Origin of the sequence: Streptomyces sp. AA1529, assembly GCF_000280905.1 — a bacterium.
In the GTDB taxonomy this organism is placed as follows: domain Bacteria; phylum Actinomycetota; class Actinomycetes; order Streptomycetales; family Streptomycetaceae; genus Streptomyces.
Genome location: NZ_ALAP01000075.1, coordinates 57672 through 115342, shown reverse-complemented (window position 1 = coordinate 115342; position 57671 = coordinate 57672). Strand labels below are relative to the sequence as shown.

Sequence of the window (57671 nt, the reverse complement as noted above, 5' to 3'; positions counted from 1 at the left end):
AGCAGCTGCTCGCCGTCGACCAGCTCGGGCGGGAGCTGGGCATCGAGTGGGCGGAGATCGTCCCGGTCTCCGGCACCGAGGGCTCCCAGGTGGACCTGCTGGCCGACCTGCTGGTGCCGCTGCTGCCCGAGGGGCCGCCGCTCTACCCGGACGGGGACCTGACGGACGAGCCGGAGCAGGTCATGGTCGCCGAGCTGATCCGCGAGGCGGCGCTGGAGGGCGTACGCGACGAGCTGCCGCACTCGATCGCGGTGGTGGTCGAGGAGATGGTGCCCCGCGAGGACCGGCCCGCCGACCGGCCGCTGCTCGACGTCCACGCCAACATCTTCCTGGAGCGGCCCAGCCAGAAGGGCATCGTCATCGGCCCCAAGGGCAAGCGCCTCAAGGAGGTCGGCAGCACCTCGCGGCGGCACATCGAGGCCCTGCTGGGCACTCCCGTCTATCTCGATCTGCACGTCAAGGTCGCCAAGGACTGGCAGCGCGACCCCAAGCAGCTGCGCAGGCTCGGCTTCTGACGTTCGGCCTCTGACGCCGCGTCATGTGCCGCACCGGTGCGGCCCGGGCCCGCGGCGCCCGCGCTCCTCAGCCGCGCGGGGGCACGGGGATGCGCATCAGGTCACGCGCCGCGGTCAGTTCGCCCCGGAACCCGGCCGCGCGGGCCTCGGCTGCGAACAGCCCCGTGTCCTGGTAGCGCTGCGAGAAGTGGGTGAGCACCAGGTGGCGCACCCCCGCCTCGGCCGCCACCCGGCCCGCCTGGAAGGCCGTCAGATGGCCGGAGACCTCCGCCAGTTCCGTCTCGGCCCGCAGGAAGGTCGACTCGAGGACGAGCAGGTCGCAGCCCTCGGCCAGTTCCCGCACCCCGTCGCAGAGCCGGGTGTCCATGACGAAGGCGAAGCGCTGCCCGCGGCGCGGCGCACTGACCTCCTCCAGCCGCACCCCCCGCAGCTCCCCCTCCCGCTGGAGGCGGCCCACGTCCGGACCGCGGATCCCCCGCTCGGCCAGCCGCCCGGGCAGCATCCGCCGCGTGTCGGGCTCCGTCAGCCGGTAGCCGAAGGTGTCGATGCGGTGCGAGAGCCGGCGCGCCTCCAGGGTGAAGGGCCTCTCCGGCTGCCGCGCGCCGCCCCCTTCCGGGATCCGCTCCCGGCCTGCGGTGGTCGGATGCGTCCCGGAAGCCGCCACCAGGACTCCGGGCTCCTCCACGGGTGCCTCGCGCAGCCGGAGGGTGTCGTGGAACGGGGTGGCGTGCCGCAGCCGCTCGAAGTACCGCTGCCCGCTCGCCGGATAGTGGGCCGTCACCTCGTGCGGCACCCCGTCGAGGCTCATGTGCTGGATGACGCCGGGCAGGCCGAGGGTGTGGTCGCCGTGGAAGTGCGTCAGGCAGATCCGGGTCAGATCGTGCGCCGCGACGGTGGTGTGCAGCATCTGCCGCTGGGTGCCCTCACCGGGGTCGAACAGGATGCCCTCGCCGTCCCACAGCAGGACGTACCCGTTGTGGTTGCGCTGCCGGGTGGGAACCTGGCTGGCGGTGCCCAGGACGACCAGTTCGCGCGCCGACACCGTGCCTCAGCACCTCATCCGGGGGGCCATTCGAGACCGCGGCCGCCGAGCACGTGCGCGTGCGCGTGGAAGACCGTCTGACCGGCGCCGGACCCGGTGTTGAAGACCACCCGGTACCCGGTGCCCGGCCCGCCGTCCGGTACCGCGATCCGCTCCAGCGCCGCCACCTCCCCGGCCTCCCGCACCACATCGGCGATCAGTTCCGGGGAGGCCGCCGCGAGGGACGCCGCGTCCGGGTAGTGCGCCTTCGGGATCACCAGCACATGGGTGGGCGCCTGCGGGTTGATGTCGCGGAAGGCGACGGTCGTGTCGGTCTCCCGCACCAGCGTCGCGGGCACCTCACCTGCGACGATCTTGCAGAACAGGCAGTCCTGCCGCGGTTCTCCGTTGGAAGCCATGCCGGGATGCTACCCGAGGGACGGCGCTGCCCCGGGTGTCCGGACGGGGTCCCTCACCCCCACCGCCCGCACCGGGCGAGCAGCACCGCGGTGGCCGCCGTACCGGCCGTGGAGGTCCGCAGCACACTCGGCCCGAGCCGCAGCGGTACGGCCCCGGCCCGCGCGAAGACCTCCAGCTCCTCCGGCGCGACCCCGCCCTCGGGACCGACCACCAGCACGATCTCCCCCGCCTCCGGCAGAGCCGCCGAGGCCAGCGGGGTGCTGCCCTCCTCGTGCAGCACGGCGGCGAAGTCGGCGGACTCCAGCAGCGCGGCGACCTCCCGGGTGGCGGCCGACTCGGCCACCTCGGGGAACCGCAGCCGCCGGGCCTGCTTGCCCGCCTCCCGCGCCGTGTTCCGCCACTTCGCGAGCGACTTGGCCGCCCGCTCCCCCTTCCACCGGGTCACCGCGCGGGACGCCGCCCACGGGACCACGGCGTCCACCCCCGTCTCCGTCATCGTCTCCACGGCCAGCTCCCCGCGGTCCCCCTTGGGCAGCGCCTGGACGACGGTGATCCGGGGGCGGGGCGGGGGCTCGGTGCGCACCTCGCGGACGGCGATCTCCAGCCGGTCCTTGCCCTCGGCCGCGGTCACGCTCCCGTAGGCTCCGGTGCCCGCGCCGTCCGTGAGGACGACCTCCTCACCCGGCCGCAGTCTGCGGACCGAGACCGCGTGCCGCCCTTCCGGACCGTCCAGCACCACCGTGCCGGGCCGCAGCAGCCCGGCGTCGGCCAGGAACACCGGCGCGCTCACGATCCCGCCTTCCGCAGCTCGGCCCGTGCCTGGTCGCACTCCGCCATCAGCACCTCCACGAGCTGCCCGGCGGGCAACTCCCGGGCCAGCCGGTGCCCCTGGCCCGCCCACAGCGCCATCGCCTGCGGGTCGCCCGCCTTCGCCGCCGCCCGGCGCAACCCGGCCGTCAGACGGTGCACCTGCGGATAGGCGGCGGGTGCGTAGGGGCCGTGCTCGCGCACGAAGCGGTTGACCAGCCCCCGCGCCGGACGCCCCGAGAAAGCCCGGGTCAGCTCGGTGCGGGTGAAGAGCGGGTCGGTCAGCGCCCGCTTGTGCAGCGCGTGGGCACCGGACTCCTCGGTGGCCAGGAACGCGGTGCCCAACTGGGCCGCGACAGCACCCGCCGCGAGCACGGCGGCGATCTGCCGGCCGCGCATCAGCCCGCCCGCGGCCACGACGGGAAGCTGCACCGCTTCCCCGACCTGCGCGAGCAAGGACAGCAGCCCGATGCCGGCGCTCCCCCGGTCGCCCTGCGGGTCGTCCCGGTGCGTGCCCTGGTGGCCGCCCGCCTCGACGCCCTGCACGCACACGGCCCGGGCACCGGCCGCCTGCGCCACCCGCGCCTCGGCCACCGAGGTCACGGTGACGACGGTGCAGGTGCCCAGCGCCGCGAACCGCTCCAGCACCCGGCGCGCCGGGCAGCCGAAGTGGAAGGAGACGACCGGCACCGGATCGTCGGCAAGGATCGCGAGCTTCGCCTCGTAGGCGTCGTCGGTCTTGCCCTCCGGGTCGCCCAGCTCCGTCTCGAACCAGGCGGCCTCGCCCGCGAGCTGCTCGCGGTAGACCTCGACCGCAGCCGGGTCGGCGGTGCGGGGCTGCGGCATGAACAGGTTGACGCCGAACGGGCGTCCGGTGAGCTGCCGGAGCTGCCGGATCTCCTCGTACATCGCCTCCGGCGTCTTGTACCCGGCGGCCAGGAAGCCCAGCCCCCCGGCCTCGCACACCGCCGCCACCAGCTCGGGGCGGGAGATCCCGCCCGCCATCGGCGCCTGGATGAGGGGATGCGCAGTCAGCTCGGAGAGCGAAGGCGGCGAGGTGGACATGAACACATTCTGTCACGTCCCCGGTACGGCTTCGGCGCACCGCCCCCGGTCCCCCGGCCCGGGGGACGCGCGGCCCCGCCGCCCGCGCTCAGCGTCCGTTGAAGGCGTCCTTCAGGCGCGAGAAGAGCCCCTGCTGCCCCGGCTGGAACTGGCCCGTGGGCCGCTCCTCGCCGCGGAGCTTGGCCAGCCGCCGCAGCAGCTCCTCCTCCTCCGCCTCCAGCTTGGTCGGGGTCGTCACCTCGACATGCACGATGAGCTGGCCCCGGCCGCCGCCGCGCAGGTGGGTGACGCCGCGCTCGTGCAGCGGGACCGACTGGCCGGACTGGGTGCCGGGACGGATGTCGATCTCCTCCATGCCGTCCAGCGTCTCCAGCGGCACCTTCGTGCCCAGCGCCGCCGCCGTCATCGGGATGGTGACGGTGCAGTGCAGATCGTCGCCGCGGCGCTGGAAGGTCGAGTGGGCGTTCTCGTGGATCTCCACGTACAGGTCGCCGGCCGGGCCGCCGCCGGGGCCGACCTCGCCCTCGCCCGAGAGCTGGATGCGGGTGCCGTTGTCGACACCGGCGGGGATCTTCACGGTGAGACTGCGCCGCGAGCGCACCCGGCCGTCCCCGGCGCACTCCGGGCACGGGGTGGGCACCACGGTGCCGAAGCCCTGGCACTGCGGGCACGGCCTGGACGTCATGACCTGGCCCAGGAAGGACCGGGTGACCTGGGAGACCTCGCCCCGGCCGCGGCACATGTCACAGGTCTGCGCCGAGGTGCCGGGGGCGGCGCCGTCACCGCTGCAGGAGTTGCAGACGACGGCCGTGTCGACCTGGATCTCCTTGGTGGTGCCGAACGTCGCCTCCTCCAGGTCGATGTCCAGCCGGATCATGGCGTCCTGGCCCCGGCGGGTGCGCGAGCGCGGGCCGCGCTGCGCCGCCGTGCCGAAGAAGGCGTCCATGATGTCGCTGAAGTTGCCGAAGCCCCCGCCGAACCCGCCGGCGCCGCCGCCCGCGGCTCCCGACGCCGGGTCCCCGCCCAGGTCGTAGACCTGCTTCTTCTGCGGGTCCGAGAGCACCTCGTAGGCGGTGTTGATCTCCTTGAACCGCTCCTGGGTCTTCGGATCCGGGTTGACGTCCGGGTGCAGCTCGCGCGCGAGCCTGCGGAACGCCTTCTTGATCTCGTCCTGCGAGGCGTCACGCTGCACGCCGAGGACCGCGTAGTAGTCCGTCGCCACCTTATGACTCCGCCAGGATCTGTCCGACGTACCGTGCCACTGCGCGTACAGCTCCCATCGTTCCGGGGTAGTCCATGCGGGTCGGTCCGACCACGCCGAGTTTGGCGACTGCTTCGTCGCCCGAACCGTAACCGACCGAGACGACCGATGTGGAACTCAGCCCCTCGTGCTGGTTCTCATGCCCGATTCGTACGGTCATACCCGGATCCTTGGCTTCTCCGAGCAACTTCAGCAGCACGACCTGCTCCTCCAGCGCCTCCAGAACGGGCCGGATGGTGAGCGGGAAGTCGTGCCCGAAGCGGGTGAGATTGGCGGTTCCGCCGATCATCAGCCGCTCCTCGGTCTCCTCGACCAGGGTCTCCAGCAGGGTCGCCAGCACGGTCTGGATCGTGCCCCTGTCGTCGGCGTCGAACGCCTCCGGCAGGTCCTGCACCAGGGAGGGGACCTCGGTGAACCGCTCGCCGACCACCCGGCTGTTGAGCCGGGCGCGCAGGTCGGCCAGCACCGCCTCGCCGATCGGGGCCGGGCAGTCGATCAGTCGCTGCTCGACCCGGCCGGTGTCGGTGATCAGCACCAGCATCAGCCGCGCGGGAGCCAGCCCGAGCAACTCCACGTGCCGCACCGTCGAGCGGGTCAGCGACGGGTACTGCACCACGGCCACCTGCCGGGTGAGCTGCGCCAGCAGCCGCACCGTGCGGCCGACGACGTCGTCGAGGTCGACGGCGCCCTCCAGGAAGTTCTGGATGGCCCGGCGCTCCGGCGAGGAGAGCGGCTTGACCCCGGCGAGCTTGTCGACGAAGAGGCGGTACCCCTTGTCGGTGGGGATGCGGCCCGCGCTGGTGTGCGGCTGGGCGATGAATCCGTCGTCCTCCAGCGCCGCCATGTCGTTGCGGACCGTGGCCGGGGACACCTTGAGGTTGTGCCGCTCGGTGAGGGCCTTGGAGCCCACCGGCTCCTCCGTGCCGACATAGTCCTGGACGATGGCGCGGAGCACTTCAAGTCGACGCTCGCTGAGCACGGCGCACACCTCCCGTCCGGCCGCTGGTCCGAGGTCCCGTTTCCGGCGGCTGTCCTCTGGCACTCTTCGTGCCGGAGTGCCAAGCCCCTGGGCCAGTGTACGGCCGGTCACCACAGCCGGGGCAAGGGCCGCCCGCCCGCAGGCCCGACGCTACCCCGCCCGCACTCCCGGACACGGCTTCCGCCGGCACCTTCGGGAGCCGCTCACGGCCCGGCTGCCCCGGAGCTGCTTCCGGAGCAGCCGGGAGCGCAGTGCCCGGGCGCTGCGGTTAGCGTCGTGCCATGCAGCCGTTCGCAGAAGACGCCAGTCAGGACCCGTCGGCCGCCGACAGCCGCTGGGAGCGGATCGCCCCCGGGGTGCTGCGGCGCAGGCTGCCGCAGTGGGACGCGACGGTCGGCGCCGTCGCCGGGGACAGCGGCACGTTGCTCGTCGACACCGGGTCCAGCCTGCGGGAGGGGGCCGGAATCCGGGCGGACGTGGCCGCGCTGCTGGGGAGCCGGGTGACGCGGATCGTCCTCACCCACCCGCACTTCGACCACGTCTTCGGCACCGCCGTCTTCTCCGGCGCCCAGGTGTACGCGGCCGTCGGCGTCCGCGAACTGCTGGCCCGCGGCACCGAGGCGCTGCGGGACGACGCTGTCGCGCACGGCCTGCTGGAGGACGAGGCGGGCGAGGCGGCCGACGTGCTGGTGCGCCCGCACCATCCGGTCAGCGGGCAGCTCACCCTCGACCTGGGCGGACGCGAGGTCGTGCTGGTGAACGTCGGCCCCGCGCACACCGAGCACGACCTGGCCGTCCTGGTGCCCGGCTCCCCCGACGTCGTCTTCTGCGGCGACCTGGTGGAGGAGTCCGGAGCACCGCAGGCCGGCGCGGACGCCCACCTCTCCCGCTGGCCGGCCGCGCTGGACCGGCTGCTGGCCCTGGGCGGCGAGGAGGCGGTGTACGTGCCGGGGCACGGGGCACTGGTCGACGCGGCGTTCGTGCGGAAGCAGCGGGACGAGCTGGCGCGCCGCTCCGCGCCGCAGAGCGGGCAGCGGGGCACGTAGCAGAATGAGCGGCATGCGCAGCCGTTACGACAACCCGGACCTGACCCCTCCGTGGAAGCGGCCCCGAGCCGTGCCGGAGGTGGCCGCCGAGCCGGACCTGGTGGTGGAGGAGGTCGGCACCGGCTTCTGCGGGGCGATCGTGCGGTGCGAGAAGACCGCCGAGGGCCCGACCGTCACGCTCGAGGACCGCTTCGGCAGACACCGGGTCTTCCCCATGGCGGTGGCGGGCTTCCTGCTGGAAGGGCGGACGGTGACGCTGGTACGGCCGGCGCCCGGCGGCGGGCGGGGCCCGGGCGCCCCGGCCGGGCGGCCGCGGACGGCCTCCGGCTCGCTGGCCGTACCGGGGGCGCGGGCCCGGGTGGCACGCGCCGGGCGGATCTACGTCGAGGGACGGCACGACGCCGAACTGGTCGAGAAGGTGTGGGGCGACGACCTGCGCATCGAGGGGGTGGTCGTGGAGTACCTGGAGGGCGTCGACGACCTGCCCGCCGTCGTGGAGGCGTTCTCGCCCGGCCCCGGGGCCCGCCTCGGAGTGCTGGTGGACCACCTGGTGCCCGGCTCGAAGGAGTCCAGGATCGCCGCGGAGGTCTGCGGGGACCACGTGCTGGTGGTGGGCCACCCGTACATCGACATCTGGGAGGCCGTGAAGCCCGCGTCGGCCGGCATCCGGGCCTGGCCGCGCGTGCCGCGCGGCCAGGACTGGAAGACCGGGGTGTGCCGCGCCCTCGGCTGGCCGGAGCACACCGGGGCCGCCTGGCAGCAGCTCCTGGGCCGGGTGCGCAGCTACCGGGACCTCGAGCCCGCGCTGCTGGGCCGCGTGGAGGAACTGATCGACTTCGTGACGGCCCCGGACGGCGCCTGACCGTCCCGGCGAGCCGTCCGGAGCCGCGAGGGGTGCGCGCCCGGACCCGCAGGGGGTGCGCGCCCGGACCGCGGGAGGGGCCGGTGCGGGCCCGCGCCGGGCCTGTGCGGCCGGGCCGCGGGCGCCCGCGCGGCCCCCGGAGGCGGCGGCTGCCGCATCCGCACGCGGACCGGGGACAATGGACGGATGCCCTCCGCACTGCCCGACGGCGAGCCCGTACCGCACGACGGTTCGCTCCCCCCGCACGCGCTGACCCGCGGCGCCGACAGCGCACGCCCCCTCGGCGTCTACGTCCACGTCCCGTACTGCGCCACCCGCTGCGGCTACTGCGACTTCAACACCTACACCGCCACCGAGCTGCGCGGCGCCGACGGCGGGGTGGCCGCCTCCCAGGAGAACTACGCGCACAGCCTCGCCGAGGAGATCCGGCTGGCCCGCCGGGTGCTGGGCGAGGATCCGCGCCGGGTCGAGACGGTGTTCGTCGGCGGCGGCACCCCCACCCTGCTGCCCGCCGCCGACCTGGCCCGCATGCTGGCGGCCGTCCGGGACGAGTTCGGACTGGCCGAGGACGCCGAGATCACCACCGAGGCGAACCCGGACTCGGTGGACCCGGGCTACCTGGCCGAGCTGCGGGAGGCGGGGTTCAACCGGATCTCCTTCGGCATGCAGAGCGCACGCGAGCACGTGCTGCGGGTGCTGGAGCGCACCCACACGCCCGGTCGGCCGGAGGAGTGCGTCGCGGAGGCCCGCAAGGCGGGCTTCGCGCACGTGAACCTGGATCTGATCTACGGGACGCCGGGCGAGACGGACGAGGACTGGCGCGCCTCCCTGGACGCCGCGCTGGCCGCGGGCCCGGACCACATCTCGGCGTACGCGCTCATCGTGGAGGAGGGCACCCGGCTCGCCCGGCGTGTGCGGCGCGGGGAGGTGCCGATGACCGACGACGACGTGCACGCCGACCGCTATCTGATCGCCGAGGAGCGGCTGACCGCCGCCGGCCTGGAGTGGTACGAGGTCTCCAACTGGGCGGTGGCGGGCGATCCGGCCGCCCGGTGCCGGCACAACGAGCTGTACTGGACGGGCGCCGACTGGTGGGGCGCCGGGCCGGGCGCCCACAGCCATGTCGGCGGGGTGCGCTGGTGGAACGTCAAGCACCCGGCCGGCTACGCGCGGGCGCTGGCCGAGGGCCGCTCACCCGGTGCGGGCCGGGAGCTGCTCGGCGACGAGGACCGGCGGGTCGAGCGGATCCTGCTGGAGCTGCGGCTCCGCCGGGGCTGCCCCCTCTCGCTGCTGGCCCCCGAGGGCGCCCGGGCGGCCGCCCGGGCCCGTGCCGACGGGCTGCTGGAGCCGGGCCCTTACGAAGCGGGCCGGGCCGTGCTGACGCTGCGCGGCCGTCTGCTGGCCGACGCGGTCGTCCGGGACCTGGTGGACTGAGCCGCCCGCGCGGGGATGCGCGGCACGGGCGCGGGGCACGGCGCGGGGAGCGGGGCATGGCGCGGGGAGCGGGGCATGGCCCCCGGCCGCGCAGCACCTCCGCCCGGTCAGCCGGTGTGCGCGGCGGTGTCGCCGGCGGCCTCCGGCAGCCGCAGCACCAGCATCGCCAGGTCATCGGCGGGCAGGTCCGGCGCGAAGGCGTACACCGCGCGGCGCAGCCGCTCGGCCGTCCCGCCCGCGTCCAGCCCCGCGGAGTCGGCGAAACACGCCGCCAGTCCGTCGCCGTCGTCGAACAGCCGACGGCCGCAGCGCCGTTCGGTCACCCCGTCGGTGACGCACAGCAGCGTGTCGCCGGGGTGCAGCGTGAAGGACTGGCACTCGTAGCCGACCTGCTGGGCGACGCCGAGAAGTAACTGCGGCAGCGCGGCGGTCCGCACCTGCCCCGCGGCGTCCCGGACGAGCGGCAGCGGATGCCCGGCGCAGCTGAGCGTGCAGTCCACCAAGCCGTCCCGGAAGGCGAGTTCCCCGTAGACGACGGACAGGAACCGGGCCTGCTCACCGACCTCCCGGTTGAGCCGGTCCAGGGTCTCGGGCACGGAGTGGCCCTCGCGGGCCAGCAGCCGCAGCACCGGGCGGGCCAGTCCGGTGACCACGGCGGCTTCGGGGCCGTTGCCGCAGACATCACCGAGTGCGAACCGCCAGCGGCCGTCCGGCAACCGCAGCAGGTCGTAGAAGTCGCCGCCCGCCCATGTGCCCTCACCGACCGGTTCGTAGACCAGCGCGGTGTCCAGGCCGGGGACGTACATCTCCTCACTGGGCAGCAGCCCGCGCTGGAGGATCCGGCTGATGTTCTCCTGGAGCGCGTAGCGGCGGGCGGAGAGCACCGCGAGCGCCACCCGGCGGGCGAAATCCTCCACCAGGCCCAGCACTTCGTCCGGTATCCGCAGCAGCCCGGCACGTCCGATCACCAGCGTGCCGACCGGGCGGCCGCCGACCACCAGATCGCACCGGGCCGAGGCGCCGCTGCCGCCGCCCGCAGCGGCGCCCTCCGGCCAGCACCAGGGAGACGCCTGCCCCGGCAGCACACGGTCCGCGGGGGCGGGCGGTTCCCCGGCGAGCCGGGCGCGCAGTTCCTCGATCCGGCCTTCCTGCGCATGCCAGACCCGGGCCAGCCGGGGCAGCCGGGAGCGCTCGTCGTCCCGCAGCCACACGGCGCACCAGTCGGCGAAGCGCGGCACCATCAACTGTCCGGCGAGCGAGGCGACCTTGTCCTCGTCCGTGTGCCCGGCCAGCAGGTCGGACGCCTCGGCGAGGAAGGAGAGCGCGCCGTTGCACATCCAGTCCCGGTGCGGGGGCCGCGGTGCCGGGCACTGCGCCGCACCGCCCGGCCCTTCCACCGGGCCCTCGGACGGGCACGGCTGCGGTCCCCGCGTGAGGCCGTCACCGGGACCCTCGCGCGGGGCGTCGCCGGAAAGCGGGGCGACGGCCGGGGTACCGCCCGGGGCGGGGGCGCGCGGCCTCTCCCGCACTGCGTCCGTCTCGCGCACGGCGTCCGCGGCTGTCTCCGCGGCTGACTCCGCGCCTGCGCCGTCGCCTGCGCCCGCGGCGGCGTCCGCGTCCGCGTCCGGGGAGTGGACTGCCGTGCCGAGCTGGAACCACACCGACTTGCGGTCCCGGCGGTAGCTGAAACCCCACTCCTTGGCGAGCGCGCCGACCAGCCGCAGGCCGTGCCCCTCCTCGCCGTGTGCGGCGACCCGGCGGGCCGGGTGGAGATCGGCGACCTCCGCATAGACGACCCCCGCCGCATACCGGCACTCCAGTCCGACCGATGTCCCCGCGTGCACCACCGCGTTGGTGACCAGTTCGCTGACCAGCAGCACCGCGTCGTCCGCCGGGGTACCGTGCACGCCCCAGCGGCTCAGTGCCACCCGGGCGAAGCGGCGGGCCGCGCCGGCGGCGAGCGCGTTGCCCGGCAGCTCCGTCCGCACGGCATGCGGCATCCCGCCCCCGCCCTGTGCCGCGAGCGGCGGCGGGACCGTGTCCGCCGTGTCCGCCCCGGCGCCGCTCTCCATCTCCGCCGTCTGCGCCATCCCCGCCTCGTCCACGCTGTTCATCGCACCCTCCCCGGGCCTTTCCCGGGCACACCCCCCGGCCGTTCCCTCACCACGCTCGGCGCGGTAGAGCAAGGGTGACAGAAGGAGCCCGCTCATATGCGCCGAGTCACGGAAAAGGTGGCCGAAGACTGCCGCTCGCGACCCGCATGCGATTGACATCGCCCGGAAGCCGGATATTCTGCTGCCTTTCCCGGCTCCGATCCGCGATCGGCGCGCGCTCCGCGACCGGCCGGAACCACGACAGCGGGCGATGCGGCGCGGCGCACATCGCCACCAGGTGTGCGGCCGCCGAGGAGGCGGGCCCCTGTCCGCCGACGCCATGACGGGGGGCTTCCTGGCACCGGAGGCGGTGTTCCGGGGGGCTCGTCTGCCGGTGGTGCGGACGGTCCCGGAGGCGCCACGGGCGTCGTCGGCGCGGGAGGGCGCGCCGGTGCTGCCGGACACGGTGCTGCCCAGGACGGACAGTTTCGAGACAGCTCAGCGCATCCGGCGGAGACGGCTCGGCACATCAGGCGGTGCGAGCGGACCGGTCATCTTCCGTGGCAACTTCCCGGCCGGACCCCGGACCCCGGCCCCGGGGCCCGGTGGCAGGCCGCTGCGTCGGCACCGTGCGCGCCGGCCCGCGAAGCAGCAGCCCCGGCCGCGCCCCTGAGCGCACTGCGCGGATCCTGGGGGTCACCGCTCCGACTGCCCCGGTCCCCGGAGGGCGCGGGCCGCTGCCGCCGCGCCCCCGGCGGGGCTGCGGGCCCGCGGTATGCGGCCCGGGCGGGGCTCAGCGTTCGCGGGTGCCCTCGTACATCTCCTCGATCAGCTCGCCGTACTCCCGCTCCACCACCGGGCGCTTCATCTTGAGGCTGGGCGTCAGCTCACCGTGCTCGATGTCCAGGTCGCGCGGCAGTACCCGGAACTTCTTGACCGTCTGCCAGCGCTGGAGCCCCGCGTTGAGCTGCTCGACATAGCCGTCCACCAGGGCGCGCACCTGCTCGGAGGCGACCACCTCGGCGTAGGGCTTGCCTTTGAGGTCCGCGTGGTCCGCCGCCCACGCCGTGATCGCCGGTTCGTCCAGCGTGATCAGGGCGGTGCAGTAGTTCCGGCCCGCACCGTGCACCAGGATGTTGGAGACGTACGGGCAGATCGCCTTGAACTGGCCCTCCACCTCGGCGGGCGCGATGTATTTGCCCCCGGAGGTCTTAATCAGGTCCTTCTTGCGGTCGGTGATCCGCAGATAGCCGTCGTCCGACAGCTCGCCGATGTCGCCGGTGTGGAACCAGCCGTCCTCCTCCAGCACTTCGGCGGTCTTGTCGGCCAGCCCGTGGTACCCCTGCATGATGCCGGGGCCGCGCAGCAGGATCTCGCCGTCGTCCGCGATCCGCACCTCGGTACCGGGCATCGGTTTGCCGACGGTGCCGGTGCGGAAGTTGTCGGTGCGGTTGCAGAAACTGGCGGCGGACGACTCGGTGAGCCCGTAGCCCTCCAGGACCGGGATGCCCGCGCCGGCGAAGAAGTAGCCGAGATCGGGGGCGAGCGCGGCCGAACCGGAGACGCAGCCGACCATCCGGCCGCCGAACGCGTCCCGCAGTTTGCTGTAGACGAGCCGGTCGGCCAGGGCGTGCTTGACCTTGAGCCCGGTCGGCGCGTCCGGCACACCGGTGCGGCGCTGGTTGTCCTGTGTCGTCCGCGCGTACTCGCGGGCCACCTCGGCAGCCCACTGGAAGATCCTGTACTTGGCACCGCCACCGGCCCGCGCCTTCTGCGCGACGCCGTTGTAGACCTTCTCGAAGATTCGCGGCACCGCGCACATCTTCGTCGGCTGGACGACCGGGAGATTGTCGATGATCTTGTCGACCCGGCCGTCCACCGCGATGACGTGTCCGGAGTCGATCTGCACGGAGATCAGCATCTTGCCGAAGACATGCGCCAGCGGCAGCCACAGGTACTGCACGTCGTCACTGTTCAGCAGGCCCGTCTGCGGCACCGCGCGGGCCATGTACGACCAGGCGTCCTGCGCCAGCCGGACACCCTTCGGTTTTCCGGTCGTACCGGAGGTGTAGATGAGGGTGGCCAACTGGTCCGAGCGCAGCCCCTGCACCGTCTCGGTGATGGCGTCGGGGTGCTTCTCCCGGTAGGCGGCGCCCCGCCGCTCCAGCTCCGCGAAGCTCAGCGCCCAGTCGCCCGCCGCGTCCTCGGCCCCGGGCTCCCCGTCGACGAGCACGACATGCGCCAGGTTCGGCAACTCGTCCCGGTGCGCGCGGACCTTGGCGAGCTGGTCGGCGTCCTCGGCGATCAGCACCTTGCTGTCGGAGTCGGCGAGGATGTAGGCCGTCTCGGAGTCGTTGGTGCTGGGGTAGACGGTGGTGGTGGCGGCGCCCGCACACAGGATGCCCAGGTCGGAGAGGATCCACTCGATCCGGGTGCCGGAGGCGATGCCGACCCGTTCCTCGGGGCGCACCCCCAGGTCCATGAGCCCCGCCGCGATCGAGAACACCCGCTCGGCCGCCTCGCGCCAGCTGTAGGAGCGCCACTCGTCCGGACCCTCGTCCTGGCCCGCGGGACGGATCACCGGATAGCGGTACGCCTCCGCGTCGGGTGTGGCCTCGACCCGCTCCAGGAAGAGCGTGGCCACGGAAGGCGGCCGGTTCTCGATCAGGGACTGTGTGTCGCTCACGACATCCTCCGGGACCCGCGTCCTGCTTCGTCGTCCTGCTTCGTCCTGCTGCGTGTCGGCTCGCGCTTATTGACTCACGAGTAACTACTGAGCAGTGATCAGAGTAAAGGCAGCAGCCCCCTTACGTAAGGGGTCTACCGCTACGTAAGGGGGCTGCTGCGGAGCGCACACGGACACCGCCGGCCGAGTCGCCGAGCGGACCCGCCGCGGCGGCGCGCCGGGCGCGGCGGGGGCCAGCGCCGGGGCGGGGGCGGCCCGGAGCGGCGGCCGGGATGCGGACCGGCCGCCGCCACGGCGCGCGCCGGGCTACTTCTTGGCCTTGGCCTTGGCGTCGCCGCCGGAGTCGTCGCTGGAGAGCGCCGCGATGAACGCCTCCTGCGGCACCTCCACCCGCCCGACGACCTTCATCCGCTTCTTGCCTTCCTTCTGCTTCTCCAGCAGTTTCCGCTTCCGCGAGATGTCACCGCCGTAGCACTTGGCCAGCACGTCCTTGCGGATCGCACGGATCGTCTCGCGGGCGATGATGCGGGCGCCGACAGCCGCCTGGATGGGCACCTCGAACTGCTGCCGCGGAATCAGCTCCCGCAGCTTGTTGGCCATCCGGGTGCCGTAGGCGTACGCCTTCTCCTTGTGCACGATCGCGGAGAACGCGTCCACCTTGTCGCCCTGGAGGAGGATGTCGACCTTGACCAGGTCGGACGTCTGCTCGCCCCTCGGCTCGTAGTCCAGCGAGGCGTAGCCGCGGGTCTTGGACTTCAGCGCGTCGAAGAAGTCGAAGACGATCTCCGCGAGCGGCAGCGTGTACCGCAGCTCCACCCGGTCCTCGGACAGGTAGTCCATGCCCTGCAGGGAACCGCGCCGCGACTGGCACAGTTCCATGATCGCGCCGATGAACTCGCTGGGTGCGATGAGCGTCGCGCGCACCACCGGCTCGTGCACCGTGGCGGTCTTCCCGGTGGGGAACTCGCTGGGGTTGGTCACCACGTGCTCGGTGCCGTCCTCCATCTCCACCCGGTAGATCACATTGGGCGCCGTGGCGATCAGGTCGAGGCCGAACTCCCGCTCCAGCCGCTCCCGGATCACCTCCAAGTGCAGCAGCCCCAGGAAGCCCACCCGGAAGCCGAAGCCCAGCGCCGCGGACGTCTCCGGCTCGTAGGTCAGCGCGGCGTCGTTGAGCAGCAGCTTGTCCAGGGCGTCACGCAGCTCGGGGTAGTCGGAGCCGTCCAGCGGATACAGCCCCGAGAACACCATCGGCTTGGGATCCTTGTAGCCGGGCAGCGGCTCCTCGGCGCCCTTGGCCAGCAGCGTGACGGTGTCGCCCACCTTGGACTGGCGGACGTCCTTCACACCGGTGATCAGATAGCCGACCTCGCCCACGCCCAGTCCGTCGGCGGGCGTCATCTCCGGCGAGTTCGCCCCGATCTCCAGCAGTTCGTGGGTGGCCCCGGTGGACATCATCCGGATCCGCTCGCGCCTGCCGAGCATCCCGTCGACGACCTTGATGTAGGTGACCACACCGCGGTACGCGTCGTAGACCGAGTCGAAGATCATCGCGCGGGCCGGCGCCTCCGCGTCCCCGGTCGGCGGGGTGACCTGGCGCACGACCTGGTCCAGCAGTTCCTCGACGCCCTCACCGGTCTTGGCCGAGACGCGCAGCACGTCACCCGGCTCGCAGCCGATGAGGTGCGCCAGCTCGGCGGCGAACTTCTCCGGCTGCGCCGCGGGCAGGTCGATCTTGTTCAGCACGGGGATGATCGTGAGGTCGTGCTCCATCGCCAGGTAGAGGTTGGCGAGGGTCTGCGCCTCGATCCCCTGCGCGGCGTCCACCAGGAGGATGCACCCCTCGCAGGCCGCGAGCGAACGGGAGACCTCGTAGGTGAAGTCCACGTGCCCGGGGGTGTCGATCATGTTCAGGACGTGCGGGGTGGACGCGTCGTCCGTGGGGGCCCAGGGCATCCGCACGGCCTGGGACTTGATCGTGATGCCCCGCTCGCGCTCGATGTCCATACGGTCGAGGTACTGCGCACGCATCTGCCTCTTGTCCACGACGCCGGTGAGCTGGAGCATCCGGTCGGCAAGCGTGGACTTGCCGTGGTCGATGTGCGCGATGATGCAGAAGTTACGGATCAGCGCCGGGTCGGTACGGCTCGGCTCCGGCGCGTTCGTTGGGGTCGCGGGCACGCAGTGTCCTGTCGGTTCTGGCCTGTCGGTTTCGGGCTGTCGGTTCTTGCGGCGAGGTCTCGAACACCTTCGGCGGCCCGGGTGCGGGCCCGTCGAGACGAATGTGTCGCACCCCATGGTCCCATGCGCACGCGGCACCGACCGGATTGGGAGGGGTACCGCCCCGGCTGGTAGCCTGACCGACTGTGCCTTGTGGCACTGAAGGGTGCCCGCTCGGCACCAGCGTTTGAAAACTCCGAACCGCAAAGGCTCATTCGTGGCGAACATCAAGTCCCAGATCAAGCGGATCAAGACCAACGAGAAGGCCCGGCAGCGCAACAAGGCCGTGAAGTCCGAGCTGAAGACCGCGATCCGCCGCACCCGCGAGGCCGTCTCCGCCGGTGACGCCGCCAAGGCGGCCGAGGCGCAGCAGGTCGCCGCCCGGAAGCTCGACAAGGCCGCCAGCAAGGGTGTCCTGCACAAGAACAACGCGGCCAACAAGAAGGCGGCGCTGGCCAAGTACGTGGCCACCCTCAAGGGCTGACCGCCCTCTCGGAGCATTCCGCAGCCCGTCGGTCCCCCGGACCGCTCGGACTGCCGCTCGGACGGCATGTGGCGGGCCCTCTCTCATCCGCCGTACGCCCGAGCAACCGCTTGAGACAGGGCGCCGCACGCGGCCTGCGTTCGCCACGCGGGTGCGGCGCACCGGACAGACGGCGAAGGCCCCGCTCCAGTCCCTCCCCAGGGCTCGGGCGGGGCCTTTGCCGTGCCCGCGGTCTTTCGCGGTGGGCCGACGGGGCATACCGGACGGCGGCGCCCTGCCGGACCCGGGCCGCCCGGACCGAAAGCGCGGGGCGAGGAAGAGGCAGACGGCGGCGGTGGGTACGGTCAGCGGGAGCGGGCGGCGCTCGCAATGGTGACGACGGCCTTCTCCAGCGCGTACTCCGGATCCATTCCGCCGCCCTTGACAGCCGCGTCCGCCGCGGCGACGGCGCGCAGCGCGGCGGCCACCCCGTCCGGCGTCCAGCCGCGGGTCTGCTGGCGCACCCGGTCGATCTTCCACGGAGGCATGCCCAGCTCCCGTGCGAGATCGCCCGGCCGGGCCCCGCGCGGCGCCCCGGCGAGCTTGCCGATGGCCCGCACTCCCTGTGCCAGCGCGCTGGTGATCAGCACCGGTGCCACTCCCGTGGAGACCGCCCAGCGCAACGTCTCCAGCGCCTCGGCGGCCTTGCCCTCGACCGCCCGGTCGGCGACGGTGAAGCTGGACGCCTCCGCCCGGCCGGTGTAGTAGCGGCCGACCACGGCCTCGTCGACGGTGCCCTCGACATCGGCGGTGAGCTGCCGGCAGGCCGAGGCCAGCTCGCGCAGATCGCTGCCGATGGCGTCCACCAGCGCCTGGCACGCCTCGGACGTCGCCGACCGCCCCAGGGCACGGAACTCGCCCCGGACGAAGGCGAGCCGGTCCGCCGGCTTGGTCATCTTCGGGCACTCGACCTCGCGCGCACCCGCTTTCCGCGCCGCGTCCAGCAGCCCCTTGCCCTTGGCACCGCCCTGGTGCACCAGCACCAGGGTGATCTCCTCGACCGGCGCCGTCAGATACGCCTTGACGTCCTTGACCGTCTCCGCCGCGAGGTCCTGCGCGGCGCGCACCACGACGACCTTCCGCTCGGCGAAGAGCGAGGGGCTGGTCAGCTCGGCCAGCGTGCCGGGCTGGAGCTCGCCGGACGCCAGGTCCCGCACATCCGTGTCGGCGTCCGCGGCGCGTGCGGCATCGATCACCACCCGCACGGCACGCTCGATGAGCAGCTCTTCCTGCCCCACCGCCACGGTCACGGGCGCGAGCGGATCGTCCGAGGTCTTCTTACGCGTACCAGCCATCGCGAACAGCATCCCACGCCGCACCGACACAACGGCCCGACGAGCTCCCGCCGCCCCCTCTCCGCCCTCCCGACGCACACCGCCGCCCGGGACACCGGCGGCCCGGGGACCGGGGGCCCGGGGACCGGGGGCCCGGCGGCCCGGCGGCCCGGCGGCCCGGGAGCCGATGCTGCCGGCTCGCCGGAATGCGGCTCCGGGCGGGGGCCGGGACCTCCGCCCCCGGATCCCGGCCCGGTGCCGGGTCCGGCCCTCGGGGCGGTTGAGACAATGCCCCGGTGAACGACGTACGGCATGTGCTGGTGCTGCCCGACCGGGAGGCGGCCGAGGAGGTCGCCGCGACACTGGAGGAGCGCCTCGGACTCGCCGAGGAGCCCGAGCTCGTCCGCGACGCCCTCGCCGGAGAGGACGACGCCGAGGACGCCCAGTGGCTGGTGGTGCTCGAAGATCCACCCGCCTGCGATCCCGCCCTGCTGGAAGAGGTCGCGGCAGCGCACGAGGGCTGGCTGGAGCGCGACTGACCCGCCCGCCGGAGGCCGCAGCAGATCCCGCGGCGACATCGGTGGCGCCGGGGGTGCCCCGCCGGGTCACCACGGCGGGCGTGCCGTCCGGACGCCGGGTCAGGGCCAGCGCCCCGTGCCGGTCCGTCCGGGCCACGAGGGCGCCTGCCGCGGACAGGGCTTGCAGTGTCTCGGGCGCAGGGTGCCCGTACGGGTTCTCCCGGCCGGCCGAGACCAGCGCCACCCGGGGCCGGAGCCGCCGCAGCAGTGCCGGCGCCTGGAAGCGCGACCCATGGTGCGCGACTTTGAGCACGTCCACCCGCGGCAGACCGGGCCGTGCGGCGAGCAGCGCCTGCTGCGCCTCGGGTTCGAGGTCGCCGGGGAGGAAGAGGCGCAGGCCCGCCGTGCGGACGAGCAGGGTGACGCTGGCGTCGTTGGCTCCGTCGCCCCCGGCTCCCTCGCCACCGGCACCACCCGGACTCGGGGCGGCGCCCCCCTCCACGGGGTCGGACGGGGGCCACACCACCTCCCATCGCAGGTCTCCGGCACGCTGCCGCTCCCCCGCGTGCGAGACGCGTACCGGCACTCCCGCTCCCCGGGCCGTGCCGCGCACGAACGCCGCCTGGCCGGGCGGCTCCGCCAGCGCCGTCGTGCGGATCTCCCCGACGCTCCGCCCGCGCAGCACGCCGGGGAGCCCGGCCACATGGTCGGCGTGGAAGTGCGTCAGGACGACCAGTGGAACGCTGCGCACTCCGAGATCACGCAAGCACCGGTCGACGGCGTCGGGTTCGGGTCCCGCGTCGACCACGACCGCCCCGGCTGCGCCGCCGCGCTCCCCGTCCAGCGCGAGCACCAGCGCGTCCCCCTGCCCGACGTCGCAGGCCACCATCCGCCAGCCCGCCGGGGGCCATCCGGTGAGCGGCCGGACCAGCGGAAGCGGGCGCAGCACGGCCACCAGTACGCCCAGCGCGCAGACGGCCCCCAGCCAGGGGCGGCACGCGGCGGACTTGTGCAGCACCGTCAGGGCCACGGCCAGCAGGGCCGCCAGCCCCAGTGCGCCCGTCCAGCCGCCCGGCCAGTCGATCTCCGCACCCGGCAGGCCGGCGCCCGTGCGCGCGACACCGGCGATGGCACTCACCGGCAGGCCCGCCAGCCAGGCGAGCCCCTGCGCCGCGGGCATCGCGACCGGGGCTGCGGCGAGTGCGGCGAATCCCAGCACGGTGGCCGGTGCGACCAGGAACTCCGCCAGCAGGTTGCAGGGCACCGCGAGCAGGCTCACATGCGCCGCCAGCACCACCACCACGGGCGCACAGGCGGCCTGCGCCGCGGCCGCGGCGGCCAGTGCCTCCGCTGCCCTGCCGGGCCAGCCGCGCCGCCGCAGCGCTTCCGACCAGCGGGGGGCCACCGTCAGCAGGGATGCCGTGGCCAGCACGGAGAGCAGGAACCCGAAGTCCCGGGCCAGCCACGGGTCGTAGCACACCAGCAGCAGCACGGCCGCTGCGAGCGCGGGGAGCAGGGAGCGGCGCCGCCCGGTGCCGATGGCCCACAGCGTGATCAGTCCGCAGGCCGCCGCCCGCAGCACGCTCGGATCCGGTCTGCACACCACGACGAAGCCCAGCGTCAGCAGCGCCGCCGTCACCGCGGTGGTCCGCAGCGGAAGGCCGAGCCGTGGTGCGAGACCCCGCCGCTCCGCCCGGTGGGCGAGGCCGGGCGGACCGATGAGAAGCGCCAGCATGATCGAGAGGTTGCTTCCGCTCACCGCGAGCAGGTGCGTCATGTCGACCGCCCGGAAGGCGTCCGCCAGCTCCGGGCTCAGCCGGGAGGTGTCGCCGACCACCAGCCCGGGCAGCAGTCCCCGCGCGTCCGCCTCCAGTCCCTCGCTCGCCTCCCGGAGTCCGGCGCGCAGCGCGCCCGCTGCCCGTTGGACAGCGGTGGGCCCCGCCACGATCCGCGGCGGACCGGATCGCACCCGCAGTACCGCCGCGATGTCCCGGCCACCCCGCCCGCCGGGCGCGGGAGGCATCAGGTCGGCCTCCACCCGCAGCCGGGTGGAGGGCAGCAGCCGCAACCAGGCGCTCCGCGCCGCGCTGTCCGCGTCCCGGCCACCGCCGGTTTCCCGGGCGCCGTCGGCCCCGGTCCGCTTCCGGCCGGCCGGGCCGCCGTCCCGCTCGGGGCGGACCAGCAGCAGCACCGGCGTCCGCAGCCGGGTCCGGCTGCCGGACGCACCGACCAGCGCGACCGCGTCGGCGCGGACCACCACGCTCCCGGCGAGCTGCCGCGCACCGAGCGTCCTGGGCCGGGTGGGATGCGGGTCCTCGGTGACGGTGACCTCGACCGTCACCCGCGCATGGTCGGCGGCGAGTCCGGGTAACGGGCCCCGGTGCAGATCGGCGGCGTGCAGGGCCGCCGTTCCACCCGCTGCCGCGGCGCACAGCAGGGCCACGGCAGCACTCACCGACAGCGTCGGGCCCGCCGGGCCCTTCCGCCCGGAGCCGCGTCCGGCGGCGCCCCGCACCGTGGGCGAACCGCGCCCACCGGGTCCGGCGCGCCCCGGCCCGGTGGGCGGCGGGGTCGCCGGGCCCCGGCGCCGGAGGGCACCGGCCGACAGGGCCAGCCCGGCGGCGGCGCAGAGGACGGCGCCGAGCGCCGCATGCTCCGCCGAGGCGCCCAGGGCCAGGGCAGCGGCCGCCCACGCGGCTCCGGCGGGCAGCACCAGCCGCAGATCCGGTGGCTCCTCTCCGCCCCGCGCGGGACGACTGGCAGCCGCAGGATCCGGCGCGGGCGTCCCGGTGGCGCTCCGGGGGCCGGCCCGCGGGGCGGCGCGGGGCGGACCGCCGCCGGCTCCGGCGCGCGTTCGGCCAGGGCTCACGGCGTGACCTGCGGCCGGATGTCCGCGAACCGCTTCTCCCCGATGCCGTTGACCTCCTTGAGCTGATCGACCGAGCGGAACCCGCCGTGCTGCGTGCGGTAGTCCACGATGTGCTGCGCCAGGACCGGCCCGACGCCCGGCAGTGTCTCCAGCTGCTCCCGGTTGGCCGAGTTGAGGCTGACCATGGCGCCCGAGGGACCGACGGCGCTTCCGGCCTCCGGGGCACCACCGCCCGGGACTGCGCCCCCGGCGGCTCGGGACCGGCCCGGCTCGCCCACGACGATCTGCTCACCGTCGACCAGCCGCCGGGCCTGGTTCAGCCCCTCGGTATCCGCTCCCTTGCGGAGCCCCCCGGCGGCCTCGAGCGCGTCGGCCACGCGCGAACCGGCGGGCAGTTGCTGGAGCCCGGGCTCGCGCACCTTCCCGGACACGTCCACCACCAGCCGCCCGCTGGGTGCCGCACCGCCGGCGACGGGGGCGGTCGAGGGCGCACCGCTCTCTCCGGGAGGTGCCGAGGCTTCGCCGGGCGCGCCGGAGGGGTCGGTCGGGCCGGACACGGCGGGGACGGGGACGCCCTGCGGCCGGCCCGTCCAGAAGTGGTGTACGGCGAAGCCGAGTCCGACCAGCAGCACCAGACAGAGCGCGACCAGCGTCTTCGGCTCCATACCGCAGCGCACCCGCAGCCAGACCGGCATCCGGTCCGCCAGCGCGAGTCCCCAGCGTTCCCGCGCGGGCAGGGCCGGAGCGGGCTCCGGGTCCGGAGACGGGACCGATTCCCGGGCGGGAGACGGGGCCGGGGTCGGATTCGGAGACGGGACCGGGTCCCGGGTCGGAGACGGCGGATCCGCTTCCGGCCGGTCCCACCGCTCCGTGCGGGGAGCCTCGTGGCGTTCGATGCCCTCGCCCGGTCCGAGCCCGTGCTGCGGCCCGGGTTGGGACCCGGGCTCCGACGGGCTCCGCGGACCGGCCGGGCCCTCCGGCGCTTCGCGTCGCTGCCTGCGCTCCTTGCTGCGCCGCACGGCCGACCACGCCGCCGCGACAGCCTCGGCCCGCGGCATGACCGCGGTATCCGGTTCGGTGCCGCGCCGTCGGCTTGCGTGCTCGGCACTGCGCGGGTCGCCCGGGTCCGGTGCGACGGCGGGTCCGCGTGGCTCCGGGAGAGCGGCGCCGTTGCGGTCAGTGGGGTGCCGCCCGCTGGGCGGCCGGTCTCCGGGGCCGGGACCGGGCACGGGAGCGGTGGGGTGCTGCTCGGGGGTCAGCAGCGACCGGGCGCGGGCCGCCGCATCGGGCCCCGCGGCGGGTGGGCGCACCCCGCGCCGCGGCAGCCGGTGCGTGCCCCGCCGGGTCGGACGCGTGCCGGGAGCGGCCCTGGGGCCCCTGGGCGGCCGGCGCCGCGACGGACGCCGGGGGCGACCACCGGTGTCCGGGCGCTCGACAGCGGCACCCGCCGCGTACGGCTCCGGCGGCGCTTCCCCTCCACTGTCCTGTTCTCCGCGCGGTCCGGCCTCCCGGCGGGCGTCCGGGGGCGCACCGTCCTGCTCTCCGGGGCCTCCGCCGTCGCCTGCACCGTCCGAGCGTTCATCGCCCGGCTCCGCGCGGCGGCTCCCGGCGCTTCCGCCCTCCGCCGGCATGTCGGGGGGCGGCGTTCCCCACGGTGTCTCCCGCGGTTCCCGCAGTTCCAGCGGTTCCCGCGGTTCCCACGGCTCCCAGGGCTCCCGCAGCCCTGCTCGACGGGGCCGGGTGGGGGCTGCTCCCGCTGCTCGTTCGCTCATGCCCGCCGACAGTAGGCAGGCTCGACCGTCTGCGGTGATCTTGCTCAGTTCCGGTGGAAAACCCGCGAGTTGTGGATATCTCCCTCACTCACCTGAGGGAAAGCACGGCTCCCAGCAGCCCCGGCCCCGTGTGCGCGCCGATGACCGCGCCGACCTCGCTCACATGCAGCTCGCGCAGGCCGGGCACCCGGGACCGGAAGCGCTCCGCGAGCTGTTCGGCCCGGTCGGCGGCGGCGAGATGGTGCACGGCGATGTCCACCCGCGCGTCCCCGGCGCGCTCCACGACGATCTCCTCCAGCCGGGCGATGGCCTTGGAGGCGGTCCGCACCTTCTCCAGCATCCCGATCCGGCCGTCCGCGACCTCCAGCAGCGGCTTGACGGCGAGCGCGGAGCCCAGCAGCGCCTGGGCGGCGCCGATCCGGCCGCCTCTGCGCAGGTAGTCCAGGGTGTCGACGTAGAAGACCGCGGAGATGCCCTCGGCACGCTTCTCGGCGGCCGCCACCGCCTCGTCCAGCGAGGCACCGGCCTCGGCCGCCTCCGCTGCGGCCAGCGCGCAGAACCCCAGCGCCATGGCCACGACCCCGGTGTCGACCACCCGCACCGGAACCGGCGACTGCGCGGCTGCCAGCACCGCGGCGTCATAGGTCCCCGAGAACTCGGCGGACAGGTGCAGCGAGACGACTCCCGCCGCGCCCGCCTCGGCGGCGGCCCGGTAGGTGCGGGCGAACATCTCGGGACTGGGCCGCGAGGTGGTGACCGGGCGCCGCTCGCGCAGCGCGGTGGCCAGTGACCGCGCGGAGATCTCCGTCCCCTCCTCCAGGGCCCGGTCGCCGAGGACGACGGTCAGCGGCACGGCTTCGATCCCGTGCCTGCTCAGCGCCTCCGGCGGCAGGTAGGCGGTGGAATCCGTGACGATCGCGAGGGGGCCGTGCATGGAACGGAGGGTATCGGGCGGGCGAACGGAGCGCCTCAGGAGGCGTTCCGCGGCCGCCGCTTCTCGAAGACCCCGGCGGTGTCCCCGCGGTCGGCGACCCGGCCGATCGGATCGGAGCCGGTCAGGTCCGAGCCGGTCAGGTCGGCGGCGGACAGACCCGAGCCCTGCCCGGACGGCTCCAGTGCCGGCTGGGCCGACTGCCCGGCCTTCTCCTGCGCCTTCTGCTTCTCCTGCTCCTCCGAGTGGGCCTCCGGCGCGGACGGTTCGGCGCCGCGACCGGCCGCGGCCTCCCCGGCGGGCGAGGCATCGGCGGGCGAGGTGTCGGCGGCGGCCTCGGGCCGGGGGCGGCCGGGGCCCGGCGTCCAGTGGCGCAGCGCACCGGACTCGATGTCGATCCGGTCCCGCAGCGCGCCCAGCCCCTCGGCGTCGAACCGGCGCGCCCGGTCCTGGGCGGCGTGGCGCAGCGAGTCCGCCGACTCCTTGATGTGCCGCATGCGTTCGCGCGCCTCCGGAAGCCGGGCGGCGATACGGGAGTGGTCCGGCTCGCGCTCCATCAGCACGCGCAGTTCCCGGTCCAGGTGGCGCGCGTGCTCGTGCAGGCCGTCCAGGAGTTGTACGGCTTCGCCGAGGCCCGGGTCCTGCTGCGCCTCGGCCTCCAGCGCCGCCCGCGTGCTGTCGATCGAGGAGCGCAATTCCAGGCGGATGCGGGCTGCTTGGCCGACCGGACCGGGCTGGGCCGAGCGGGCCTTGAGCAGGGTCTCCTCCGTCGTGCGCCGCACCTGCGCCCCGGTGCGCTCCACCCCGCGCTTGACGGCTCGCACGACACGCAGCGTGATGATCGTGCCGAAGATGAAAACGGCGAGCACGAACATCAGGCCGATGACGACTCCCACGTCCACAGATCGCTCCTTAGTCGTCCGTCGTCCGTCGACCCTTCTCCGTTCAGCGTAAACGGGCGGGGGCGGATCCGGGTTCCGCGGAACCCGGATCCGCCCCCATGACGTCCCGTAGGGGTCGCTCACCCTCCCGTGACCGGTCGGCCGCACCGCGGCCGGGCCGTGCGGCCGGCCGGTCCGGCCGGCGGCTACGCGGGAACGATGTTGACCAGCTTGGGCGCCCGGACGATCACCTTGCGGACCTCGGCACCGCCCAGTGCCTTCACGATCACCGGCTCGGCCAGCGCCAGCGCCTCCAGCTCGGACTCGGAGACGGACGGCGCCACCTCCAGCCGGGCCTTGACCTTGCCCTTGACCTGCACCACGCAGGTCACGGTCTCGTCCACCAGGTACGCCGGGTCGGGCACCGGGAAGTCCTCCTGGACGACGGACCCCTCGTGGCCCAGCCGGCGCCACATCTCCTCGGCGATGTGCGGAGCCAGCGGGGCGACCAGCAGCACCATGGTCTCGGCGACGCCGCGCGGGACCTCGGGCAGCTTCGTGACATGGTTGTTCAGCTCGGTGAGCTTGGCGATCGCGGTGTTGAAGCGCAGTGCAGCCATGTCCTGGCCGATGCCGTCGATCGCCTTGTGCAGGGCACGCAGGGTCGCCTCGTCCGGTGCGGAGTCGACCACGGTCGGCTCGCCCGTCGTCTCGTCCACGGCGTTCCGCCACAGCCGCTGCAGCAGCCGGAACTGGCCGACGACCGCGCGGGTGTCCCAGGGCCGGGAGACGTCCAGCGGGCCCATCGCCATCTCGTACAGCCGCAGGGTGTCGGCGCCGTACTCGCCGCAGATCTCGTCCGGGGTGACGGCGTTCTTCAGGGACTTGCCCATCTTGCCCAGCAGCCGGCTGACCTTCTCGCCCTGGTAGTAGTACGCGCCGTCGCGCTCCTCCACCTCCGCGGCGGGTACGGCGATGCCGCGCGCGTCCCGGTAGACGAACGCCTGGATCATGCCCTGGTTGTACAGCTTGTGGAACGGCTCGACGGAGGAGATGTGCCCCAGGTCGTGCAGCACCTTCGACCAGAAGCGGGCGTAGAGCAGGTGCAGCACGGCGTGCTCGGCACCGCCCACGTACAGGTCGACGCCGCCCTTGGGCTGCCCCTCCCGCGGGCCCATCCAGTAGTTCTCGATCCGCGGGTCGACCAGCTTCTCGTCGTTCTGCGGGTCCAGGTAGCGCAGCTCGTACCAGCAGGAACCGGCCCAGTTGGGCATGGTGTTGGTCTCCCGCCGGAAGCGGCGCGGCCCCTTCCCGTCGCCCAGGTCCAGGGTGACGCGGGTCCACTCCTCGTTCCGGGACAGCGGGGTCTCCGGAGAGGTGTCCGCGTCGTCCGGGTCGAAGGTGCGCGGGGAGTAGTCCTCGACCTCCGGCAGCTCCAGCGGCAGCATCGACTCGGGCAGCCCGTGGGCGATGCCGTCCTCGTCGTAGACGATCGGGAAGGGCTCGCCCCAGTACCGCTGCCTGCTGAACAGCCAGTCGCGCAGGCGGTAGTTGACCGTGCCCTCGCCCAGGCCGTGCTGCTCCAGCCAGCGGCGCATCCGCTCCTTGGCCTCGCCGACACCCAGCCCGTCCAGGCTGATGCCCTCGGCACGGGAGTTGACGAGCGCGGCCTCGTAGGAGCTGAACGCCTCCTGCCAGTCGGCCGGGTCCGTTCCGCGGCCGTCGGTGGGCTCGACGACGCAGCGCATCGGCAGTTCGAAGGCGCGGGCGAACTCGAAGTCACGCTGGTCGTGTGCGGGGACGGCCATGATGGCGCCGGTGCCGTACCCCATCAGCACGTAGTCGGCGATGAAGACCGGAACGGGCTCCCGGGTGACCGGGTGGGTGGCATAGGCGCCGGTGAAGACACCGGTCTTGTCCTTGGCCTCCGCCTGGCGCTCGACGTCGGACTTGGCCTCCGCCTGCGCCCGGTAGGCGGCCACGGCCTCGGCAGGAGTCGCGTGTCCGCCCGTCCACACCTGGTGGATGCCCTCGGGCCAGGCTTCGGGGACGACGGTACCGATCAGCGGATGCTCGGGGGCCAGCACCAGGTAGGTGGCGCCGAACAGGGTGTCCTGGCGGGTGGTGAAGACGTCGACGGCCGCGTCCCCGAGGGGGAAGCCGATCCGGGCGCCCTCGCTGCGGCCGATCCAGTTGCGCTGCTGCAGCTTGATCGCCTCGGGCCAGTCCAGGTCCTCCAGGTCCTCCAGCAGCCGGTCGGCGTAGGCGGTGATCCGCATGTTCCACTGCCGCAGCTCGGCCTTGAAGACGGGGAAGTTGCCGCGCTCGGAGCGGCCGTCGGCGGTGACCTCCTCGTTGGCCAGCACGGTGCCCAGGCCGGGGCTCCAGTTGACGGGTGCGTCGGAGGCGTAGGCCAGCCGGTACTCCCCCAGCAGGTCGGCCCGCTCCCGCTCGCCCAGCTCCTGCCACGCCCCCCAGCCCTCGGGGGTCTCCCGGGTGCCGGCGGCGAACTGCTCGACCAGCTCCTCGATGGGCCGGGCCGTGCGCGCCTCGGCGTCGTACCAGGAGTTGAAGATCTGCAGGAAGATCCACTGGGTCCAGCGGTAGTACGAGGGGTCGATCGTGGCGAACGACCGGCGCTTGTCGTGCCCCAGGCCCAGGCGGCGCAGCTGCGCCGTCATCTGGACGATGTTGGCCTCGGTCGAGGTGCGCGGATGGGTGCCCGTCTGGACGGCGTACTGCTCGGCGGGCAGCCCGAAGGCGTCGAAGCCCAGCGTGTGCAGCACGTTGTGGCCGGTCATCCGCGCATAGCGGGCGTAGACGTCCGTCGCGATGTAGCCGAGGGGGTGGCCGACGTGCAGTCCCGCACCCGAGGGGTACGGGAACATGTCCATGATGAACTTTTTGGGCTTGGCGGCCTGCTCGGCGTCACCGCCCAGCGGTCCGTCGCCGGGGTTGGGCGCCTCGTAGGTGCCGTGCTTCTCCCAGAAATCCTGCCAGCGTGCCTCGATGTCGGCGGCCAGGGCCGCCGTGTAGCGATGGGGGGCCGCGCTCTCGGCGGCGGTGGTCGTCTCGCTCATCGTCCTCAAAGCTCCATCGGTCGTCTCTGCCCAGCGCTCCTGAAACGAAAAAACCCCTCGCACAGGAGGGGGAGCCGCGCCGATGCCGGTCCGCGGAGGGGGACCGGCGGTGATTCAGCGCGGCTCGCTAAGCAGAAGGCGTACGGCACGCATAGCGCTCAGGGTACCGCACGCGGCAGGACCCGGCCGGAGACCGTCGGCGGCCCGGCCGCGAACCCGGAACGCGGGCCCCGACCAGGGGCGGGAGCAGCGCCGACGCGGGGGACCACACCTCGTGCGGGAGAACGCCGTCCTACGGGGCGCACCGCAGGGGACCGGCAGGGAAGCAGCATGGAGTCGGCATACGAAAAAGTGGGATGCAGCCGCGGAATCCGCGACTGCATCCCACCTCTTGCTTCTGTGGAGCTAAGGAGAATCGAACTCCTGACCTCTTGCATGCCATGCAAGCGCTCTACCAACTGAGCTATAGCCCCAGATCTCTGGTCCGCCGGGGCTTGCCCTCGGCGGCTTCGCCAGCTTACACGGGGTACACCGCCTTCTGCCAAATCGCTTCCCGCGACACCGGAGCGGTGGGCGGCCCGCCGTACCAGGGCCGGACCCCGGCAGTCGGTACTGTCGGCCCGTGAGCACCTCGCGCCGCCCCGACGGGAGCGCAGCGCCACCGGCACTCCGGGGCTGCCGCGGCATCCGGGACCGGCTGCTGCGGCGGCCGACGGCCCTGGCGCTCGCGGTGTCGCTGCTCTCCTTCGCCGCCTTCTGGGCCGCGCGGCACGCCACGGCCCCCTCGATGATCGATCTGATGGTCTACCGGGCCGAGGGCCGGGCCGTGCTCGACGGCCACGACCTGTACGCGATGCGCGCCACCTACGCGGACCTGCCCGCCACCTATCCGCCGTTCGCCGCGCTGCTGTTCCTCCCCCTGACGCTGCCGGAGGTGCCCGTCCTGCGTGCGGCGGCGACCGTCTCCGGCCTCGTACTGCTGGTGGCCCTGGCGCACCTGTCGCTGCGCCTGCTGCACCGCCCGCTGCACGTCCCGCGGCCGGCCGCGGCCCTGGGCGTGGCCGCGGTCGCGGTGTGGAGCGAACCGGTGTGGACCACACTGCGCTACGGGCAGATCAACCTCCTGGTGGCCACCCTGGTGCTGTGGGATCTCACCCGCCGCCCCGGGCGGCGCTGGGCGGGTGTGGGCATCGGCATCGCGGCGGGCATCAAGCTCACCCCCGCACTGTTCGCCGTCTACCTGGCCCTGCACGGGCTGGCGCTGCACGGGCCGGACCGCAGAAAGGGGCCGTGGAACCCGTGGCTGCGGCAGGCCGCCGTCGCGGCAGCGGCCTTCCTGGGTACCGCGCTGCTGGCCGCGCTGCTCCTCCCGCACGACTCCCTGCGCTTCTGGAGCGGAGCCGTGCTGCGGCCCGACCGGGTGGGACGGGCGGAACTCACCGACAACCAGTCGCTGAACGGGGTGGCAGCGCGGCTGCTGCACACCGGGGACCCGGGCGGACTGTGGCTGGGCCCGGCCCTCCTCGCCACCGTGCTCGGCCTGGGAGCGGCCGTGGCCGCGGCCCTCGCGGGGCGCCGCGGCCTGCCGAACGCGGGCGCCTGGTCCGCCGCGGCCTGTGCCGTCACCATGCTGCTGATCAGCCCGATCTCCTGGTCGCACCACTGGGTGTGGTGTCTGCCGCTGACGCTCCTGCTGGTCGTGGAGGCGCAGCGGCGCCGCAGTCTGCGCTGGTCGGCCGGAGCGCTGCTGGCGGCCCTGGTGTTCTGGTCCTACGTGCCGTGGTGGGTCCCCCGGGACCCGGACGCGCCGCGCCCTCCCGAACTCCACCAGAACGGCGCCGAGATACTGCTGTCGGCCTGCTACCCGCTCGCGGGGGCGGTGTTCCTCGGCGTCACGGCCGTGGTGGCGCTGCGGGTGCTGTGCGGCGGGGAGTCCGGCCACCGGCCGGGCGGCGCAGCGGGGACGGCGAGGACGGCAGGGGATGCCGGCGCCGGGGGCGGGGGCGGGGCTCAGGCCGTCGCGAAGGAGTAGAAGCGCTTCAGCGTGCAGTGCGCCTCCAGCAGGCGGCCGTAGATCGGCTCGCCGTCCAACTCGCGGTAGGTCTCGATCGGGTCGCCCTTTATGATCAGCGCCCGCGCGCAGTCCTCGCACCAGTACTGGTAGGCGCTGTTGACCGGTTCCATGTCACGGACGATCGGGGTGCCGCTGCCGCACCAGTCGCACTTCCTGCTGTGGGCGCCCATCGCTCAGTCAGCTCCAGATGTGGCCGCATGCCGTGCACACGTAGGAAACTCCTCCGTTGTCGCCGAGCACTTGGGCGACGTTCGCCGAACCGCAGGCCGGACACTGCAGATTGCCCGGGACACCCGGCCGGTGCTGCGCGCCGGGCGGGGGCCGTACGAGCGGGGATCCGGTGCCGTCCTCGCCGAGGACCGTCGCCGACATCGCACTCGCCCCTCCCCTTCCCCCTGGGCTCCCCCTTCCAGCCGCCCCGATTCTGCCACGTTCCGGCGTCCGGGCTAAGGGCCGGTCAAGCTTCCCCCGTCCATCCTCCTACCCTGCGCACCGCTCCGCTCAACGCGCCCGCCCCCGCCGCGACGAGCGACACGGCGGCCAGGGCCGTGCAGGTGAGCGTGAGCGCGTGTGCCGAGGTCGCGGGGGTGACCGGGGCGCGCTCGACGTGCTCCAGGAAGACCGCGCCGAACAGTGCCACCCCGCTCAGCAGGCCGAGCTGCGCGGTGGTCACCAACAGTCCGCTGGCGTCGGCCGCTTCGCTCTGCCGCACCCGCGCCAGGGCGCCGGAGAGCACCGGGTTGTAGGCCAGGGACATGCCGATTCCGCTGACGCTCAGGCAGCCGTAGAGCCACGGGCCGCCGTCCCCGCCGCCGGACAGAAGCGCCCCCAGCCACCCGAACGAGACCGCGGCGGCCAGGAACCCGGTGGCCGACAGCCGGGGGTGCCACGACTGCGGCAGGCGCCGCCAGACCATTCCGACCAGCGCGAAGAGTCCGGCGGTCGGCACCATCGAGACGCCGGCGAGCAGCGCGCTCTTCCCCAGCCCGGTCTGCAGATGCAGCATCACCACCAGGACGAAACCGGCGTTGACCGCCATCATGCAGAAGATGCGCAGCACGGCCAGCGGCACACCGGGAGCCCGCAGCACCAGCGGGGAGACCAGCGGCCGGCCGCCGCGGCGGGACAGCAGCAGTTCGTACCGTCCGAAGACCGGGGCGAGCGCGGCGCACAGCGCCAGGGACACCCATCCCCACAGCGGCCAGCCCTGCTCCCGCCCGAGCACGACGGGGACGGTGAACAGCAGCAGCACGGTGCCGAGCAGGACCAGCCCCGGCAGGTCCAGCGCCCGCCGCTCCTCGGCGCCGCCCCTGGGCTCGGTGCGCACCCGCAGCAGCGCGGGCCCCGCGAGGAGCAGGGCGGCACCCACCGGGACGTTGATCAGGAAGACCGGGCGCCAGCCCCAGCCGAACAGGTCGGCGCTGACCAGCACCCCGCCCAGCAGCTGGCCCGCCGCCGCACCGACGCCGAGCACGGCGGCGTAGGCGCCCAGCGCGCGGTTGCGGGCGGCTCCGGTGAAGGTCCGCTGGAGCAGGCTGAGGACCTGCGGCAGCATCACGGCGCCGCCCGCGCCCTGCACCAGCCGGAAGGCGATGAGCCAGCCGGTGCCGGTCGCCAGACCGCAGGCGAGCGAGGCGCCGGTGAAGAGGGCGAGGCCGCACAGGAACATCCTGGCGTGCCCCAGCAGGGCGCCCAGCCGGGCCCCGGTGATCAGCAGCACCGCGTAGGCGAGGGTGTAGCCGGCGATCACCAGTTGCAGCCCCGCGCCCGAGGCGTGCAGATCCGCGCGCAGGTCGGGGGCCGCGACGTTGACGATGAAGGTGTCCAGCAGGGCCATGAACTGGCCGCTGAGCACGATCGCCAGGAGCCACCCGGGGCGCGGGCCCCGACGCGCGTGGCCGCCGCCGGAGGCCGAGTCCCCGGCGGGACCCGGTCCGCTGCCGGGAACGGAACGGCTGTCGGCGGCGTGGTCTTTACTGAGGCCGCGGGCAGCGGACTCCGGGTGCCGCGGTGCGGGTTCCGTCACCGGTGCGGAGGTCCCCGCGGCGGCCGACGCCGGGAGGGGCGAAGAGGACGGCGAAGAGGACGGCGGGGAGGACGAGGTGGATGTCATGCGGGAAGCCTGGCCGGACGGCCGCGGGGCTCACGAGAGCGTGCCGATGCTGGTACTGACAGCACCTGGCAGCCGGTACGGGCTGCCGCGACGATGGGGGATGTGACAGTCATCGCCGAGAGACGAACGGAGCCGCGAGCGGCCGGCGGTGCCACCGGAGCGGTCCGCCCGCCCGCCCAGCGCCGCAGATCCGAACTGGCCGCGTTCCTGCGCAGCCGCCGCGCCCGGGTCTCCCCCGCCGACGTGGGGATGCCCGCGGGGCTCCGCCGCCGCACCCCCGGGCTGCGCCGCGAGGAGGTGGCCCAGCTCTCCGGGGTGGGGGTGACCTGGTACACGTGGCTGGAGCAGGGGCGTCCGATCAACGCCAGTGCGCAGGTCCTGGACGCGGTGGCCCGCACGCTGCGGCTCGACGAGGCCGAGCGCGATCACCTGTACCACTTGGCGGAGGTGCCGCGTCCGCCGTCTCCGGAGCGGCTCGCCGAGGCCGTCGACCCGGAGGTGCACCGCATCCTGGACGCGATGGACCCGATGCCGGCGGTGGTCTACAACGGCCGCTACGACGTGCTCGCCGCCAACGCCGGGTACCGGGCGCTGTTCCCGATGGTGGACCTGGTGGGGCAGCCCGAACGCAATGTGCTGTGGCAGCAGTTCGTGGCCATGCCGCCGTGCTGCTGCGCGCTGCTGGACCGCGAGGCGGAGCTGTCGCTGATGGTGGCGACGCTGCGCGGCAGCTACGGGCGACACGTCGGTGAGGCCGCCTGGGAGGAGTTCCTGGCCCGGATGTGCGAGGCGAGCGCGGAGTTCTCGAAGCTGTGGCGCAGCGGCGATGTGGCGCCGCCGGGGGCGCGGGTGAAGCTGGTGCAGCACGCCTCGGTCGGCCGGCTGCGGCTCAGCTCGACGTCGCTCCAGATCAGCGGTGCGTCCGAGGCCCGGATCGTGGCCTATGTGCCGCACGACGACGAGTCGGAGCGGCTCCTGGGGCTGGTGCGGACGATGGACGATCCGATGATCGGCTGCCAGGAGCACGCCGAGCCGCTGTCCCGGGTCCGGGAGCGGATGCTGCGCACGGGCAGCAGCAGGTGCGATGACGCCGGGGGTGCGAAGGGGCGGTGATCCGGCGTCCGCGAGGGTCGCGCCCGGCGCGTGCACCCCGGCGCGTACATCGAGGCCGCACGGCAAAGATCCCGCTCTCCGTGGCGGAGGGCGGGATCCTGGGCTGTGGAGCTAAGGAGAATCGAACTCCTGACCTCTTGCATGCCATGCAAGCGCTCTACCAACTGAGCTATAGCCCCGGGCTGCGGCGCCGGAGCGCCGCGGACGATCTGAAGCTTAGCGGGTGGCCGGGCCGAATGAGAAATCCGGTGGCCCGTCGCTGCCCTCCGGTCCCCTGCCGGCCCTCGGGCCGCGGCGTTCCCCGCGTCCCCGACGGTCCCGTCCGGTGAGGTCAGTCGTCGTCGCCGAGCACCGGCTCGGGCAGGCTGCCCGCGTTGTGCTCCAGCAGCCGCCAGCCGCGCGGCGTCTCGCCCAGCACGGACCAACTGCAGTTGGACAGCCCGCCCAACGACTCCCAGGTGTGCGGCGGCAGCCCGATGAGGCGGCCGATGGTGGTGCGGATGGTGCCGCCGTGGCTGACCACGACGAGCGTGCCGCTGTCCGGGAGCTTGTCGACTCCGCGCTCCACCACGGGCGCCGCCCGCTCGGCGACCTCGGTCTCCAGCTCACCGCCGCCCCGGCGCACCGGCTCGCCGCGCTTCCAGGCGGCGTACTGCTCCGCGTAGCGGTCGACGATCTCCTCGTGCGTGAGCCCCTGCCACTCGCCTGCGTAGGTCTCGCGCAGGCCCTCGTCGTAGGTGACGCCGAGCCCGGTGAGTGCGGCCAGCTCCGCCGCGGTGGCCGTGGTGCGCCGCAGGTCCGAGGAGAGGATGGCGTCCGGGCGCAGCGCCGCGAGCAGCCGTGCCGCCCGGCGGGCCTGGTCGAGCCCCGATGGGGTGAGCGGGATGTCCGTGGTCCCCTGGAACCGGCGTTCGAGGTTCCAGGCCGTCTGGCCGTGCCGCCACAGGACGATCCTGCGGTCCCGCACCGCCGCCGTGCCGTTCAGCGCAGCTCTCCGTCCAGTTCGTCAGCGGACCCGGCGCCGGCCCCCGTCGCCTCGGCGTGCTCGGCGCCCTTGCCGCGGGTCGCCACGGCGTCCTCGGGCAGCTCCAGCTCCGGGCAGTCCTTCCACAGCCGCTCCAGAGCGTAGAAGACCCGCTCCTCGCTGTGCTGGACATGGACGACGATGTCGACGTAGTCGAGGAGCACCCAGCGGCCGTCCCGCTCGCCCTCGCGGCGCGCGGGCTTGGCGCCCAGCTCCTTGTTCAGCCGCTCCTCGATCTCGTCGACGATGCCCTTGACCTGCCGGTCGTTGGGCGCCGAGGCGAGCAGGAAGGCGTCGGTGATGGCGAGCACGTCGCTGACGTCGTAGGCGACGATGTCGTGCGCGAGCTTGTCGGCCGCCGCCTGGGCGGCGGTGCTGATCAGCTCTAGGGAACGGTCCGTGGCGGTCACAGGTGAGGCTTTCGGGTCGGGAACATCTCGTGTTCCAGGGTCTCACGGCCACGCGACCGGATTTCGGCCCAGTCACGGCGGGCGGGGACGCCGCGCGCGGCCGGCGGCCGCCGCGCGCGACCGCCGTCACCCCCGGTAGTCGGCGCCCAGCACCACCGTGACATCGGCGTTCGCGGCCCCCTCGGCCTTGCGCACCGCACTGCCGGGCAGATCCAGCGTCTTGGCGATCCCCTCGGCCTCGGCCTTCCGCGCGGGCTCGGCGTAGGTCACCAGCGAGGTGGCGCGGGTGGTGCCCGTACCGGCCTTGACCACGGTGTAGCCGCCGTTGACCAGCGCCGCGGAGGCCGTGCCGTCCAGGCCGCGCCTGCCACTGGCGTTCTTCAGGCTCACCCGGGGCACGGCGTCCGGATCGGAGTTCTTGACACTGCCGCCGAGGACCTTCTTCACGATCCGGTCGCCGGCCTGTCTGCCGAGCGTCCCGTCGGCGCGCACGGGAAGCGTCCGGGTGCGGTAGTCGCCCTGCCTGGCGCGGTCCGCCAGCGCCGCCAGCGCGGAGCCGAGCTGGGCCTCGGACAGCGAGGGGTCGGGAATCTGGCCGAGGGACTCGACGGTCCTGGTGGCCGCCGACGCGTCGGCCGAGACCTTCTTCAGCAGCGCCTGCATGACCTGCCCGAACCGGGCGAGCTGCGCGGTCTGGGGTTCGCTCCGGGCGCGGTAGGTGGCGTAGGCCACCGCGGCGCGGCCGTCCAGATCCTGGTCGCCGCCCTTCTCGACCTGCGGTTCCGCGCCCCGCTTCGCGCCGGGCACGGTGGTGTCGGTGTCCAGGGTGATGCCGCCGACCAGCTCGACGAGGTTCTCCAGGAACGGGGTGTCCAGCCGCCAGGTGCCCTTGATGTCCGAGCCGAGCAGGGTGTTCAGCGCGTCGCGGGTGGGTCCGGCGCCGCGGTCCTGCACGGACTTGCCGAGGGTGGTCGTGCTGCCGTTCTCCGCGGAGACGGCGAGCGCGTTGGGCAGCAGGAGAGTGGAGCCCTCGCCCGCGCCCTCGTTGTCCACGAGCAGGGCAGTCGAGCTGGCACCGCCCTGCTCCCGCAGATGCAGCACGATCACGTCCCGCTGCTCGCCCGCAGCGGCGCCGCCCGTGCCGCCGTCGTCCCCGGTGCCCGGCAGCAGTCCCGCGTACCAGGCCCAGCCCGTGCCGCCCACCAGCAGCAGAGCGAGCACGACGACCAGCGCCACGCCCCGGTTCCGGCCCCGGCGCTTGGCCTCCTCGCGGCGCTCGGTGCGGCTCTCGGTGAACTTGAGCCAGTCGATGACGTCCTCGGAGTCGTCGCTGGTCTCCTCGACGAACGAGAACTGCTCGGTGCGGTACCCGTCCTCCTCGCCGGCGGGGGCCGCTTCCTCCCGGCCGCCGCCCCCGCCGTGCGGGGGCTGCTCCTGCGGGGACGGGCCGCCCTGGGCGGGCACCCGGTCGGCCTGCCGGGAGTCCGCCTCGGGGTACGGCACGGGCTGCTGGGGGTGCGCTTCCGGGTAGGGCACGGCCTGCCGGGGCTGCGTGCCCGCATACGGTGCGCCCTGCTGCGGGTGCGGAGCCTGGTGCCCCGGGTGGCCGCCCTGCTGCTGCGGATGGCCCGCGTACGGGTCGTGGCCCGCCTGCTGCCCGGGGACCTGGGCATAGGGGTCGTAGGCCGGATACGGATACGGTTCCTGCCCCGGGTACGCCCCCTCGGGCGGCGTCTCGGGCGGCATCTCCTGCGTGCGGTGGACGGGCCTGCCGTACTCGTCGTAGCCGATGATCTCGGGCCGGCGGCCGTAGGGGTCGTATCCGTAGCCGTCGCTCACGCTCGCGCGTCCCCCTCCGCGTCCCGCCGGTACAGCGCACGCTTGTTGATGTACCGCACGACCCCGTCCGGGACCAGGTACCAGACCGGATCACCGCGTTCCACCCGGGCGCGGCAGCCGGTGGAGGAGATGGCCAGCGCGGGGACCTCCACCAGGGAGACGCCGCCCTGCGGCAGCCCGGGGTCGGCCAGCGCATGGCCGGGCCGGGTGACGCCGATGAAATGGGCCAGCGAGAACAGCTCTTCGGTGTTGCGCCAGCTCAGGATCTGCGAGAGCGCGTCGGCGCCGGTGATGAAGAACAGGTCGGTGTCCGGATTGGCCTCGGCGAGTTCGCGCAGCGTGTCGATCGTGTACGTCTTGCCGCCGCGGTCGATGTCGATCCTGCTCACCGAGAACTGCGGATTCGACGCCGTGGCGATGACCGTCATCAGATAGCGGTCCTCGGCGGGCGACACCTGCTTGTGGCTCTTCTGCCACGGCTGCCCGGCGGGTACGAACACCACTTCGTCGAGGTGGAAGCGGGCCGCCACCTCGCTCGCGGCCACCAGGTGGCCGTGGTGGACGGGGTCGAAGGTCCCGCCCATCACACCGAGTCGCCGCTTACCGGTCCCGGGCACTATGTCCTCTCCCATGCGGGGCGACTCTACGCTCAGCGGTCCCGGTTGAAACGCGTGGTGAGCCACAGCAGCAGGATCAGCGCGAGCAGCGCGCCGCCACCGGTCAGATAGGGGCTCAGGCTCTCGTGCTGACCGCCCTCGCCGTGCTCGCCCCCCGAGGCGAGGGACAGCAGGGCGTCGTGTGCGGTGCTGGACAGAGTCATCGTCGGCGGAAACCCATCCCGTGAGGCGCGGACAGTCGGCGCGCGGTCGTCCCGCTCTCGCACACGTGCGGGAGCGGAACTGCGCAGCCACATCGTAAGCGTGGACCCTCCGGGCGCTCACCCCGACTCATCCGGACGCAACGGGAAGGCCCCGCCCGGCGTCCCACCTTCCGAGGTCCCGCGTTTCGGACCGGGCCGGGCCGAGGAGCCGGATCCGGTGCGTGCAGGGACCACGGGCCCAGCGGAATCCGGACGAGAGGCTCTAGTGTGGACAGCCCAGTCGACGAGGGGGAAACACCATGACAGACGGCACAGGCGGCACCGAGCGCCTGCCGGGCCGTGAGCGGCGGCGCTTCGAGGGGATCTCCTCGCGTGCGTACGAACACCCGACCGACCGCTCGGCGCTGGTGGCGCTGCGCAAGCTGAGCGGCTTCGACACCGTGGTCAAGGCGCTGAGCGGCCTGCTTCCCGAGCGCAGCATGCGGCTGCTCTTCCTCTCCGACTCGGTGCGGGTCAGCGACCAGCAGTTCGCCCACCTCAACGCCATGCTGCGGGACGCCTGCTACATCCTGGATCTGGAGAAGATCCCGCCGATGTACGTGACCCAGGACCCGAAGCCCAACGCGATGTGCGTCGGCATGGACGAGCCGATCATCGTGCTCTCCACCGGGCTGGTCGAGCTCCTGGACGAGGAGGAGATGCGGGCCGTGATCGGCCACGAGGTCGGCCACGCGCTCTCCGGCCACGCGGTCTACCGGACGATACTGCTGTTCCTGTCCAACCTCGCCTTCAAGGTCGCCTGGATCCCGCTGGGGAACGTCGCGGTCATGGCGCTGGTGACGGCGCTGCGCGAGTGGTTCCGCAAGTCCGAGCTGTCCGCCGACCGGGCCGGGCTGCTGGTGGGCCAGGACCTGCAGGCGTCGATGCGCGGGCTGATGAAGCTGGCCGGCGGCAATCACCTGCACGAGATGAACGTCGACGCCTTCCTGGCGCAGGCCGAGGAGTACGAGGCGGGCGGGGACCTGCGCGACTCCGTGCTGAAGATCATGAATGTGCTGCCGCGCTCGCACCCCTTCACCACGGTGCGCGCCGCCGAGCTGAAGAAGTGGGAGGCCAGCCGCGACTTCCAGCGGATCATGGACGGCCACTACCCGAAGCGCGCCGACGACAAGGACACCTCGGTGCGGGACTCCTTCCGGGAGTCGGCGAACCACTACTCCGAGACGGTGCGCAACAGCAAGGACCCGCTGATGGGCTTCGTCCGCGACCTGGCGGGCGGCGTCGGCGACGTCGGCGGCCGGCTGCGCGACACCTTCACCGGCCGCGGCGGCTCCGAGGGCCAGGACGGCGGCAGCGGGCCGGCTAACGGTTCGGCCGGTAAGGACGATCCGGGCTCGGGCGAGCGCTAGCCGCCAGCAGTCCGCACACCGAGGCGGCGGACCGGCCCCGTGCGTACGGATCGGTCCCCGCCTTGCCCGCGTCCTGGGCCCGCTCGCCCGCCAGCAGCGGCGCCAGCGCGTCGGAAGGGTCGTCGCCGCAGTTCATCGGTCCCGCCCGCATCGCGACCTGGCGCACGGTGACCTGATGCTCGCGCAGGTCCTGCCGCTCGAAGCGGAAGCGCACCTCCCGCCGTACGGAGAACAGGGAGGCGTTCCGCGGGGGCTTCCCGGCCGGTCCGCTGTCCGCGTTCTTCCCCCCGTCCCCGTCGGCGGGCCGCACCGCGTAGACGAAGACGTGGTCGGCGGTGACCTCCAGCCCGTCGCCGACCTCCTCGACGGCGAGGGTGCCGTCGACCCGCACCTTCGAGCTGGCCAGCGTCGCCTTGCCGCGGTCGAGGCGCACCATCCAGGCCGTGGCGCTGCGCCGCCCGTCGTCCCGCGGGTGCTCCACGCTGCGGTCGAACTGGCGCTGCTGGCGGGGGTTGAGCAGCAGGCGCACCGGCCGCACCGCGCCACCGGTGACGACGTCCGGGTCGAGGGAGCTCTCCACGATGTAGTCCTTGGCGACGGTCAGCGCCGAGAGCACCTGGCTCTCCGAGAAGTGGTCGCTGCTCCGAACGGGTGGCAGCGCCACTCCGTCGGCCCCGGTCGCGAACCGCCCCGCGGGGCTGTTCTCGAACAGGTCGCCCGGGGTGCCGCCCGGGACCCGGCCGGTGGGTGCCAGCGGCAGCACATCGCTGCGCAGGGGCTCGGCACCGGTCCGGACCGAGGAGGGGTAGGGGTTCCGTATGCCCATGTAGATGGCGGTGCCGAAGGCCAGCACGATCAGCGCCACCAGGACCAGCCCCTGCCGGGAGAAGCCCAGGCCGGTCCGGCCCCGGCGCTCGGCGTGCGAGCGGGCGCGGACCGCGGCGTGCTCCTCGTCCGCCATGCGCTCCTGCGCGGAGAACTCCTGGAGCCGCGCAGCCTTGATGAACGACTCGTCGAACACCAGGGATCGGTACTCGTCGTCGCCGTCGGGACCGCCGTCGGGCGTCCCGTCAGGAGGATCCACTCGCCCGGCCATAGCACCAGGGTAGGACCGACGGCGCGGACGTGAACGGCGTGGCTCCGGCCAACTTGCGGGACCCCGCGCGGTCTGCTCCGGGGGCGTCGCGGGCCCCCGCGGTGCCGGACCGGCCGGGGGTGGACCGGGGCTGCGAACGGCCCTCGCGGCGCCGGGCGGGGCGGCCCGTCAGCCGCCGGGCGGCTCCACGGCGGGGACGGGGGAGACCGCGCCCGGGCCGTCCCGGTCCACGCCCGTGGTGGCGGGCGGCGGGGTCGGATCCTGGCGCTGGTCGGAGGTGCCCCGGTAGACGGCGGAGAAGGCGAGCGCCACCATCCCGATGCCCATCACCACGGCGAGCACCCAGGCGACCGGCCGCTGCCACTCGCGGTGGCCGCGGTAGGGGCGCGGCCCCTGGTACGGCACCGGGCGGCGGTGGGCCCGGTACCCGAAGTCGGAGCCGTGCTCATGGCCCGGCTCCGGTTCCGGCGGGCCGCCCTCGTACTCCACCCGGTACTCGGAGCGGTCGAAGCGGCCCTCGTCGTCGTCCGGATCGTCGTCGAAGTCACCGTCGAAGGGGTCGTCCGCCTCCGCGAACTCCTCGTGCGGGATCTCGCCCTCGCCGCGGGGATGGCCGAAGCCGTCCTCGACGCCGCGGAAGGGCTCGCTCTCCGCGCGCGACCGGTCGGAGGCGAGTATCCGTTCGGCCGCGCTCGGTTCGTGCACCTCGGCGGCGCGTACGAAGTCCTCGTCGAGCACCACGGAGGCGAACTCGTCGTCCGCTGCCCCGCGGTCGCGGTACTCGGGCTCCTCGCCGTCCGGGAACGGCCCGCCCCCCACGTCGTCCGGCACGCCTTCCAGCGTAGACCTATGCGGTCAATTTGGGCAGGGCCGCCGGGAACCGGGCGGAAAATCGGTGCCGTTCAGCCGCGGACGTGCCCGTCCCCGGTGACGACGTACTTGGTGGAGGTGAGTTCGGGCAGGCCCATGGGCCCCCGCGCGTGCAGTTTCTGGGTGGAGATCCCGATCTCGGCGCCGAAGCCGAACTGGGCCCCGTCGGTGAACCGGGTGGAGGCGTTCACCATCACGGCGGCGGAGTCGACCAGCGTGGTGAAGCGGCGGGCGGCCGCGGTGTCGGCCGTGACGATCGCCTCGGTGTGCCCGGAGGACCAGGCGCGGATGTGCTCGACGGCGGCGTCCAGGGAGGGCACCACGGCCGCCGCGATGTCGTAGGACAGGTACTCGCTCGCCCAGTCCTCGTCGGTCGCCGGCGCCACCGTCAGCCCGGCGGCCTCGGCCGCCGTCCGCCAGGCGGCGTCGCCGTGCACGGTGACGCCCGCCTCGGCGAGCGCTTCGAGGGCGCGCGGGAGGAAGGCGTCGGCGATCCCGGCGTGCACCAGGACGGTCTCGGCGGCGTTGCAGACGCTGGGGCGCTGGGCCTTGGAGTTGACGAGGATCGCGAGCGCGGTGTCGAGGTCGGCGTGCTCGTCGACGTAGACATGGCAGTTGCCGGTGCCGGTCTCGATGACGGGCACGGTCGACTGCTCCACCACGGTCCTGATCAGCGAGGCGCCGCCGCGCGGGATGAGCACGTCCACCAGGCCCCGGGCGCGCATCAGCTCGGTGACGCTCTCCCTGCTCTCGCCCGGCACCAACTGCACCACGTCCGCGGGGAGTCCGGCCTCGGCCACCGCGTCCCGGGCGACCGCGACCAGCGCCGAGTTCGAGGCGTGCGCGGAGGAGGAGCCACGCAGCAGCACGGCGTTGCCGGACTTGAGGCAGAGCGCCGCTGCGTCCACGGTGACGTTGGGGCGGGCCTCGTAGATGATCCCGACCACGCCCAGCGGCACCCGCACCTGGCGCAGCTCCAGCCCGTTGGGCAGCGTCGAGCCGCGCTGCACCTGGCCCACCGGGTCGGGCAGCGCGACGACGTCGCGCACGTCGGAGGCGATGGCCGCGACCCGCTCCGGGGTGAGCGTGAGCCGGTCGACGACGGACTCCGCCGTGCCGGCGGCGCGCGCCGCTGCGACGTCGTCGGCGTTGGCGGCCACGATCTCCGGGGTGCGGGCCGTGAGCGCGTCGGCGATCGCCAGGAGGGCGCGGTCACGGGTGGTACGGGGGGCCGGGGCGAGGTCGGCCGCCGCTGCCCGCGCACGGCGGGCCGCCTGGCGGACGGGGGTGTCCGGGGTCTCGGATGCGCTCATGGCGCGCATCGTAGCCGGGGCGGGCGCGAGGCGGCGCCGGTGTCTCAGCGGCGGCCGCACGCGCGGCGCCGCTGAGACACCGGCGCCGGGGGTCAGAACGGGTGCACGCCCATCCCGCTGACGAGCGGCGGGCCGCAGCCCTCGGCGACGCGCCGGCGGTGGGTCTCGCGTCCGATCACCTCGAGTCCCACGATCTCCCAGGGCGGCAGCCCCGCCGAGGACCGGTGCTCGCCCCACAGCCGCAGCGCGACGGCGGCGGCGTCGTGCAGGTCCTGGGCCTCCTCCCAGTAGCGGATCTCGGCGTGGTCGTCGGCGTAGCGGCTGGTGAGCAGGAACGGGTGGTCGTGCGCGAGCCGTTCGAGCGCGCGCCGTACGTCGCCCAGTGGCGCCTCGCGGCCGGCGACGTTGAGCGTGACGTGCCAGAGCCGGGAGCCGACTCGTTCCTCGGGCTGGGGGGAGGGCGCCGTTCCGACGCCGGCCAGTCGTCCCACCGGTGGCCTCCTGGAGTGGTGCTGGTGCTGCCCTGGTGTCTTCCGTGAGTGCTGCTGGTCTCGTTCCGTACGGCGGGCGGTACGCCGCGTGCACGTGCGGGTGCACGTGCTGCTCGCACCGCCCGAGTCAAAGTTGACCAGCCCGAGGGCGCGCGCGGGACGGTTTTGCGGAAGGTGTCCGTGGAAAGGCTGGACTTTTTCCCGGCCGCCCGAATGTGCCGCCCGAATCGGAGCCCGGCGGACAGCTCCGGTCAGCCGCGCAGCAGCACGAGGTCGTCCCGGTGCACGACCTCGCGCTCATAGGCAGGTCCCAGCTCACGGGCCAGCTCGTGGGTGGTGCGGCCCAGCAGCCGCGGCAGCTCCTTCGCGTCGAAGTTGACCAGCCCGCGCGCGACGGCCCGGCCCCGGCCGTCGCGCAGCTCGACCGGATCGCCCGCCGAGAAGTCGCCCTCCACCCCGGCGATCCCGGCGGGCAGCAGCGAGGTACGGCGGTCCACGACGGCCCGCACGGCACCGTCGTCCAGGGTGAGCGCCCCGGTGGGCGTGGAGGCGTGCGCGAGCCACAGCAGCCGGCCTGCGGCGCGTCGCCCGGTCGGATGGAAGTAGGTGCCGGTCTCCCGCCCGGCCAGCGCATCGGCGGCGTGCACGGCGGAGGTGAGCACCACCGGCACTCCGGCGCCCGCCGCGATGCCGGCCGCCTCCACCTTCGTGGCCATGCCGCCGGTGCCCACCCCCGCGCTGCCCGCGCTGCCGATGTCGATGCCCGCCAGATCGGCCGGGCCGCGCACCTGTGCGACCCGGCGGGCGCCGGGGGTGGTGGGGTTGCCGTCGTAGAGGCCGTCCACGTCCGAGAGCAGCACCAGCAGGTCGGCGCGGACCAGGTGGGCGACGAGCGCGGCGAGCCGGTCGTTGTCGCCGAACCGGATCTCGTCCGTGGCCACGGTGTCGTTCTCGTTGACGATCGGGACGGCGCCCATGGCCAGGAGCTGGTCCAGGGTGCGGTAGGCGTTCCGGTAGTGCGCCCGGCGGCTGGTGTCGTCCGAGGTCAGCAGCACCTGGCCGACCCGGCGGCCGTAGCGCGCGAAGGAGGCCGTGTAGCGGGCCACCAGCAGCCCCTGGCCGACGCTCGCCGCGGCCTGCTGCCGGGCCAGGTCCCGGGGACGCTTGGCCAGCCCCAGCGGCGCCAGTCCGGCCGCGATGGCACCCGAGGAGACCAGCACCGTCTCCCGCGGGGCCTGCCCGGGCTCGGCGTGCTGGGCACCGATGTGCTTGGCGAGCACGTCGACGAGAGCATCCACCCGGTCGGCGTCCAGTCCGCCCGCCGCGGTGGTCAGCGAGGAGGAGCCGACCTTGACGACCACGCGGCGCGCCTCCCGCACCGCCTTGCGGGCGGCCTGCCCGCTCTCCGCCGCCGGCCCGGCCGGTCCCGGGGGCACCGCCGTGCCCGGTGCGCCCTCGGCGGCGCCCGCCGCGTGCCCTGTTCCGCTGTCTCGTGCCACGCCCGTACGTACCCCTCGCGCCTGTGCCGCCGCGGCGGGACGCACGGCTCCGCGGGGCGACGGGTGCGCCCGGTGGAGCCGTGACCGCCGTGCTCTCGGGTCGCAATCTACGTCAGCGCCGGTCCGGGCCGCTCATCCGTTTCACGCGACGGACGCGTGAGGATGGTTACGTTTGACCAGGTAAGCGCCCATCCCGCGGCGTCGAAGATTGTCACTTGACCCACGGGCGTCATACCGTCAGGGGTCGACCTCGGCCACCGCCACCGGCCACCCCCTTCGCAGACCCTCTCTCCATGCCAGGAGCCCAGCCCGTGCCCTCTGCCGGACTCGCCACACGACGCGCCGTCCAGCTCGCGGCCCTGCTCGCGCTCGCGGTGTTCTACACCGTGCAGCTCGCCGGAGCACTGCTGCCGAACGTGCCCGTCTTCGTCGCCGCCTCGCTGGCGGGACTCGCTCTCGACCTGTACCTGACACACCAGCAGCCGGGGCTGCTGGCGCTGCTGGGGAAGGTCCGTTTCGATGTCACCACGCGGCAGCTCCTCCGCGACATGCTGGTGATCATCGGCCTGGTCCGGATCCCGGAGGTACCGCCGGACATAGAGCGTCCGCTCACCCTGCTGCTGCTGGCCTCCTACGCCGCGCACTTCCTGTGCCAGGCGGTGGCCCAGCTCGTGCGCCGCACCCGCACCCTGCCGGTCGTCACGCGCAACATCGACACCTCGTCGCTCGACCTCACCCACGCGCCGTCCCGGCTGCTGGCCCGCCAGCCCAGCCGCAGGCTGCTGCGCTTCTCCATCCCCGGCACCCTGGGCCTGACGCTCAGCGCGAGCCTGGCGGTGGAGGAATGGGGGCTCATCGGCGTGAGCTGCACCCTGCTGCTCTCCCTGAGCAGCGCCTTCTACCTGGCCACCTGGCTGCTGCCGAAGAAGCGCTCCAAGAGCGAGCAGGAGGTGATGGCCTGGCTGGACGCGTGGCTGGCACGGTACAAGCCGACCACGGGGATGTACTTCTCGGGCGGGACGACGTCGGCGTACCAGGCGAACATGTGGCTCTCGACGCTGGCGGAGCTGGAGGGGCGGCCGCTGATCGTGCTGCGGGAGCGGTTCATGGTGCAGAAGATCGACGCCACCGACGTCCCGATCGTCTGCATCCCCAAGGTCTCCCATCTGATGCACCTGGAGCACTCCACCCTCAAGGTGCTGCTGCACCCGGCCAACTCCGGCAAGACCTCCCAGGTCCTGCGGATCCCCACGCTCAAGCACGCCTTCATCAACCACGGCGAGTCCGACAAGCTCTCCTCCTGCAACCCCTACGCCAAGGCCTACGACCAGGTGTGGGTCGCCGGGGAAGCCGCCCGCGAGCGCTACCAGCTCGCCGAGGTCGGCGTGGACGACAAGGACGTCGTCGAGGTCGGCCGCCCCCAGCTCACCCCCATCCGGCACGCCGACGAGCACACCGCCCCCCGGGACGGGTACACCACGGTGCTCTACGCCCCCACCTGGGAGGGCTGGGACGGCAACCCGGGCAACACCTCGGTGCGGCTGGCCGGCGAGAACATCGTCAAGGCACTGCTGGCCGACCCGAAGGTGCGACTGCTGTACAAACCGCACCCGATGACCGGCTCGGTCGACCCGCGCGCCGGCGCAGCCGACCAGCGCATCCGCACCCTGATCACCCAGGCGAACGCGGCCCGCAACGGCCCGCGCCGCGGTGCGGAGGCCGCTGCCGAGCTGGAGCGGCGCACCGCGGAGCTGGACCGGCTCTCCACCACGGCGTTCCGCGCCAGCGCGGACGAGATGGAGCGGATGAAGATCCAGGGCAGGCCCGAGGAGGGCAACGCCGAACGGGTGCGCGCGGCGACCGAGGCGTGGGAGGCGGCCTACTGGGCGTCCTTCCCCGACTGGGAGCACCAGATCATCGACGGCCCGCGGCCGGGGATCTTCACCTGCTTCAACCAGGCCGACCTGCTCGTCTCGGACGTCTCCTCGGTGGTCTCGGACTACCTCACCAGCGAGAAGCCGTACGCGGTCGCCAACACCAGCGGGATGACCGAGGACGAGTTCCGGGGCACCTTCCCCACCGTGCGGGCCGGCACGGTGCTCAGCCCCGACGCGCACCAGCTCCCGGCGCTGCTGGAGTCGGTGCGCGACCCGGAGAAGGACACCATGGCGCGGGCCCGCCGGGAGCTGAAGACCCATCTGCTGGGCCCCTCCGACCCGCCCTCGCGGGTCCGCTTCAACGCGGCCGCACTGGAGCTGGCGGCCGAGGCCGAGGCGCGCAACGTGCGCGTCGCGCGGCGCACGGCGGAGATCCCCGGGCAGCGCGAGCTCCAGGAGGCCGCCGAGGAGGCCGAGCTGGAGGCGCCGGGCACGGCGGATCCGGAGGACGCGGTCTCGACCTGAGCCGCCGGCCGCCGGCGGCGCGCCGGGCCGGCTCGCGGGGCTGATCCCGCATCCGGCAACCGCGTATCCGGCACTGCCACCCCTACGGGTGGCGCAGGGACAGGACACCGGCGCACAGGAGCGCGGAACGGTGCGGGGCCCCGAGAGGAGTTCACCTCTCGGGGCCCTTCCGTCTCTCGGTACCCCACTCATCACATCAGCACCAGAAGGTGGCTCAATGCCCTGAAAGCGGCGCCCGTACGTCCCTACGCTCGCTGGCGGCCCGGCCCGCAACCCCGCACCATCCGCCGGACCTCGCACCACCAGCCAGGAGGGGACGCACGTGACACACCCGAGAGCCGCCGCAGCACCACTCGCCCTGCTCCTCTGCGCGGGGCTGCACCTCGCCGCTCCCGCCCCCGCGGCGGCCGCCCCGCCGGGCACCGGGCCGGTTTTCAACCAGCCCAACGGAACGGCCGCGCAGCAACGCGCCATCCGCAGCGACCTGCTGGCCCGGATCAAAGCCGCGGCCCCCGGCTCCACGATCAAGGTCGCCCTGTACCACTTCTGGGACGCCGAGATGGCGCGCGCGCTGGCCGCGGCCCACACCGCGGCCGGGCGGCGCGTGCGGGTCCGGGTACTGCTGGACGAGTCCAGCGTGAGCGCGATGCCCTCCAGCACCTCCTACGGCATCCTCCGCAAGGCGCTGGGCACCGACCGGTCCAAGCACTCCTTCGTCGCGCTCTGCCCCGAGGGGAAGTCCTGCCTGGGCAGGCCCGGCGCCGGCCCGTCCATCGCGCACAACAAGTTCTGGCTCTTCTCGCACACCGGCGGCTTACGGAACGTCGTCGTACAGACCTCCTCGAACCTGTCCACCGGCAGCTACACCAAGTTCTGGAACGACGCGCTGGTCGTGTCGCAGGCCCGCCTCCACGCGGCCTACAGCCGGTACTTCGACACCGCCGCGGCGGCCGACTGGCGCGACTGGCGCTACACCCGCACCGCTGCCGCCCCGTACACCGGCTACTTCTTCCCCCGGCCGGACGGCGGCGACACCGTGCGCGCCCTCCTGGACAACGTCACCTGCCGCTGGAGCGACGCCCGCGGCAGCCATCGCACCAGCGTCCGGCTGGCCATGTTCAAACTCACCCGGCAGGGCGTCGCCGACAAGCTCGCCGAACTGCAACGACAGGGCTGCGCCGTGGACATCGTCTACGCCGAGAGCGACAGCGCGGACAGCACCGGCTCCCCCGGCACCTGGGAGGCGCTGCACGCGCCCGGCGGTCCGGCCGTGCGCTGCCTGCACTACGACGACGACGGCGATCCCGCGACCTCGCGGGAGGTCGTCCACTCCAAGACGCTGCTGATCTCCGGCCGCTACGCGGGGGCCGCCGCCGCCCTGGTGTGGACCGGCAGCCACAACTACTCGGGCCCGGCCCTGACCAAGAACGACGAGACCCTGCTGAAGGTCGACGATCCGGCGGTGCACGACGCCTACCTGCGCCGGTTCCTGCGGCTGCGGGCCGCGGCCCGCCCCGGGCTCGCCGACGACACCCCCCGCTGCAAGGGCGTGAGCCCGCAGCCGGAGGACTGACGGCGCACCCGCGGGACGGCGGGGGCGGGAGGGCCCGGCCGTCCCCGCGGGGTGCCGGTGCCCCGGCCGGTGTGCCCCGTGCCCCGGTGCCGCAGGCCGGGGGAACCGCCCTGACGGCCGCGCGCCGCTGACGGCCGCGGCCGGTCCCTCACTCGAAGGGGTCGAAGTCCTCGTAGGCGCCCAGGGCTTCGTCCCGCTCCGCCTCACGGTCCCGGCGGCGTTGCGCGGCCGGACGGGGCGCGTCCATGCGCTGGTCCTCGCCCCGGCGGCCGAGCATCTCGGCGCCGGTGACCATGGTGGGCTCCCAGTCGAAGACCACGGCGTTCTCCTCGTCGCCGATCGCGACGCCGTCGCCCTCGCGGGCCCCCGCCTTCCACAGCTCGTCCTCGACACCGAGGCGGGCGAGCCGGTCGGCGAGGTAGCCGACCGCCTCGTCGTTGTTGAAGTCGGTCTGCCGCACCCAGCGTTCGGGCTTCTCCCCGCGCACCCGGAAGAAGCCGTCCTCGATCCGGGTCACCGTGAAGCCCGCGTCGTCGACGGCCTTGGGGCGGATGACGACCCGGGTGGACTCCTGCACCGGACGTGCCGCACGCGCCTCGTCCACCAGACCGGCCAGCGCGTACGACAGTTCCTTGAGCCCCTGTCGCGAGACGGCGGAGACCTCCAGGACGGGGAGGCCGCGCTCCTCCAGATCGGGCCGGATGATGTCGGCCAGGTCCTTGCCCTCGGGGATGTCGGTCTTGTTGAGGACGACGACCCGCGGCCGGTCCTCCAGACCGCCGTAGCGGGCCAGCTCCGCCTCGATCACGTCCAGGTCGGAGACGGGGTCGCGGTCGTTCTCCAGCGTGGCGCAGTCCAGCACATGGACCAGCACGGAGCAGCGCTCGACGTGCCGCAGGAACTCCAGGCCGAGGCCCTTGCCCTCGCTGGCGCCGGGGATCAGCCCCGGCACGTCCGCGATGGTGAAGACCGATCCCCCGGCGGTGACCACACCGAGGTTGGGCACCAGCGTCGTGAAGGGGTAGTCGGCGATCTTCGGCTTGGCCGCGGAGAGCACCGAGATCAGCGAGGACTTGCCCGCGCTCGGGTAGCCGACCAGCGCGACGTCCGCGACCGTCTTCAGCTCCAGGACGACGTCCCGGGTCTCGCCGGGCTCGCCCAGCAGCGCGAAGCCGGGCGCCTTGCGCCGGGCGGAGGCCAGCGCCGCGTTGCCGAGTCCGCCGCGGCCCGCCCGGCCCGCGACGAAGGTGGTGCCGGCGCCGACCATGTCGGCCAGCACCTCGCCGTGCCGGTCGAGGACGACGGTGCCGTCCGGTACCGGCAGCACCAGGTCCTTGCCGTCCTGTCCCGAGCGGTGCCCGCCCTCACCGGGCCGGCCGTTGGTGGCCTTGCGGTGCGGGCTGTGGTGGTAGTCCAGCAGGGTGGTCACGTCCGGGTCGACGACGAACACCACGTCACCGCCGCGGCCGCCGTTGCCGCCGTCGGGGCCGCCCAGCGGCTTGAACTTCTCCCGGTGCACGGAGGCGCAGCCGTGCCCACCGCTGCCCGCGGCGACATGCAGCTCGACGCGGTCCACGAAGGTGGTCATAGGGGGTGCCTCCAAGGCGTGCTCTGGGGTGGTGGTGCCGCGGCTCCGTGCGAGCCCCGTCGCGTGGGAACGCTGTTCGCGTCCCGACGCCGTCCCGGTCCGGGGGGCTTCCGCCGAGGGGCCCGGTCCGAACGCGCCGAGGGCGGACCCGCTTCCGGTGCGCAGACCGCGCGCACGGGAGAAGGAGTCCGCCCTCGGTGTGGAGAGTGTGCCGTCCGGCTGCTTACTGAGCGGCCGGGACGACGTTCACGACCTTGCGGCCGCGGTGGGTGCCGAACTGCACCGCACCCGCGTCCAGCGCGAACAGGGTGTCGTCGCCGCCGCGGCCGACGCCCGAGCCCGGGTGGAAGTGGGTGCCGCGCTGGCGGACCAGGATCTCACCCGCGTTGACGACCTGACCGCCGAAGCGCTTCACGCCGAGGTACTGCGGGTTGGAGTCGCGACCGTTCCGAGTGGACGATGCGCCCTTCTTGTGTGCCATCTCTCCTCAGTCCTTACTTCTTGGCCGGGGCGGGGATGTCGGTGACCTTCAGCGCGGTGTGGAGCTGGCGGTGACCGATGCGCTTCTTGTACCCGGTCTTGTTCTTGTACTTCTGGATCCGGATCTTGTCGCCCTTGTGGTGGTCCACCACCTCGGCCTGGACCTTCACGCCCGCCAGGACCCAGGGGTCGCTGGTGACCGCGTCACCGTCGACGACGAGCAGGGTCGAGAGCTCGACGCTGTCGCCGACCTTGCTCTCGGAAATACGGTCAACCTCGATGACGTCGCCCACAGAGACCTTCTGCTGGCGCCCGCCGGTGCGCACGATCGCGTACACGCGGAACTCTCTCTCGCTCGTGTCGGGACTCCTGACGCCAGCCGCCCGTCCGCGCCGGAGCGCGGAACTGATCCGGAAGGATTGAGCGGCCTCTCCCGGGAACCGAACGGAACCGGGAGGGATGTGCTCAGGAGCAGCGTGCCCTGGTCAGGACACGCCGATGGTCAAGGGTACCCCATACGGACCTGGAGGTCCGACGGTGTCCCCTCTCCACCGCGGGCGGGGAGGGCCGTCCCCTCCCCGCCCGCCCACGGGTCACTCCTCGGAGGCGGAGGCGGAGACCGAGGCCCCGCCTTCCTGCTCGGCCGCGGCCGTCCTCTTGGTGGCCGTCTTCTTGGCGGTCTTCTTGGCGGTCTTCTTCGCCGCCGCCTTGCCGGCCGCCTTCTCCGCCGACTTGGCGGGCTTCTCGGCCGCCTTGTCCGCCTTCTCGGCCGCCTTGTCCGCCGTCTTCTCCGCCGACTTGGCCGCCGTCTTCTTCGCGGCGGTCTTCTTGGCCGCCGCCTTCTTCGCCGGGGTCTTCTTGGCCGCCTTCTTCGCGGCGGCCTTCTTCGCCGGAGCCGCGGCCTCCTCCTCCGGGGCGGTGGCGGTGACCGTGCGGGTCACCCGCCGCCGCGGGCGAACCGGAGCGGCCTCCGTGACGACCTCGCCGACCGCCGGCTCGGGCTCGGCGGCAGCGACCGGTGCGGCCGCCTCGTCCGCCGCGACGACCAGCACGGCGGCCGTGTCGTCACCCGTGCGGGGCGCACCGGCGGGCGCGCTCGCCTTGCGCGTCGCCCGGCGGCGGGGCCGGGCAGCGGGCTCCGGTGCCGCTTCCGCCGCGGCGGGCTCGGCCGGGGCCGCGGGCTCCGCCGGGGCCGGAGCGGACTCGACCGCAGCAGGCCGGGCTTCCGGCTCCGGTGCCGCGGGCTCGACCACCTCGGCGGCCCGGGCAGGCTCGCCGCCGGTCCGGGGCGCACCCGCGGGGGCGCTCGCCTTCCGGCTGCCGCGCCGCCGCGTACGTCCTCCGCGTGCCGCGGCCGCGGCGGCCTCCGCCTCGGCGGCGCTGCTGAAGAGCTCCTCGTCCGGCACGAACTCCACCGGTACCGGCGCGGTGAGGTCGGCCGCCTCGGCAGCCGCCTCGGAGGGCTCCACCGCGGCGGCGGCCGGAGCGGTGGCGGGCGAGGGCTCGGGCTGCGTCTCCGCGGCCTGCCGGTCGCCGGTCTTCGGCTCCGCCTTGCCCTCCCCCTTGCCTTCCGCCCTGGCCTCGCTCCTGCTGTCGCCCTTCTTGCCCTTCTTGCCCTTCTTGCCGCCGCCACCGGCGGCCACGGCCTGATCCAGGTGCACGATGACGCCGCGCCCGTTGCAGTGCACGCACTGCTCGGAGAACGACTCCAACAGCCCCTGGCCGACCCGCTTGCGGGTCATCTGCACCAGGCCCAGCGAGGTGACCTCCGCCACCTGGTGCTTGGTGCGGTCCCGGCCCAGGCACTCCAGCAGCCGGCGCAGCACCAGATCGCGGTTGGACTCCAGGACCATGTCGATGAAGTCGATCACGATGATGCCGCCGAGGTCGCGCAGCCGCAGCTGGCGCACGATCTCCTCGGCCGCCTCCAGGTTGTTCCTGGTGACCGTCTCCTCCAGGTTTCCGCCCTGGCCGGTGAACTTCCCGGTGTTGACGTCGACGACGATCATCGCCTCGGTCCGGTCGATCACCAGCGAGCCGCCGCTGGGCAGCCACACCTTGCGGTCCAGCGCCTTGGCGAGCTGCTCGTCGATGCGGTACGTGGCGAAGACGTCCACGTCCGACGTCCACTTCTGCAGCCGGTCGCTCAGATCGGGAGCCACGTGCGAGACATAGCCGTGGATGGTCTCCCACGCCTCGGCACCGCTGACGATGACCTTGGAGAAGTCCTCGTTGAAGATGTCGCGCACCACACGGACGGTCATGTCCGGCTCGCCGTAGAGCAGCGTGGGCGCGTTGCCCTTCTGGGACTTCTTCCGGATCTCCTCCCACTGGGCCTGCAACCGCTCGACGTCGCGGCGCAGCTCGTCCTCGCTGGCGCCCTCGGCCGCCGTGCGCACGATCACACCGGCGCCCTCGGGCACGACCCGCTTGAGGATCTGCTTGAGCCGCGAGCGCTCGGTGTCGGGGAGCTTGCGGCTGATGCCCGTCATGGAGCCCTCGGGCACATAGACCAGGTAGCGGCCCGGCAGCGAGACCTGGCTGGTCAGCCGGGCGCCCTTGTGGCCGATCGGGTCCTTGGTGACCTGCACCAGCACCGACTGGCCCGACTTGAGCGCGGTCTCGATCCGGCGCGGGCCGTTCGCCATGCCCAGCGCCTCGAAGTTGACCTCGCCCGCGTACAGCACGGCGTTGCGGCCCTTGCCGATGTCGACGAACGCGGCCTCCATCGACGGCAGCACGTTCTGCACCTTGCCGAGGTAGACATTGCCGACGTACGAGGTCGACTGCTCCTTGTTCACGAAGTGCTCGACCAGCACGTCGTCCTCGAGGACGGCGATCTGGGTACGCTCCCCGCTCTGCCGGACGACCATCTCCCGCTTGACGGCCTCGCGGCGGGCCAGGAACTCCGCCTCGGTGATGATCGGCACCCGCCGGCGGCCCTGCTCACGGCCCTCGCGGCGGCGCTGCTTCTTGGCCTCCAGCCGGGTGGAGCCCTTGATGGCCTGCACCTCGTCGGTCGGCTCGTCCTTCTTCTTCCGCGGCTCGCGGACCTTGACGACGGTGCGCTCGGGGTCGTCCTGGGTGGCGGGCTCGTTCCCGGAACCGTCCGCGTCACCGGACCGGCGGCGGCGCCGGCGACGGCGCCGCGAGCTGCTGCTGGAGCCGCCCGAGGAGCCGGCCTCGCCCTCGTCGCCCTCGGCGGCATCCGCTCCGGCCGGCTCGGCCGCCGCGGACTCCTCCGCGGGCCCGGAGCGGTCCTCCCGCTCCTCACCCTCGGTGCCCTCGGACTGCTCGGCGCCCTCGCCGCGGCGCCGACGGCGTCCACCCCTGCGGCGGCGGCGCGCAGGGCGGTCCTCGCCGCGGGCGCCCTCCTGCTCCTCGTCCTCGGCACTCTCCGAACCCTCGGACTGCTGGTCGGCGGTGTCGCGGTCCTGCTCGTCCCGGGTGGCGGGCTGCTGCTCACCGGAGTCCGCGCGGCGGCGCCGACGCCGGGTGGGCTGCGTCTCCTCGCGGTCCGCGCCCTCGTCCTCCGGCTCCTCCTGCGACCGGGCCTCCGCACGGCGCTCCGCCTCCGCCGCCGCGGCGGCGGACTGCGGAGTCTGGAAGGCGGGCTCGGTGAAGACGGGCGGCTGGAACATCGCCACCGGCGGCGCGGCCCGCTTCCGGCGGCCGGCGCGGCCCTCGGACTTCCCGGCGGCCTCGGACTTCTCCGCGGCCTCGGACTTCCCCTCGGCGGCCGGCTTCCCGTCGGCCTGCGGCGCGGCGGACTCCTCCGACGCCTCGGCGGCCTTGGCCGCCTCGCTCTTCCGGCTCGTCCTGGCCGGCTTGCCGCCCTCGGCCGCCCGGCCGGAGCCGGCGGAGCCCTCGGACTCGGCCGGGCCGGCGGGGCTCTGCTCCGCCTCGGCGTCGGGCGCGGAACCGGCGCGCGTCGCCCGGCGCCGGGTGCGCGCGGCGGGCGCGGACTCGGCCGGGGTCTCGGCGGCGGCCTCCGCGGGCGTCCCGGTCTGCGACTCGGCCCCGGACTCGGCGGCCCCGGACTCGACGGCCGCGGTCTTGCGAGTGCTCGCGCGGCGGCGGCTGCGCGGCTTGGGCTCGGCGGCTTCCGCCCCGGCCGCACCGGAGTCGTCCGTTCCGGCACCCCGTGCGGGCGCTGCGGACTCCGCGGTCCCGGCGCCCTCCGCGGACTCGGCGGCGGCCGCCGTCTCCCGGCTGCTCCGGCGGCGGGCCGTCGCGGGCTTCTCCTGCTCGGCCGCCTCGGCACCTTCGGCAGACCGGCGGCTGGTGGCGCGGCGGCGGGTACGGGGCTTCGGCTCCTCGGCGTCAGCACTCGCCCCGGCGACGGCCGCGGGCTCGGCCTCGGCTGCCGGAGCGGGCGCGCCGGCGGGCGCGGTGGCCTTGCGGGTGGCGCGGCGGCGGCCCCCGGCCTTCGGCGGCTCGGTGCCGACCTCGACAGTGCCGCCCGCGGCCTCCGGCTGCGCGGCGGGTGCGGTCTGCTCGGCGGCCTCCGGCTGCGCGGCCGGCTCGGCCGGAGCCGGTGATCCGGCGGGCGCGCTGGCCTTGCGGGTGGCGCGGCGGCGCGGCCGGGCGGCCGGAGCGGGGGTCTCGCCGGAGTCGTCCCGGGTCCCGGCGTCCTGCGGACCGCCGGCGGCACTGTCCTGCACGGGCGACGGCCGGTCACCGGCGTCCCCGGCGGGCGGAGCGGGCGGCCCCGCGGGGCGGCTGGCGGCGCGCCGGCGGCGCGGCGGCAGTGTGTCGCTCGGTGTGCTGAGGGCGCCACCGGCGGTCTCGGGTGCCCCGGCGGTTCCGCCGCCGACGGTGCTGCCGCGGTCGGCGACCGATCCGCCGGAGGGACCGGCGGCACCGGGGACGGTGGCCTCGGAGGCTTCCGCGGAGGCGGCGGCTCCGGCTGTGGGCGCCGCCGATTCGTTGGATTCGGTTGGTTCAAGCATGCGGGCGGTTCTCCCGTCACGCTCCCGGGCGCCGCGCTCGTGGGGTCCGGGGCGGCTCACCCTGGGGTGGGCCGCTCTCCGGGGCGCGGGCGCCGCACGGGAGCTGTCGTGTCACTCGCCGGTTCCGGCCCTTGTCCGGCCCGGCTACGGCGAAAGTCTGCTGGTCTGTGCGTTCGCCTGCCGTACGGCTGCCCGGGTGGCTCCCTGGCGTGCGTCGTCGGCGGCGGCGCGGCTTCGGCGGCTGCCCTACGCGGTGCCGCCCGGCACCGTCGCGGCGCTGGAAACCCCTGAGCCGATGGGCTCCGGAAGCGCGTCGCGGTCAGGTGCGAACGGGTCGGTCACCGTGCCGGTCTCCTCATCGAGCGGCCCCTGCGCCAGCCTGGTCACCGCTGCGGGGACCGGCGGCGCCAGGTCGGCCGTAGCGCGGAGACCGGACAGGACGTCGTCGGGTCGTACGGCAGGTGTCACGTGTCGTACTACCAGGCGCAGTATCGCACAGGCCCCCTCGCCCGGCCTATCGGTGCCGGTGGCGGTGTCAGCCCCGGCGGGCCGCGCGGTGGCGGTCAGCGAGCGGACGGCGGCCCGGGCGTCGAAGGAGCGGACGCCCTTCTTGGTCCGCCGCTGCACCTCGACGGTCTCCGCGGCCAGGAAGGCCGCCACCGCCTGCTGCGCCTGTGCCGGGGAGACGCCGTCGAGCCGGATCTCCCACACGGAGGCCTGGAGCCGGTCGCTGAAGTCGGAGCCGTGCGCCTCGGCCACGTCGACCAGGTCGAGACCGTCGGGCATGCACGCGTCGAGCTGGGCGCGCAGTTCCTCGGGGTCCCGGTGCCGGACGAGGCCGATCTCCAGGTACTCCGCCTCGCTGCCGGTGCCGGTGGGGGCGGCGTTCGCGTAGCTGACCTTGGGGTGCGGGGTGAAACCGGCGGAGTACGCCATGGGCACCTCCGCGCGGCGCAGGGCCCGCTCGAAGGCGCGCTGGAAGTCGCGGTGGCTGGTGAACCGAAGGCGGCCCCGCTTCGTGTAGCGCAGGCGGAGGCGCTGCACGGCAGGTGCGGGCGGCGGGCCTTCGGGCTGTCGCTTGCCCAGTGGTTCTCTCCTCGGTGCCGGGCGTCGCGCGAGGCGCGGCCGCCCTCGTCTGACGGATGTGTCCTGTGCGTCGTGTACGGAGGCGGAAGTCCGCACGCGCCGCCGCGGTGACGCCCCCGGGTGGCGGGGCCGTCACCCGCGGCCGCCGGGCGCGTCCGGCGGGCCGGGCCCGGGCTTCGTCCGGGCCGCCGGCTCCGGAGGCCCGGGTCCGTGCGGATGATCCTGCCGCCCAGGGTACGCGGCTGCCCCGCGGCGACGGCCGCCGCTCCGTCGGACGGGGCCTCCCGGGCGGGTGCAGCGGGCCCTGCCAGGTCCGGACGGACACACCGAGTCCCCGGCCCGCCCCGGGCGGGCCGGAGCGGGCCCGAGCGGAGCCGGGCTACTGCACCACGGTCAGCGGCAGCAGCTTCTTGCCCGTCGGGCCGATCTGGATCTCCGTGTCCATCTGAGGACACACTCCGCAGTCGAAGCAGGGATCCCAGCGGCAGTCCGGGACCTCGGTCTCGTCGAGGGCGTCCTGCCAGTCCTCCCAGAGCCAGTCCTTGTCCAGGCCGGAGTCGAGGTGGTCCCAGGGGAGCACCTCCTCGTAGGAGCGCTCGCGGGTGGTGTACCAGTCGACGTCGACGTCCGCGCCGCGCAGCGCCTCGGCGGCCGACTCCATCCACAGGTCGTAGGAGAAGTACTCGCGCCAGCCGTCGAACCGGCCGCCGCGCTCGTAGACCTCGCGGATCACCGCGCCGAGGCGGCGGTCGCCGCGGGAGAGCAGGCCCTCGACGATGCCGGGCTTGCCGTCGTGGTAGCGGAACCCGATGGAGCGGCCGTACTTCTTGTCCGCGCGGATCGCGTCGCGCAGCTTGGCCAGCCGCGCGTCGGTCTCCTCGGGCGAGAGCTGCGGTGCCCACTGGAAGGGGGTGTGCGGCTTGGGGACGAAGCCGCCGATGGAGACGGTGCAGCGGATGTCGTTGGACCCGGCGACCTCGCGGCCCTTGGCGATGACGCGGGTGGCCATGTCGGCGATCTGCAGGACGTCCTCGTCGGTCTCGGTGGGCAGCCCGCACATGAAGTAGAGCTTCACCTGGCGCCAGCCGTTGCCGTAGGCGGTGGCGACGGTGCGGATCAGGTCCTCCTCGGAGACCATCTTGTTGATGACCTTGCGGATGCGCTCGCTGCCGCCCTCGGGGGCGAAGGTGAGGCCGGAGCGGCGCCCGTTGCGGGTCAGCTCGTTGGCCAGGTCGATGTTGAAGGCGTCCACCCGGGTGGAG

43 protein-coding genes, 2 tRNA genes and 2 pseudogenes (2 of these 47 cut by a window edge) are annotated in these 57671 nt (G+C 74.0%); 11 read left to right on the top strand and 36 right to left on the bottom strand.

All coding sequences use genetic code 11. The features are described from left to right. A protein-coding gene (gene era / locus A949_RS0121940; RefSeq protein ID WP_086022694.1) for a GTPase Era crosses the window boundary here: on the top strand, nt 1-515 show its 3' portion. 457 nt of this gene lie to the left of the window's left edge; 515 of the gene's 972 nt are visible here — the last part of the coding sequence; its start codon lies beyond the left edge, outside the window; the stop codon is at nt 513-515. Between the two features lie 67 nt (nt 516-582). Here the strand turns inward: era and A949_RS0121935 are convergent, their stop codons facing one another. From A949_RS0121935 to hrcA, 6 genes are all read right to left on the bottom strand, one after another. Beyond that, on the bottom strand, nt 583-1557 hold the full coding sequence (locus A949_RS0121935; RefSeq protein WP_019358180.1) for a ribonuclease Z: 975 nt from the start codon (nt 1555-1557) through the stop codon (nt 583-585). Between the two features lie 14 nt (nt 1558-1571). Continuing rightward, nucleotides 1572-1955, bottom strand: coding sequence for a histidine triad nucleotide-binding protein (locus tag A949_RS0121930; RefSeq protein WP_019358179.1), 384 nt, complete (start codon nt 1953-1955; stop codon nt 1572-1574). Nucleotides 1956-2008: 53 nt separating this feature from the next. Further along, entirely contained in the window at nt 2009-2746 is a 738-nt protein-coding gene (locus tag A949_RS0121925) for a 16S rRNA (uracil(1498)-N(3))-methyltransferase (RefSeq protein ID WP_019358178.1), read from the bottom strand. Next, entirely contained in the window at nt 2743-3828 is a 1086-nt protein-coding gene (locus tag A949_RS0121920) for a nitronate monooxygenase (RefSeq protein ID WP_037707223.1), read from the bottom strand. The genes A949_RS0121925 and A949_RS0121920 overlap by 4 nt, the downstream gene beginning before the upstream one ends. 88 nt (nt 3829-3916) lie before the next feature. Continuing rightward, entirely contained in the window at nt 3917-5050 is a 1134-nt protein-coding gene (gene dnaJ / locus A949_RS0121915; protein ID WP_019358176.1) for a molecular chaperone DnaJ, read from the bottom strand. A gap of 1 nt (nt 5051) precedes the next feature. Beyond that, nucleotides 5052-6068, bottom strand: coding sequence for a heat-inducible transcriptional repressor HrcA (hrcA, locus tag A949_RS0121910; protein ID WP_026004907.1), 1017 nt, complete (start codon nt 6066-6068; stop codon nt 5052-5054). A 281-nt stretch (nt 6069-6349) separates the two neighbouring features. Between hrcA and A949_RS0121905 the strand changes: the two genes are divergently transcribed. The 3 genes from A949_RS0121905 to hemW all read left to right on the top strand — a co-directional run bounded on the left by A949_RS0121905 (nt 6350) and on the right by hemW (nt 9410). Further along, complete coding sequence (locus A949_RS0121905; RefSeq protein ID WP_019358174.1) at nt 6350-7114, top strand: MBL fold metallo-hydrolase; 765 nt, start codon at nt 6350-6352, stop codon at nt 7112-7114. 13 nt (nt 7115-7127) lie between these two features. Next, a complete protein-coding gene (locus A949_RS0121900) occupies nt 7128-7976 on the top strand; it encodes a DUF3097 domain-containing protein (protein ID WP_019358173.1) in 849 nt (282 codons plus the stop codon). 186 nt (nt 7977-8162) lie between these two features. Next, complete coding sequence (gene hemW, locus A949_RS0121895; RefSeq protein ID WP_019358172.1) at nt 8163-9410, top strand: radical SAM family heme chaperone HemW; 1248 nt, start codon at nt 8163-8165, stop codon at nt 9408-9410. A 107-nt stretch (nt 9411-9517) separates the two neighbouring features. On the opposite strand, the gene A949_RS0121890 is transcribed toward hemW, so the two are convergent. From A949_RS0121890 to lepA, 3 genes are all read right to left on the bottom strand, one after another. Beyond that, nucleotides 9518-11524: a SpoIIE family protein phosphatase gene (locus A949_RS0121890; RefSeq protein WP_019358171.1), complete on the bottom strand. Its 2007-nt coding sequence runs from the start codon at nt 11522-11524 to the stop codon at nt 9518-9520. 772 nt (nt 11525-12296) lie between these two features. After that, on the bottom strand, nt 12297-14189 hold the full coding sequence (locus A949_RS0121885) for an AMP-dependent synthetase/ligase (protein WP_019358170.1): 1893 nt from the start codon (nt 14187-14189) through the stop codon (nt 12297-12299). A 306-nt stretch (nt 14190-14495) separates the two neighbouring features. Further along, on the bottom strand, nt 14496-16370 hold the full coding sequence (gene lepA, locus A949_RS0121880) for a translation elongation factor 4 (protein WP_019358169.1): 1875 nt from the start codon (nt 16368-16370) through the stop codon (nt 14496-14498). Nucleotides 16371-16626: 256 nt separating this feature from the next. Between lepA and rpsT the strand changes: the two genes are divergently transcribed. Continuing rightward, a complete protein-coding gene (rpsT, locus tag A949_RS0121875; RefSeq protein WP_019358168.1) occupies nt 16627-16893 on the top strand; it encodes a 30S ribosomal protein S20 in 267 nt (88 codons plus the stop codon). A 344-nt stretch (nt 16894-17237) separates the two neighbouring features. Here the strand turns inward: rpsT and holA are convergent. Continuing rightward, nucleotides 17238-18161, bottom strand: a pseudogene (gene holA / locus A949_RS39235) (DNA polymerase III subunit delta); the annotation flags it as partial. Nucleotides 18162-18502: 341 nt separating this feature from the next. Between holA and A949_RS39230 the strand changes: the two are divergent. Beyond that, nucleotides 18503-18745 (top strand): hypothetical protein, encoded by a 243-nt coding sequence (locus A949_RS39230; protein ID WP_070032622.1) that lies wholly within the window; start codon nt 18503-18505, stop codon nt 18743-18745. 79 nt (nt 18746-18824) lie between these two features. Here A949_RS39230 and A949_RS39225 read toward each other — a convergent pair. The 6 genes and pseudogenes from A949_RS39225 to A949_RS0121845 all read right to left on the bottom strand — a co-directional run. Beyond that, nucleotides 18825-21434 (bottom strand): annotated as a pseudogene (locus A949_RS39225) (ComEC/Rec2 family competence protein); the annotation flags it as partial. Nucleotides 21435-21589: 155 nt separating this feature from the next. Continuing rightward, entirely contained in the window at nt 21590-22258 is a 669-nt protein-coding gene (locus A949_RS39220) for a ComEA family DNA-binding protein (protein WP_237735876.1), read from the bottom strand. Nucleotides 22259-23453: 1195 nt separating this feature from the next. Further along, on the bottom strand, nt 23454-24299 hold the full coding sequence (locus A949_RS0121860) for a DegV family protein (RefSeq protein WP_019358165.1): 846 nt from the start codon (nt 24297-24299) through the stop codon (nt 23454-23456). A gap of 35 nt (nt 24300-24334) precedes the next feature. Next, entirely contained in the window at nt 24335-25198 is an 864-nt protein-coding gene (locus tag A949_RS35905; RefSeq protein WP_063826274.1) for a hypothetical protein, read from the bottom strand. Nucleotides 25199-25383: 185 nt separating this feature from the next. Continuing rightward, complete coding sequence (gene leuS / locus A949_RS0121850) at nt 25384-28257, bottom strand: leucine--tRNA ligase (protein ID WP_019358164.1); 2874 nt, start codon at nt 28255-28257, stop codon at nt 25384-25386. Between the two features lie 400 nt (nt 28258-28657). Then, nucleotides 28658-28730, bottom strand: a tRNA-Ala gene (locus tag A949_RS0121845). A 149-nt stretch (nt 28731-28879) separates the two neighbouring features. On the opposite strand from A949_RS0121845, the gene A949_RS0121840 reads away from it, so the two are divergent. Beyond that, entirely contained in the window at nt 28880-30289 is a 1410-nt protein-coding gene (locus A949_RS0121840) for a glycosyltransferase 87 family protein (protein WP_019358163.1), read from the top strand. Here the strand turns inward: A949_RS0121840 and A949_RS0121835 are convergent. From A949_RS0121835 to A949_RS0121825, 3 genes are all read right to left on the bottom strand, one after another. After that, complete coding sequence (locus A949_RS0121835) at nt 30268-30501, bottom strand: hypothetical protein (RefSeq protein WP_019358162.1); 234 nt, start codon at nt 30499-30501, stop codon at nt 30268-30270. The two genes, A949_RS0121840 and A949_RS0121835, sit on opposite strands and share 22 nt — an antisense overlap. Nucleotides 30502-30508: 7 nt before the next feature. Beyond that, the gene (locus A949_RS0121830; RefSeq protein WP_019358161.1) at nt 30509-30703 is read right to left on the bottom strand and encodes a hypothetical protein; all 195 of its coding nucleotides are present in this window, start codon (nt 30701-30703) and stop codon (nt 30509-30511) included. 85 nt (nt 30704-30788) lie between these two features. Beyond that, on the bottom strand, nt 30789-32186 hold the full coding sequence (locus A949_RS0121825) for an MFS transporter (protein ID WP_037707208.1): 1398 nt from the start codon (nt 32184-32186) through the stop codon (nt 30789-30791). A 351-nt stretch (nt 32187-32537) separates the two neighbouring features. Between A949_RS0121825 and A949_RS0121820 the strand changes: the two genes are divergently transcribed. Next, the gene (locus A949_RS0121820; protein ID WP_019358159.1) at nt 32538-33557 is read left to right on the top strand and encodes a helix-turn-helix transcriptional regulator; all 1020 of its coding nucleotides are present in this window, start codon (nt 32538-32540) and stop codon (nt 33555-33557) included. Nucleotides 33558-33663: 106 nt separating this feature from the next. Here A949_RS0121820 and A949_RS0121815 read toward each other — a convergent pair. From A949_RS0121815 to A949_RS38575, 6 genes are all read right to left on the bottom strand, one after another. After that, nucleotides 33664-33736: transfer RNA gene (locus A949_RS0121815), tRNA-Ala, on the bottom strand. Between the two features lie 152 nt (nt 33737-33888). Further along, nucleotides 33889-34524 carry a histidine phosphatase family protein gene (locus A949_RS0121810; protein ID WP_019358158.1) on the bottom strand — a complete coding sequence of 212 codons (636 nt, stop codon included), beginning with the start codon at nt 34522-34524 and terminating at the stop codon, nt 33889-33891. Nucleotides 34525-34538: 14 nt separating this feature from the next. Beyond that, the gene (gene rsfS, locus A949_RS0121805) at nt 34539-34991 is read right to left on the bottom strand and encodes a ribosome silencing factor (protein ID WP_019358157.1); all 453 of its coding nucleotides are present in this window, start codon (nt 34989-34991) and stop codon (nt 34539-34541) included. Nucleotides 34992-35117: 126 nt separating this feature from the next. Next, nucleotides 35118-36830, bottom strand: coding sequence for an LCP family protein (locus A949_RS0121800; protein WP_019358156.1), 1713 nt, complete (start codon nt 36828-36830; stop codon nt 35118-35120). Then, nucleotides 36827-37462: a nicotinate-nucleotide adenylyltransferase gene (gene nadD, locus A949_RS0121795; RefSeq protein ID WP_026004905.1), complete on the bottom strand. Its 636-nt coding sequence runs from the start codon at nt 37460-37462 to the stop codon at nt 36827-36829. Before nadD ends, A949_RS0121800 begins: the two co-directional genes overlap by 4 nt. A gap of 17 nt (nt 37463-37479) precedes the next feature. Beyond that, on the bottom strand, nt 37480-37650 hold the full coding sequence (locus tag A949_RS38575) for a hypothetical protein (RefSeq protein ID WP_019358154.1): 171 nt from the start codon (nt 37648-37650) through the stop codon (nt 37480-37482). A gap of 299 nt (nt 37651-37949) precedes the next feature. Here A949_RS38575 and A949_RS0121785 point away from each other — a divergent pair, with 299 nt between their 5' ends. Next, nucleotides 37950-39059, top strand: coding sequence for a M48 family metallopeptidase (locus A949_RS0121785; protein ID WP_019358153.1), 1110 nt, complete (start codon nt 37950-37952; stop codon nt 39057-39059). Here A949_RS0121785 and A949_RS0121780 read toward each other — a convergent pair. From A949_RS0121780 to proB, 5 genes are all read right to left on the bottom strand, one after another. Then, entirely contained in the window at nt 39013-40155 is a 1143-nt protein-coding gene (locus tag A949_RS0121780) for an SCO2583 family membrane protein (protein WP_026004904.1), read from the bottom strand. The genes A949_RS0121785 and A949_RS0121780 overlap by 47 nt on opposite strands. A 168-nt stretch (nt 40156-40323) precedes the next feature. Next, complete coding sequence (locus tag A949_RS0121775; protein WP_019358151.1) at nt 40324-40986, bottom strand: SCO2584 family spore wall biosynthesis protein; 663 nt, start codon at nt 40984-40986, stop codon at nt 40324-40326. A gap of 71 nt (nt 40987-41057) precedes the next feature. Next, complete coding sequence (locus tag A949_RS0121770; RefSeq protein ID WP_019358150.1) at nt 41058-42347, bottom strand: glutamate-5-semialdehyde dehydrogenase; 1290 nt, start codon at nt 42345-42347, stop codon at nt 41058-41060. An 83-nt stretch (nt 42348-42430) separates the two neighbouring features. Continuing rightward, nucleotides 42431-42970: a hypothetical protein gene (locus A949_RS0121765; protein WP_430523579.1), complete on the bottom strand. Its 540-nt coding sequence runs from the start codon at nt 42968-42970 to the stop codon at nt 42431-42433. A gap of 110 nt (nt 42971-43080) precedes the next feature. After that, nucleotides 43081-44265, bottom strand: a complete 1185-nt coding sequence (gene proB, locus A949_RS0121760) for a glutamate 5-kinase (protein WP_051019583.1) — start codon at nt 44263-44265, stop codon at nt 43081-43083. 374 nt (nt 44266-44639) lie between these two features. Between proB and A949_RS0121755 the strand changes: the two genes are divergently transcribed. Together A949_RS0121755 and A949_RS0121750 are read left to right on the top strand one after the other, a co-directional pair. Next, the gene (locus A949_RS0121755; RefSeq protein ID WP_019358147.1) at nt 44640-46730 is read left to right on the top strand and encodes a hypothetical protein; all 2091 of its coding nucleotides are present in this window, start codon (nt 44640-44642) and stop codon (nt 46728-46730) included. Nucleotides 46731-47052: 322 nt separating this feature from the next. Beyond that, complete coding sequence (locus A949_RS0121750) at nt 47053-48303, top strand: phospholipase D-like domain-containing protein (protein WP_019358146.1); 1251 nt, start codon at nt 47053-47055, stop codon at nt 48301-48303. A gap of 148 nt (nt 48304-48451) precedes the next feature. Here the strand turns inward: A949_RS0121750 and obgE are convergent, their stop codons facing one another. The 6 genes from obgE to A949_RS0121720 form a co-directional block, all read right to left on the bottom strand. Continuing rightward, a complete protein-coding gene (gene obgE, locus A949_RS0121745; protein ID WP_019358145.1) occupies nt 48452-49891 on the bottom strand; it encodes a GTPase ObgE in 1440 nt (479 codons plus the stop codon). Nucleotides 49892-50114: 223 nt separating this feature from the next. Continuing rightward, nucleotides 50115-50372 (bottom strand): 50S ribosomal protein L27, encoded by a 258-nt coding sequence (gene rpmA, locus A949_RS0121740; RefSeq protein WP_019358144.1) that lies wholly within the window; start codon nt 50370-50372, stop codon nt 50115-50117. 13 nt (nt 50373-50385) lie between these two features. Continuing rightward, entirely contained in the window at nt 50386-50709 is a 324-nt protein-coding gene (gene rplU, locus A949_RS0121735; protein WP_019358143.1) for a 50S ribosomal protein L21, read from the bottom strand. A gap of 255 nt (nt 50710-50964) precedes the next feature. Beyond that, nucleotides 50965-55323: a ribonuclease E/G gene (locus A949_RS0121730; RefSeq protein ID WP_019358142.1), complete on the bottom strand. Its 4359-nt coding sequence runs from the start codon at nt 55321-55323 to the stop codon at nt 50965-50967. Nucleotides 55324-55569: 246 nt separating this feature from the next. Further along, entirely contained in the window at nt 55570-56367 is a 798-nt protein-coding gene (locus A949_RS0121725; protein ID WP_019358141.1) for a TIGR03936 family radical SAM-associated protein, read from the bottom strand. 421 nt (nt 56368-56788) lie between these two features. After that, a protein-coding gene (locus tag A949_RS0121720; protein ID WP_019358140.1) for a TIGR03960 family B12-binding radical SAM protein crosses the window boundary here: on the bottom strand, nt 56789-57671 show its 3' end. 1043 nt of this gene lie beyond the right edge of the window; only the last 883 of its 1926 coding nucleotides appear in the window; its start codon lies off the right edge, out of view; it ends in the stop codon at nt 56789-56791.

Excerpts from the sequence above, each read along its gene's own strand:
- A949_RS0121930 (WP_019358179.1), bottom strand. The coding sequence starts at position 1,955 with ATGGCTTCCAACGGAGAACCGCGGCAGGACTGCCTGTTCTGCAAGATC.
- A949_RS0121920 (WP_037707223.1), bottom strand. The coding sequence starts at position 3,828 with ATGTCCACCTCGCCGCCTTCGCTCTCCGAGCTGACTGCGCATCCCCTC.
- A949_RS0121905 (WP_019358174.1), top strand. The coding sequence starts at position 6,350 with ATGCAGCCGTTCGCAGAAGACGCCAGTCAGGACCCGTCGGCCGCCGAC.
- A949_RS0121900 (WP_019358173.1), top strand. The coding sequence starts at position 7,128 with ATGCGCAGCCGTTACGACAACCCGGACCTGACCCCTCCGTGGAAGCGG.
- hemW (WP_019358172.1), top strand. The coding sequence starts at position 8,163 with ATGCCCTCCGCACTGCCCGACGGCGAGCCCGTACCGCACGACGGTTCG.
- A949_RS0121890 (WP_019358171.1), bottom strand. The coding sequence starts at position 11,524 with ATGAACAGCGTGGACGAGGCGGGGATGGCGCAGACGGCGGAGATGGAG.
- A949_RS39220 (WP_237735876.1), bottom strand. The coding sequence starts at position 22,258 with ATGGAGCCGAAGACGCTGGTCGCGCTCTGTCTGGTGCTGCTGGTCGGA.
- A949_RS0121860 (WP_019358165.1), bottom strand. The coding sequence starts at position 24,299 with ATGCACGGCCCCCTCGCGATCGTCACGGATTCCACCGCCTACCTGCCG.
- leuS (WP_019358164.1), bottom strand. The coding sequence starts at position 28,257 with ATGAGCGAGACGACCACCGCCGCCGAGAGCGCGGCCCCCCATCGCTAC.
- A949_RS0121835 (WP_019358162.1), bottom strand. The coding sequence starts at position 30,501 with ATGGGCGCCCACAGCAGGAAGTGCGACTGGTGCGGCAGCGGCACCCCG.
- A949_RS0121830 (WP_019358161.1), bottom strand. The coding sequence starts at position 30,703 with ATGTCGGCGACGGTCCTCGGCGAGGACGGCACCGGATCCCCGCTCGTA.
- A949_RS0121820 (WP_019358159.1), top strand. The coding sequence starts at position 32,538 with ATGGGGGATGTGACAGTCATCGCCGAGAGACGAACGGAGCCGCGAGCG.
- nadD (WP_026004905.1), bottom strand. The coding sequence starts at position 37,462 with ATGGGAGAGGACATAGTGCCCGGGACCGGTAAGCGGCGACTCGGTGTG.
- A949_RS38575 (WP_019358154.1), bottom strand. The coding sequence starts at position 37,650 with ATGACTCTGTCCAGCACCGCACACGACGCCCTGCTGTCCCTCGCCTCG.
- A949_RS0121785 (WP_019358153.1), top strand. The coding sequence starts at position 37,950 with ATGACAGACGGCACAGGCGGCACCGAGCGCCTGCCGGGCCGTGAGCGG.
- A949_RS0121780 (WP_026004904.1), bottom strand. The coding sequence starts at position 40,155 with ATGGCCGGGCGAGTGGATCCTCCTGACGGGACGCCCGACGGCGGTCCC.
- A949_RS0121770 (WP_019358150.1), bottom strand. The coding sequence starts at position 42,347 with ATGCGCGCCATGAGCGCATCCGAGACCCCGGACACCCCCGTCCGCCAG.
- obgE (WP_019358145.1), bottom strand. The coding sequence starts at position 49,891 with ATGACCACCTTCGTGGACCGCGTCGAGCTGCATGTCGCCGCGGGCAGC.
- rpmA (WP_019358144.1), bottom strand. The coding sequence starts at position 50,372 with ATGGCACACAAGAAGGGCGCATCGTCCACTCGGAACGGTCGCGACTCC.
- A949_RS0121730 (WP_019358142.1), bottom strand. The coding sequence starts at position 55,323 with ATGCTTGAACCAACCGAATCCAACGAATCGGCGGCGCCCACAGCCGGA.